Annotated in this window: 53 protein-coding genes and 1 tRNA gene (2 of these 54 running past the window's edge); 40 read left to right on the top strand and 14 right to left on the bottom strand. The window is 68.4% G+C overall.

Translation table 11 applies throughout. The features are described 5' to 3' along the window. Positions 1-18 carry the 5' portion of a replication-associated recombination protein A gene (locus tag FFS08_RS12900; protein ID WP_137862302.1) on the bottom strand. Its footprint begins 1,302 nt before the window's first position, so only the first 18 of its 1,320 coding nucleotides appear in the window; its start codon is at positions 16-18; its stop codon lies off the left edge, out of view. Positions 19-283: 265 nt separating this feature from the next. Between FFS08_RS12900 and FFS08_RS12895 the strand changes: the two genes are divergently transcribed. Both FFS08_RS12895 and FFS08_RS12890 read left to right on the top strand, forming a co-directional pair. Beyond that, entirely contained in the window at positions 284-883 is a 600-nt protein-coding gene (locus FFS08_RS12895) for a PadR family transcriptional regulator (RefSeq protein WP_249341052.1), read from the top strand. Between the two features lie 77 nt (positions 884-960). Continuing rightward, complete coding sequence (locus tag FFS08_RS12890; RefSeq protein WP_502702031.1) at positions 961-1,278, top strand: DUF2218 domain-containing protein; 318 nt, start codon at positions 961-963, stop codon at positions 1,276-1,278. Between the two features lie 417 nt (positions 1,279-1,695). On the opposite strand, the gene FFS08_RS12885 is transcribed toward FFS08_RS12890, so the two are convergent. Beyond that, entirely contained in the window at positions 1,696-2,847 is a 1,152-nt protein-coding gene (locus tag FFS08_RS12885) for a glycosyltransferase family 4 protein (RefSeq protein ID WP_137862300.1), read from the bottom strand. 182 nt (positions 2,848-3,029) lie between these two features. On the opposite strand from FFS08_RS12885, the gene radA reads away from it, so the two are divergent. The 10 genes from radA to FFS08_RS12835 all read left to right on the top strand — a co-directional run bounded on the left by radA (position 3,030) and on the right by FFS08_RS12835 (position 10,559). Beyond that, positions 3,030-4,400, top strand: coding sequence for a DNA repair protein RadA (gene radA, locus FFS08_RS12880; protein ID WP_137862299.1), 1,371 nt, complete (start codon positions 3,030-3,032; stop codon positions 4,398-4,400). Positions 4,401-4,484: 84 nt separating this feature from the next. Continuing rightward, entirely contained in the window at positions 4,485-5,036 is a 552-nt protein-coding gene (locus FFS08_RS12875; RefSeq protein ID WP_249341051.1) for a hypothetical protein, read from the top strand. Between the two features lie 38 nt (positions 5,037-5,074). Then, positions 5,075-5,638, top strand: a complete 564-nt coding sequence (locus FFS08_RS12870) for a lipocalin family protein (protein ID WP_137862298.1) — start codon at positions 5,075-5,077, stop codon at positions 5,636-5,638. 296 nt (positions 5,639-5,934) lie between these two features. Further along, positions 5,935-6,495, top strand: coding sequence for a CvpA family protein (locus tag FFS08_RS12865; RefSeq protein ID WP_137862297.1), 561 nt, complete (start codon positions 5,935-5,937; stop codon positions 6,493-6,495). Next, complete coding sequence (locus FFS08_RS12860) at positions 6,492-6,956, top strand: hypothetical protein (protein WP_137862296.1); 465 nt, start codon at positions 6,492-6,494, stop codon at positions 6,954-6,956. Before FFS08_RS12865 ends, FFS08_RS12860 begins: the two co-directional genes overlap by 4 nt. 64 nt (positions 6,957-7,020) lie before the next feature. Then, the gene (locus FFS08_RS12855; protein ID WP_137862295.1) at positions 7,021-7,446 is read left to right on the top strand and encodes an iron-sulfur cluster assembly scaffold protein; all 426 of its coding nucleotides are present in this window, start codon (positions 7,021-7,023) and stop codon (positions 7,444-7,446) included. Next, on the top strand, positions 7,446-9,230 hold the full coding sequence (locus FFS08_RS12850) for a cation:proton antiporter domain-containing protein (protein WP_137862294.1): 1,785 nt from the start codon (positions 7,446-7,448) through the stop codon (positions 9,228-9,230). The genes FFS08_RS12855 and FFS08_RS12850 overlap by 1 nt, the downstream gene beginning before the upstream one ends. Continuing rightward, on the top strand, positions 9,227-9,604 hold the full coding sequence (locus FFS08_RS24045) for a diacylglycerol kinase (RefSeq protein ID WP_137862293.1): 378 nt from the start codon (positions 9,227-9,229) through the stop codon (positions 9,602-9,604). The genes FFS08_RS12850 and FFS08_RS24045 overlap by 4 nt, the downstream gene beginning before the upstream one ends. After that, positions 9,601-9,939 (top strand): DUF423 domain-containing protein, encoded by a 339-nt coding sequence (locus FFS08_RS24040; protein WP_137862292.1) that lies wholly within the window; start codon positions 9,601-9,603, stop codon positions 9,937-9,939. The genes FFS08_RS24045 and FFS08_RS24040 overlap by 4 nt, the downstream gene beginning before the upstream one ends. Further along, complete coding sequence (locus FFS08_RS12835) at positions 9,921-10,559, top strand: class I SAM-dependent methyltransferase (RefSeq protein WP_249341050.1); 639 nt, start codon at positions 9,921-9,923, stop codon at positions 10,557-10,559. The genes FFS08_RS24040 and FFS08_RS12835 overlap by 19 nt, the downstream gene beginning before the upstream one ends. Positions 10,560-10,584: 25 nt before the next feature. On the opposite strand, the gene FFS08_RS12830 is transcribed toward FFS08_RS12835, so the two are convergent. From FFS08_RS12830 to FFS08_RS12820, 3 genes are all read right to left on the bottom strand, one after another. Continuing rightward, a complete protein-coding gene (locus FFS08_RS12830) occupies positions 10,585-12,465 on the bottom strand; it encodes a M1 family metallopeptidase (RefSeq protein WP_137862290.1) in 1,881 nt (626 codons plus the stop codon). 84 nt (positions 12,466-12,549) lie between these two features. Further along, the gene (locus tag FFS08_RS12825; RefSeq protein ID WP_137862289.1) at positions 12,550-14,565 is read right to left on the bottom strand and encodes a hybrid sensor histidine kinase/response regulator; all 2,016 of its coding nucleotides are present in this window, start codon (positions 14,563-14,565) and stop codon (positions 12,550-12,552) included. Between the two features lie 195 nt (positions 14,566-14,760). Beyond that, positions 14,761-15,564, bottom strand: a complete 804-nt coding sequence (locus FFS08_RS12820) for a LytTR family DNA-binding domain-containing protein (RefSeq protein WP_171012593.1) — start codon at positions 15,562-15,564, stop codon at positions 14,761-14,763. Between the two features lie 179 nt (positions 15,565-15,743). On the opposite strand from FFS08_RS12820, the gene FFS08_RS12815 reads away from it, so the two are divergent. Continuing rightward, positions 15,744-17,678: a TonB-dependent siderophore receptor gene (locus FFS08_RS12815; RefSeq protein WP_137862287.1), complete on the top strand. Its 1,935-nt coding sequence runs from the start codon at positions 15,744-15,746 to the stop codon at positions 17,676-17,678. A 21-nt stretch (positions 17,679-17,699) separates the two neighbouring features. Here FFS08_RS12815 and aroB read toward each other — a convergent pair whose 3' ends face one another. After that, on the bottom strand, positions 17,700-18,788 hold the full coding sequence (aroB, locus tag FFS08_RS12810; protein WP_137862286.1) for a 3-dehydroquinate synthase: 1,089 nt from the start codon (positions 18,786-18,788) through the stop codon (positions 17,700-17,702). Beyond that, positions 18,785-19,324, bottom strand: a complete 540-nt coding sequence (locus FFS08_RS12805; protein WP_137862285.1) for a shikimate kinase — start codon at positions 19,322-19,324, stop codon at positions 18,785-18,787. Before FFS08_RS12805 ends, aroB begins: the two co-directional genes overlap by 4 nt. Positions 19,325-19,399: 75 nt before the next feature. On the opposite strand from FFS08_RS12805, the gene FFS08_RS23475 reads away from it, so the two are divergent. The 5 genes from FFS08_RS23475 (at position 19,400) to FFS08_RS12785 (ending at position 23,811) form a co-directional block, all read left to right on the top strand. Further along, positions 19,400-19,537, top strand: a complete 138-nt coding sequence (locus FFS08_RS23475; protein ID WP_167298226.1) for a hypothetical protein — start codon at positions 19,400-19,402, stop codon at positions 19,535-19,537. Continuing rightward, positions 19,518-21,332, top strand: coding sequence for a hypothetical protein (locus FFS08_RS12800; RefSeq protein WP_249341049.1), 1,815 nt, complete (start codon positions 19,518-19,520; stop codon positions 21,330-21,332). Before FFS08_RS23475 ends, FFS08_RS12800 begins: the two co-directional genes overlap by 20 nt. Continuing rightward, positions 21,329-22,237: a tyrosine-type recombinase/integrase gene (locus FFS08_RS12795; protein ID WP_283214624.1), complete on the top strand. Its 909-nt coding sequence runs from the start codon at positions 21,329-21,331 to the stop codon at positions 22,235-22,237. Before FFS08_RS12800 ends, FFS08_RS12795 begins: the two co-directional genes overlap by 4 nt. Then, positions 22,234-22,791 (top strand): hypothetical protein, encoded by a 558-nt coding sequence (locus FFS08_RS12790; RefSeq protein WP_137862284.1) that lies wholly within the window; start codon positions 22,234-22,236, stop codon positions 22,789-22,791. Before FFS08_RS12795 ends, FFS08_RS12790 begins: the two co-directional genes overlap by 4 nt. Positions 22,792-22,863: 72 nt before the next feature. Further along, positions 22,864-23,811 (top strand): acetyl-CoA carboxylase carboxyltransferase subunit alpha, encoded by a 948-nt coding sequence (locus FFS08_RS12785; protein WP_137862283.1) that lies wholly within the window; start codon positions 22,864-22,866, stop codon positions 23,809-23,811. A gap of 2 nt (positions 23,812-23,813) precedes the next feature. Here the strand turns inward: FFS08_RS12785 and FFS08_RS23470 are convergent, their stop codons facing one another. From FFS08_RS23470 to FFS08_RS12770, 4 genes are all read right to left on the bottom strand, one after another. Continuing rightward, positions 23,814-23,966: a hypothetical protein gene (locus FFS08_RS23470; protein ID WP_171012592.1), complete on the bottom strand. Its 153-nt coding sequence runs from the start codon at positions 23,964-23,966 to the stop codon at positions 23,814-23,816. Between the two features lie 65 nt (positions 23,967-24,031). Then, positions 24,032-24,190: a Flp family type IVb pilin gene (locus tag FFS08_RS12780; protein WP_137862282.1), complete on the bottom strand. Its 159-nt coding sequence runs from the start codon at positions 24,188-24,190 to the stop codon at positions 24,032-24,034. A gap of 126 nt (positions 24,191-24,316) precedes the next feature. Then, on the bottom strand, positions 24,317-24,484 hold the full coding sequence (locus tag FFS08_RS12775; RefSeq protein ID WP_137862281.1) for a Flp family type IVb pilin: 168 nt from the start codon (positions 24,482-24,484) through the stop codon (positions 24,317-24,319). Between the two features lie 130 nt (positions 24,485-24,614). Further along, positions 24,615-24,803 carry a Flp family type IVb pilin gene (locus FFS08_RS12770; protein WP_137862280.1) on the bottom strand — a complete coding sequence of 63 codons (189 nt, stop codon included), beginning with the start codon at positions 24,801-24,803 and terminating at the stop codon, positions 24,615-24,617. A 61-nt stretch (positions 24,804-24,864) separates the two neighbouring features. Between FFS08_RS12770 and FFS08_RS12765 the strand changes: the two genes are divergently transcribed. Then, positions 24,865-25,290: a (deoxy)nucleoside triphosphate pyrophosphohydrolase gene (locus FFS08_RS12765; protein WP_137862279.1), complete on the top strand. Its 426-nt coding sequence runs from the start codon at positions 24,865-24,867 to the stop codon at positions 25,288-25,290. Here FFS08_RS12765 and FFS08_RS12760 read toward each other — a convergent pair. After that, positions 25,274-26,119 (bottom strand): methyltransferase domain-containing protein, encoded by an 846-nt coding sequence (locus FFS08_RS12760; protein WP_249341048.1) that lies wholly within the window; start codon positions 26,117-26,119, stop codon positions 25,274-25,276. The two genes, FFS08_RS12765 and FFS08_RS12760, sit on opposite strands and share 17 nt — an antisense overlap. A gap of 9 nt (positions 26,120-26,128) precedes the next feature. On the opposite strand from FFS08_RS12760, the gene FFS08_RS12755 reads away from it, so the two are divergent. From FFS08_RS12755 to guaA, 21 genes are all read left to right on the top strand, one after another. Then, positions 26,129-26,908: a ComFC family protein gene (locus FFS08_RS12755; RefSeq protein WP_502702029.1), complete on the top strand. Its 780-nt coding sequence runs from the start codon at positions 26,129-26,131 to the stop codon at positions 26,906-26,908. A gap of 34 nt (positions 26,909-26,942) precedes the next feature. Continuing rightward, complete coding sequence (gene grxC, locus FFS08_RS12750; RefSeq protein ID WP_137862276.1) at positions 26,943-27,200, top strand: glutaredoxin 3; 258 nt, start codon at positions 26,943-26,945, stop codon at positions 27,198-27,200. Positions 27,201-27,215: 15 nt separating this feature from the next. Continuing rightward, on the top strand, positions 27,216-27,686 hold the full coding sequence (locus FFS08_RS12745; RefSeq protein ID WP_137862335.1) for a DUF1178 family protein: 471 nt from the start codon (positions 27,216-27,218) through the stop codon (positions 27,684-27,686). A 47-nt stretch (positions 27,687-27,733) separates the two neighbouring features. After that, positions 27,734-27,810, top strand: a tRNA-Arg gene (locus tag FFS08_RS12740). Positions 27,811-28,051: 241 nt separating this feature from the next. Beyond that, positions 28,052-28,603 (top strand): 50S ribosomal protein L15, encoded by a 552-nt coding sequence (gene rplO, locus FFS08_RS12735; RefSeq protein WP_137862275.1) that lies wholly within the window; start codon positions 28,052-28,054, stop codon positions 28,601-28,603. Between the two features lie 164 nt (positions 28,604-28,767). After that, complete coding sequence (gene secY, locus FFS08_RS12730; RefSeq protein WP_137862274.1) at positions 28,768-30,129, top strand: preprotein translocase subunit SecY; 1,362 nt, start codon at positions 28,768-28,770, stop codon at positions 30,127-30,129. Positions 30,130-30,168: 39 nt separating this feature from the next. Beyond that, positions 30,169-30,822, top strand: coding sequence for an adenylate kinase (locus tag FFS08_RS12725; protein WP_137862273.1), 654 nt, complete (start codon positions 30,169-30,171; stop codon positions 30,820-30,822). A gap of 121 nt (positions 30,823-30,943) precedes the next feature. Beyond that, the gene (locus tag FFS08_RS12720) at positions 30,944-31,963 is read left to right on the top strand and encodes a polysaccharide deacetylase family protein (RefSeq protein ID WP_137862272.1); all 1,020 of its coding nucleotides are present in this window, start codon (positions 30,944-30,946) and stop codon (positions 31,961-31,963) included. Between the two features lie 27 nt (positions 31,964-31,990). Further along, positions 31,991-32,506, top strand: a complete 516-nt coding sequence (locus tag FFS08_RS12715) for an SRPBCC family protein (RefSeq protein ID WP_137862271.1) — start codon at positions 31,991-31,993, stop codon at positions 32,504-32,506. 347 nt (positions 32,507-32,853) lie between these two features. Further along, a complete protein-coding gene (locus FFS08_RS12710; protein WP_137862270.1) occupies positions 32,854-33,543 on the top strand; it encodes a response regulator transcription factor in 690 nt (229 codons plus the stop codon). A gap of 399 nt (positions 33,544-33,942) precedes the next feature. Next, the gene (rpsM, locus tag FFS08_RS12705; protein WP_137862269.1) at positions 33,943-34,311 is read left to right on the top strand and encodes a 30S ribosomal protein S13; all 369 of its coding nucleotides are present in this window, start codon (positions 33,943-33,945) and stop codon (positions 34,309-34,311) included. 14 nt (positions 34,312-34,325) lie between these two features. After that, complete coding sequence (gene rpsK / locus FFS08_RS12700; RefSeq protein WP_010545745.1) at positions 34,326-34,715, top strand: 30S ribosomal protein S11; 390 nt, start codon at positions 34,326-34,328, stop codon at positions 34,713-34,715. Positions 34,716-34,816: 101 nt separating this feature from the next. Continuing rightward, the gene (locus tag FFS08_RS12695) at positions 34,817-35,887 is read left to right on the top strand and encodes a DNA-directed RNA polymerase subunit alpha (protein ID WP_137862268.1); all 1,071 of its coding nucleotides are present in this window, start codon (positions 34,817-34,819) and stop codon (positions 35,885-35,887) included. Between the two features lie 164 nt (positions 35,888-36,051). After that, entirely contained in the window at positions 36,052-36,654 is a 603-nt protein-coding gene (locus tag FFS08_RS12690; RefSeq protein WP_137862267.1) for a hypothetical protein, read from the top strand. Positions 36,655-36,673: 19 nt separating this feature from the next. Continuing rightward, entirely contained in the window at positions 36,674-37,216 is a 543-nt protein-coding gene (locus FFS08_RS12685) for a DUF2846 domain-containing protein (RefSeq protein ID WP_137862266.1), read from the top strand. A 425-nt stretch (positions 37,217-37,641) separates the two neighbouring features. Then, positions 37,642-38,064: a 50S ribosomal protein L17 gene (gene rplQ, locus FFS08_RS12680; protein ID WP_137862265.1), complete on the top strand. Its 423-nt coding sequence runs from the start codon at positions 37,642-37,644 to the stop codon at positions 38,062-38,064. 157 nt (positions 38,065-38,221) lie between these two features. Next, positions 38,222-38,980, top strand: a complete 759-nt coding sequence (locus tag FFS08_RS12675) for a hypothetical protein (RefSeq protein ID WP_137862264.1) — start codon at positions 38,222-38,224, stop codon at positions 38,978-38,980. A 269-nt stretch (positions 38,981-39,249) separates the two neighbouring features. Beyond that, entirely contained in the window at positions 39,250-41,388 is a 2,139-nt protein-coding gene (locus FFS08_RS12670) for a prolyl oligopeptidase family serine peptidase (protein ID WP_137862263.1), read from the top strand. Positions 41,389-41,503: 115 nt separating this feature from the next. Beyond that, positions 41,504-42,088, top strand: coding sequence for a hypothetical protein (locus FFS08_RS12665; RefSeq protein ID WP_137862262.1), 585 nt, complete (start codon positions 41,504-41,506; stop codon positions 42,086-42,088). 178 nt (positions 42,089-42,266) lie between these two features. After that, on the top strand, positions 42,267-42,389 hold the full coding sequence (locus FFS08_RS24225; RefSeq protein WP_283214623.1) for a hypothetical protein: 123 nt from the start codon (positions 42,267-42,269) through the stop codon (positions 42,387-42,389). Positions 42,390-42,439: 50 nt separating this feature from the next. Next, the gene (gene guaA / locus FFS08_RS12660; RefSeq protein WP_137862261.1) at positions 42,440-43,996 is read left to right on the top strand and encodes a glutamine-hydrolyzing GMP synthase; all 1,557 of its coding nucleotides are present in this window, start codon (positions 42,440-42,442) and stop codon (positions 43,994-43,996) included. 102 nt (positions 43,997-44,098) lie between these two features. Here the strand turns inward: guaA and FFS08_RS12655 are convergent, their stop codons facing one another. Both FFS08_RS12655 and FFS08_RS12650 read right to left on the bottom strand, forming a co-directional pair. Continuing rightward, on the bottom strand, positions 44,099-44,545 hold the full coding sequence (locus tag FFS08_RS12655; protein ID WP_137862260.1) for a hypothetical protein: 447 nt from the start codon (positions 44,543-44,545) through the stop codon (positions 44,099-44,101). Positions 44,546-44,870: 325 nt separating this feature from the next. Continuing rightward, positions 44,871-56,895 carry the 3' portion of an autotransporter-associated beta strand repeat-containing protein gene (locus FFS08_RS12650; protein WP_137862259.1) on the bottom strand. 1,043 nt of this gene lie beyond the right edge of the window, so only the last 12,025 of its 13,068 coding nucleotides appear in the window; the start codon falls outside the window, past its right edge; the stop codon is at positions 44,871-44,873.

The following is a 56,895-nucleotide window of genomic DNA, read 5'->3' as shown; positions in this document are numbered from 1 at the left end:
CGCGAAAAGATCAGCCATTGCCGGCATAGATAGGGCCACCGGCGCCGCTTTCCCACCGCGCGTTTCGCGGCTGCTGCCGGCGCGGAAGTTCAGGAAGTCGATGCCACGCCCCCTTCGATTCCGCGCCTTCGCACCGCTTCGCGCAAGCCGCAGGGGAACGTGACCGGGCGGACATGAACATATCGGAACATTAAGGGAACATTGCCGGCCAGTCAAGGGTGGGGCTTGTGTAAGCTATTTTAAGATATATCTTAGAGCCATCACGAGTCGTACAGGAGATAATATGCGACATCATCATTGCGGCCATCGCGGCATGCATTTCGGCCGCCGCGGCGGCTTTGGCGGCGGCGCGCCGGACTTCATCATCGGATGGGGCATGGGCGCGGGCCGGGGCGGCTTCGGCCATGGCGAACGGGGCGGCCGTCGCCGCATGTTCGACGGCACCGAGCTGCGCCTCATCCTCCTCAAGCTGATCGAGGAGCAGCCGCGCCACGGCTATGACCTGATCCGCGAAATCGAGGAGCGTTCGGGCGGCGCCTATGCCCCCAGCCCGGGCGTGGTCTATCCGACGCTCACCATGCTCGACGACATGGGGCTGATCGAGGAAAGCAAGAGCGAAGGCGCCAAGAAGCAGTTCGCGATCACCGAGGCCGGCACGGCGCATCTCGCCGAGCGGACCGAGGAAGTGGCGGCGCTGTTCGAGCGGCTCCAGCAGCTCGCCGGCCTTCGCGAGCGCGCCAATGGCGGGCCGATCCGCCGGGCGATGGGCAATCTGCGCACCGTGCTGCAGGAACGACTTGCGGGCGAAAGCGTCGATGCCGACATGCTGCACGGCGTCGCGGAAATCCTCGACGAAGCGGCGCGGAAGATCGAGCGGCTCTGAGCCTGGTGCCGCGGATTGAAATGCTGAGGCGGCGGCTCGGGATCGTGCCGCCGCCGATGGAGATGAAGCGCATGACCATGACTCTGTTTTCGGCCGAGACGCTGGCGCCCACCGCGCATGCCGGCCGCTATCTGCAGCAGCTGTGCAAGCATTGGGAGCATAGTTTCCAGGTGGAGTTCACGCCGGAGAACGGCACGGTGATCTTCCCCAGGGATGCGCGCGGCGCGAACCATCCGGGCGATGCGGTGGTGACCTTCAACGTCGCCGAGACCGGGCTCGACATCCGGATCGACGCCAGCTCGCCCGAGCAGCTCGAAGGGCTGAAGGGCGCGGTGGAGCGCCATCTCGACCGGTTCGCCTTTCGCGAGGACGGATTGCGATATGCGTGGAAGTGACGCCTGGGCCAGATCGCCACTTGCGATCGAGAAGGGCGACTTGCACAGATAATTCGTCACCCCGGCCTTGAGCCGGGATCCCGCTTCTTCTTCTGCCGGCAAGGCAGCGGGGCCCCGGCTCAAGGCTGGGGTGACGATGGGAAATCAGGTATCCGCCCAGGCTTCCGACTTAGGGTCAAAACTTGATCAAGGCCTTGATTTCTTTCGTCATCCCCGCGGAGGCGGGGATCCAGGGCCAAGGGTGGGGTGCGTGCGGCAGGTCCGGCCCTCTCCGGAGAGCGTTCGCGTGATGGCATCGATATCCTGCGCTACCCTGGATCCCCGCCTGCGCGGGGATGACGGGGTTTGCCGATTGAGTCGTGACCCTAGGACGGGCGTGCGCGGGAGACCGGCTCCGCGCCTTCGTTCCGTCGGACTTCACCCCCGCCGCGCGATCGCCTCGAGATAGGCGTCGAGCACCTTCTGGTTGATCGCGTCCCATTGATAGGTGTCGGCGATCGCGTGCCCGGCCCTGCCCGCGGCCCGGCGCGCGTCGTGGTTCTCGCAATAATATTGGATCGCATCGGCATAGCGGCCCACCGCGCCCTTGCCGGGATCGACCAGCAGGCCGCTCACATTCTCCTCCACCATGCCGACCGGGCCGACCGCATTGGCGGCGACCACGGCCACGCCCGCGGCCATCGCCTCCAGCGTGACGTTGCCGAAGCTCTCGGTGAGGGAGGGGTTGAAGAAGACGTCCATGGAGGCGACCGCGCGCCCCAGATCGTCGCCCGCCTGGAAGCCGGCGAACACCGCATCGGGCACGCGGTCGGCGAACCATTGCTGCGCCGGGCCCTTGCCGATCACCAGCACGCGGTGCTTCACGCCGCGCCGCTGCAACTCGCCGACCACATCGGCGAAGATGTCGAGCCCCTTTTCCAGCACCAGCCGGCCGAGGAAGCTCACCGCGACCTCGTCGTCCTGGATGCCGAGGGCGCGACGCCATTCGAGGTTGCGCCGATCGGGGTTGAAGCGATCGTGGTTCACGCCGCGCGACCAGATCCGCATCGGCCGGTCGACGCCCCAGCTGCCCAGCAGCTCCTCCATGCCGCGCCCGGTGGGCATCACGGTGTCGAAGCGGTTGTAGAAGCGCGTGAGCGTCCAGATCAGCAGCGGCGTGAGGAAGCCGATGTGATAATAGGCGGGATAGGTCTCGAACCGGGTATGGACCGAGGCGACCGAGGCGATATTGTTCCGGCGCGCCCAGGTGACGGCGCGGTGGCCGAGTATCTCGGGCGCGGAGACGTGGACGAGATTGGGCGCGAAGGCCTCCAGATCCGGCAGCACCGCCTTGATGCCCTTGGCGAACTTATATTCGTCGCGCCCGCCCGGCACGGGCAGCGCGGGCACGCTCACCAGGTCGCCGGTCGGCGGGAAGGCGGGCGTGTCGGTGGTCGGCGAATAGACGCGGACCTTCACGCCCTGCTCGAGCAGATAGCCGACGAGCAGGTTGAGCGCCTGGTTCGCGCCGTCGCGGACATAATTATAGTTGCCGCTGAACAGTGCGACGCGGAGGTCGGTGGGCTTCATGGCGCGCGCGATACCGTCCGCAGGCGCGGGGGGCAACCTTGGCGCATATGTTCTCCTTCCCGGAGAAAGCGTGGAGAGTTCGTCGAGATCGCGTGCAGGGCCCTCTCCCCCGGCTCCTGCCGCCCAGGGCGCGGGCGTTTCCGGGCTTGTTCCTATCTTGTTCTCTCGCTACCCTCGCGCGCATGGCGAAACTCAAGAAGCGTTATGTCTGCCAGGCCTGTGGCTCGGTCTCCTCGCAATGGGCGGGGCAATGCGGCGATTGCGGCGAGTGGAACCAGATGGTGGAAGATGCCGGGGCGGTGGTCACGCCGTTCCAGGCGCGCCACAACCTCCAGTCGGGCGGGCGGGCGATCCAGCTGACCGGACTCAACACCGACATCGCACTGCCCGAGCGGACCTCGACCGGCATCGCCGAGTTCGACCGCGCGCTGGGCGGCGGCTTCGTCGAAGGCTCCGCCACGCTGATCGGCGGCGATCCCGGCATCGGCAAGTCGACCTTGCTGCTCCAGGCGGCGGCGAAGATCGCTTCGCGGGGGCTATCCGTCGCCTATGTCTCGGGCGAGGAAGCGGCGGACCAGGTGCGGCTGCGCGCGCGGCGGCTGGGGCTGGGCAAGGCGCCCGTGATGCTCGCCGCGGCGACGTCGGTGCGCGACATCCTGACCACGCTGGGCGAGGGCACGCCGCCGGCGCTGCTGATCATCGATTCGATCCAGACGATGCATTCGGACCTGATCGAGGGCGCGCCGGGCACGGTGAGCCAGGTCCGCGCCGCCTCGGGCGAGCTGATCCGCTTCGCCAAGGAGCGCGGCACCGCGCTGGTACTGGTCGGCCATGTCACCAAGGACGGCAGCATCGCCGGCCCGCGCGTGCTCGAGCACATGGTCGACACGGTGCTGGCGTTCGAGGGGGAGCGCAGCCACCAGTATCGCATCCTGCGCGCCGTGAAGAACCGCTTCGGCGGCACCGACGAGATCGGCGTGTTCGCGATGCAGACCGAGGGGCTGGAGGAAGTCTCCAACCCCTCGTCGCTGTTCCTCACATCGCGCGACGAGAATGTGACGGGCACGGTGGTGTTCCCCGCGCTCGAGGGCACGCGGCCGGTGCTGATCGAAGTGCAGGCGCTCACCGTGCGGCTGGCGAGCGGCGCGACGCCGCGGCGCGCGGTGGTCGGCTGGGACAGCGGGCGGCTGGCGATGATCCTGGCGGTGCTGGAGGCGCGGTGCGGGCTCAGCTTCTCGACCTGCGAAGTCTATCTCAACATCGCCGGCGGCTATCGGGTGCAGGATCCGGCGGCGGACATGGCAGTGGCGGCGGCGCTCGTCTCTGCGCTGGCCGAGCGGCCGATCCCGGCCGATGCCGTGGTGTTCGGCGAGATCGCGCTGTCGGGCGAAGTGCGCCCGGTGGCGCATGGCGCGCTCCGGTGTCGCGAGGCCGCCAAGCTCGGCTTCGGCCGCGCGCTGGCACCGGCCGTGCAGGCCCGGGACAAGGGTGGGTTGCAGCTCGCCGGGTTCAAGTCGCTCGGCCAGTTCGTCGACCATCTGCTGGGGCGGTGAGGCTCGGCTTGGGCCGATCGCGGGGTTGTAATCGCTTACATTGCCGTGGAAGATCCTGGTCGGGAGAGATAGCCGGAGCGATCGATGCTGCGAGAACTGGCCGCCGACTGGGCGCGCCCCGGGATGCTGGTGCCGACATTATGTGCCGTGGCGTTGATGGCGGGGATATTATGGGCGGGCCAGGAACCCGCGCGTACGCCGCCGCCGCTGCTCCTCTTCGACGGCTTGCCGGTCAGCGGCAGCGTGGCGGATGCGCGGCGCGCGGGCTTCACCGAATGCGTCAAGATCGACGCGTTCCGCGCGCGTTGCCGCCGCACCGGGCTGATGGTGGTGGGGGAAGGCCCCTATGATGCGGCCATCGACCTGATCGGAAGCGACGGGCAGGGCGGCTTCGACCACCTGATCCTGTGGCGGAACGGGGAGCAGCAGGCGATCTACAAGCTGGTCGAGGCGCTGCAGCGCCGGGGCTGGATGCATTGCGAAACCGGCAACGAGCGGTGGGGCGACCAGGACATCTATTCGCGCGAAGGCGTGCCGGTGCGCGCATGGATGGACCTGAGCTATTACGGCAAGCGCCGGGTACGGATCATGCCGCTGTGGAAGGACGCGGAACGCAGCTGCAAGCCCTATCATTAGGGCTATCCTTTCCGCGACTTGCGCCCCACATTGACGCCATGAAGCGAAGTACTGCCCTTTCGATCGCCTCGGGCGTCGCGGTCGCCGCGATCGGCGGCCTGTTCCTCTATTCACGGGCCACGCGCCCGCCGGTGATCAACAGGAAGGTGCCCGAGCCGGCCAGGCCGGTCGACCTCGCCCGCTATCTCGGCAAATGGTACGAGCTGGCGCGGCACGAGAACCGCTTCGAGAAGGGCCTCGACGCGGTTACCGCCGAATATGCGCTGCTCGAGGACGGCAAGATCAGCGTGACCAACAGCGGCACGCTCAATTGGCCGGAAGGCGATCGCAGCGTCTCGGAGGGCAAGGCCGTCGTCGCCGACGAGGCGACCAACGCCAAGCTGAAGGTCTCGTTCTTCGGCCCGCTCTACACGGGCGACTATTGGATACTCGACCACGCCGACGACTATGCATGGTCGATCGTCGGCGAGCCGAGCGGGCGCTATCTCTGGCTGCTGTCGCGCGAGCCGGTGCCGCCCTCGGCCATGGCACAGGCGATCATGAAGCGAGTCGAGGAACTCGGCTATGACCGCTGGGCGCTGCGGATCACGCGGCAGGGTTAGGGTGAGAACCCGATCAAGGCCTTGATTTCGTTCGTCATCCTCGCGCAGGCGGGGATCCAGGGTAATGCGGGATATCGGCACCACAGCGCGAACGCCTTCCGGAGAAGGGCAGCACCCCGCCATCTCGGCTCCGCGCCTGGCCCTGGATCCCCGCTTGCGCGGGGATGACGGGGTTCGCTGAACGAGTCTCGGTCCTGGAGGCCGCGCCCTCCCTCGCAAAGGCGGGAGAGGGAGACTTGCCCGCTTCCGCTCGCAAACAGCTTGAGGCATAGGAGCCCCGGGAGGGACATGTTCCAATGAGTTTGACCGGGCTCGACATCATCGTGCTGCTCGCGATCGGCGGGGCCGCCGTGCTGGGATTCCTGCGCGGCTTCGTGACCGAAGTGCTGGCGCTGGTGGCATGGCTGCTGATCGTGCTTGCGCTCAAGCTGTTCCACACGCCGCTCGCCGCCGCGCTGGCCGGCGTGGTGGGCACGGAACAGGGCGGGGCGGTGCTCGCCTTCGTGATCCTGACCGGCGTCACCTATTTCGGCGGGCGGCTGCTTGCCCGCGCGATCGGATCGCGCACCCGCGAGAGCTTTCTCGGCCCGGTCGACCGGGTGCTCGGCCTGGGCTTCGGCGCGCTCAAGGGGCTGATCCTGGTCAGCATCGGCTTCCTGCTGATCGTACTGCTGTTCGACACGGTGAGCGGCGGTCCGGCCAATCGGCCGCAATGGATCACCAAGTCGACCACCTATCCCCTGCTCAACGCCACCAGCGCGAGCATCGCCGACTTCGTCGATCGCCGCCGCAAGGGCGAACCGGTGTTCGGCGACGAGCCGGGCAACGACACCGGGAACGCCAGCACCACGCGATGAGCCGGCGGGCGGCCGCGCCGCTGCTGCTCGGCGGTTGCGATCCGCTGGACTTCTGCCAGGCCTGCATCAAGACTTCGCCGGCCCTCGAAGTCTCCGGCGCGGACCTGGCCCGCATCCGTTTCACCGGCCCCGGCGCGCTGCCCGCCACGGCGCGGCGCGTCCATTATTACGAGAAGTGCAGGGCGGATTGCCTGCACTGGATGCGCTTCGAACTGCCCGAGGGGGACGCCCGGCGGCTCGCGGCCGAGATTCTGGGCGGCGCGGCGCTGCGCAAGGGGCTTGACCCATTCGCCGAGGCGTTCAGTGCCGGCCAGTCGCCGTCGATGCCCTGGTGGCCGGCGAGTCTTCCCGCCGATGCCGAGGGCGCGAAGATCGAGACGCAGGAGCCGCGCGGCGGCGCGCTGGCGCTGCGGGTCGACAAGGGGCTGGCGACGGTCTGGTTCTACGAATTCGACAAGTGAACAAGCAGATTCCACCCATCGGGGGGGTCGCACTTCGCGCGCGGCTCCCTTAAGTCGGGGGAAGATGAACGCGCCGCTCTACAACACCGAGATCCTCCGCCTGGCCGCCTCCGTGCCGTTCGAGGCGCGGCTGGAGGGCGCGATGGCGTCTTCCGAGAAGCGCTCCCCGGTCTGCGGGAGCCGCGTCACCGTCGACGTGAACCTGGACGACCAGGGCCGTGTCGCGGCGATCGGCATGGTGGTGCGGGCCTGCGCGCTCGGCCAGGCATCGGCGGCGCTGATGGAAGCGCATGCCGCCGGCCGCTCGGTCGAGGAGCTGGAGGCGGCGCGTGACGGCCTCGCCGACTGGCTCTCCGGCGCGCGCGCCGCGCCGCCCGACTGGCCGGGCCTCGATTTGTTCACGCCCGCGCTCGCGCATCGCGGCCGCCATCCCGCGATCCGCCTCGCCTTCGAGGCGGTGGCGGAAGCCGCCCGCCAGGCGCGCGACTGATGGAGCACGCCAAGGACGCCTCGCTGCTCGGCGAATATGTGCCGCTGCTCGGTTTCGCGCTGCTCTTCGTGCTGGTGTTCCGCCGCTTCGGGCTGGGCGCCACGCTTGGCTATCTCGTCGCGGGCGCCGTGGTCGGGCCGCAGGTACTGGGGCTGGTGGGCGATGCCGAGAGCAAGATGGGCATCGCCGAGCTCGGCATCGCGCTGCTGCTGTTCCTCGTCGGTCTCGAGCTGAGCCCCGGGCGGCTGTGGCGCATGCGGCGCGACATTTTCGGACTCGGCCTGCTCCAGGTAGTGATCTGCGGCCTCGTGGTCGCGGCCATGGTGTGGGTCGCGACGGGCAGCTCGATCGGGGCCGCGCTCGCGCTGGGCTTGCCGCTCGCGCTCTCCTCCACGGCCCAGGTGCTGCCGATGCTGCAATCGGCCGGGCGGCTGCGTACGCCGTTCGGCGAGCGCGCCTTTGCGATCCTGCTGTTCCAGGATCTGTCGATCGTCCCGCTGATCACCATCGTCGCGGCGCTCTCGCGCAATCCGCACGACCAGGGCGGGCCGCCGGGATGGCTGCTCGGTGTCTATACCGTATTGGCGATCATAGGCCTGATCCTGGCCGGCCGCTATCTGCTGCGCCCGATGTTCCGGCTGATCGGCAATCTGGGCGAGCGGGAGATGTTCATCTTCGCCGGCCTGTTCACGGTGATCGCGGCCGCGGCGATCATGGAGGCGCTGGGGCTTTCGGCGGCGCTGGGCGCGTTCATCGCGGGCGTGATGCTGGCGGACAGCCCCTATCGCCACGAGCTGGAGGCGGATGTGGAGCCGTTCCGCTCGATCCTGCTCGGCCTGTTCTTCCTCGCCGTGGGCATGACGCTCAACCTGCACGCGATCGCCGAGCGGCCCTTCTTCGTCGTCGGCATGGCGCTGGCGCTGATCGCCGCCAAGGCCGCCATCATCATGGGGCTGGGCCTGTTGTTCGGCATGCCGCGGCGCCAGGCCTTTGCGCTGGGCGTGCTGCTCAGCCAGGGCGGCGAGTTCGGTTTCGTGCTGTTCGCCCAGGCCCAGTCGGCCATGCTGATCGAGGGAGAGGCGGCGAGCATCTTCGGTGCGATCGTCACGCTGTCGATGGCCACCACGCCGTTCCTGATGATGGCCACCAAGAAGCTGCGCACCGAACCGGCGCCGAGCGCGCAGGGAGTCGACACGCCGCAGCACGAAGGAGCCAACGCCGTGGTGGTCGGCTATGGCCGTTTCGGCCAGACGGTGGCGCAGATGCTGCTCGCACAGGACATTCCCGTCACGCTGATCGACACCGATGTCGAGATGATCCAGACTGCCGGCGACTTCGGCATGAAGGTCTATTATGGCGACGGCCTGCGCATCGACCTGCTGCGCCAGGCGGGCGCCGCCGAGGCCGAGCTGGTGCTGTTCTGCAATGACGGCGACAAGATCGACACCGAATTCCTGGAGGCGGTGCACCACGCTTTTCCCAAGGCGACGATCTTCGTGCGCGCCTATGACCGGCGCAGCGTGATCAAGATGAAGGGCGCGCCGGTGGGCGGCGTGGTGCGCGAAGTGCTCGAGAGCGCCGTGATGATGGCGCGCCAGGCGATGCAGGCTGTGGGCGTCGATCAGATGGAGATCGACAGGACCGAGGCGGAGTATCGCCGCCGAGACAGTGCCCGGCTCGACGTGCAGCGCGAGACCGGCGACTTGCGCGCCGGGATCGACGGCATGATCACCCATGCCAGCAGGGCGGCGGCGATCGAGATCGACCTCGAGAGCTCGGGGTGAAGGGGCGGCCCTTCCGCGCGCGGTTGGGATTCGCGCTGGCCGGCATCCGCGCTGGCTGGGCGCGCGAGGCGAGCTTCCGCAGCCAGGCGCGGCTCGCGGCGGCGGCGCTGCTCGCGCTGCTCGTGCTCAGGCCGGCGCCCATCTGGTGGGGGCTGGTCGCGCTCTGCTGCGCGATCGTGCTGGCATTGGAGCTGGTCAATTCGGCGATGGAGGCAGTGATCGACCTGCTCCATCCGGGCGTGCATCCGTCGATCGGCGTGGCGAAGGACATGCTCGCCGGCGCGGTGCTGGTGACGAGCCTGGCGGCGCTCGCGGTGGCGGTGGCGATGGTGGCGGCGAACGCGCCGCATTTCCTGGAGGAGATCGGGCTGTGAGGATCGTGGCAGTGCTGGCGGCGCTTTCGGGCGCAGTGGCGGTGGCGGCGGGAGCGTTCGGCGCGCATGGCGCCAGCGGCGAGGCGGCCGAATGGCTCAAGACCGGCGGGCATTACCAGCTGATCCACGCAGTGGCGGCGCTGGTCGCGGTGCGGATGGGCGGGCGCATCTCGCCCTGGCTGTTCGTCGGCGGCGGCGCGGTGTTCGCGGGGACGCTCTACCTGATGGCGCTGGGCGGGCCGCGCTGGCTGGGTGCGGTGACGCCGCTCGGCGGCGCGGCGCTGATCGCGGGATGGCTCTGCCTGGCGGCCGGCGCGTGGAAGCGGCCCGCCTGAGCCCGGGCGACTTCATCCGGGCGCGGCTGCCTGTGCTGCCTGTGCCCGGTATTCCGGAGATCGTCCTGCACAAGGCGGTGCCCGCCAGCGGGCTCGGCCGGCTGGCGGCGGCGGATGACGGCTTCGGTTCGCCTTATTGGGCCTATTACTGGCTGGGCGGGCTGGCGCTGGCGCGGTTCGTGCTCGACCGGCCGGAGACGGTGGCGGGCAAGCGCGTGCTCGATCTGGGGACCGGATCAGGCCTGGTGGCGATCGCGGCGGCGAAGGCGGGGGCGGCATCGGTGCTGGCCGCCGACATCGATCCCTATGCCATGGTGGCGGTGCCGCTGAACGCGGCCGCGAACGGCGTGGCGGTGGCGGCGGTGCAGGGCGACCTGACCGCCGGGCCGGTGCCCGAGGTGGACGTCGTGCTGGCCGGGGACGTGTTCTACGATCCCGAGCCGGCCGCGCGGGTCACGCCGTTCCTGGCGCGCTGCCGGGCGGCCGGGGTGGCGGTGCTGGTCGGCGATCCCCGCCGCGCGCCGCTGCCGCTGGAGCGGTTGCGGGCGCTGGCGGAATATCGCTTCGCCGAGACCGACAATGGCGTGCTGAAGCCGACTTCGGTGTTCGCGTTCGACTAGCCCTTGACGGGTCAATGGGCGGCGGTCAGTCGGCAGCCCCCACGATCTTCGCCACCCCCGCGGCCGCATTCGGGTGATAGCCGGCCTTGGCGCCCTCGTAGAAGCGCAGCGCGATCGGCTTGCCCCAATCGCCCTGCGCCATCAGGTCCTTGTAGATCGGGTAGATCAGCAGGCCGCGCCCGACGCGCTTCACGAATTTCTCGATCCCCGGGAGCGCGGGCGCGTAGCGGTTGGCGATCGCCAGCTGTGCCCAGGCCGAACGGACATAGGCGTTGTTCGAGGCGGACAGGCCAAGCGTCTCGTCAAGTTCCTTGAGGCGCGCGGGCGTCTGCTGGCGCGGCAGGCCGTTGAGGAAGCGCAGCCATTGCTGCGTCGCCCAGCCGGCCGGCTGCACCGCGCTCGCCGGGCCGCCGGCATTGAACGCCGTGAGCTTCGCGTCCACCGCAGCGAGTGTCGCCGAAGTCACGTGCACGGCATTGTCGGGCAGCCCCGGCTGATAGGCCCAGCGATCGAGCTCGAGCTTCGCCTCGAGCGCCTTGTCGCCCTTGATCAGATTGGCGCGCAGATCCGCCAGGAAGCCGGCGGTGGTCTGCGGCTGGAAGGCGTGGCGATCGAAATAGGAGCGCAGATAGGCGTCCCACTGCGCCCGGCCCACCGCCGCCTCGATCGTGCGCAGGAAGGTCGAGCCCTTGAAATAGTCGAGCTGACCGAAGGTCGCGCCCGGATCGCCGTGGAGGCGAGTGGTGGCGGCGTCGCTGCCGCCGGCATCCTTGATGTCGCGGACCAGCCCGTCCCAGTCGAGATCGGCATACATGGCGGCGCGCTCCTTGCCGTACACCGCCTCCATGATCCGGTTCTCGAAATAGGTGGTGAAGCCTTCGTTGAGCCAGCTGTCCGACCAGGTCGCGTTGGTGACGAGATTGCCCGACCAGCTGTGCGCCAGCTCGTGCGCGACGACATCGGTGTTCGAGCGGTCGCCGGTGATGATCGTCGGCGTCAGGAAGGTGAGCGTGGGATTCTCCATGCCGCCATAGGGGAAGCTCGGCGGCAGCACGAGCATGTCGTAGCGGCCCCAGCGATAGGGGCCGTAGAGCGCCTGCGCCGCGTCGATCATCTTCTCGACATCGCCCACTTCATGGGCGGCGGCATCGAGCTGGCTCGGCTCGGCCCATACGCCGGAGCGGGGGCCCGTCGCCTTGAAGGCCAGGTCGCCCACGGCCATCGCGACGAGATAGGGCGGCACCGGCTTGTCCATCCGGAAGCGGAAGCTGCGCTTGCCGTCCGGCGCGGGCCGGCCCTTCTCGCCGTCCAGCCGATCGCCGCTCATCACCGCGACGAAGCCGGCGGGCACGGTGAGCGTCGCCGACCAGGTCTGGCGGATGCCGGGGCTGTCCTGGGTGGGAATCCAGCTGCGATTGTTGATCGGCTGGCCCTGGCTGAACAGATAGGACTTTTGCTTGCCGGCGGTCAGTTCGGGGGCGAGCCACTGGAGGGCCGAGGCGCCCGGCCGCGTCCTGTAGCGGATGAGGATCCGCTTGTTGCCCTCGAGCTGCACGGTCAGCGCCGAGCCCAGCTCCTTGTCACGCGGGCCGATCGTGAAGGGGAGCGGCTTGCCCTTGGGGCAGGTGACCGAGATCACGTCGAGATCGTCGACATCGAGCACGATTGCCTTCGCATCCCTGGCCGCCAGCACGTCGAGCGTGGCGACGCCGGAGAGCGTCTTGCCGGCGAAATCGACGTCGAGGTTCAGATCGACATGCGTCACGCGCGCCGCTTCCGGCTCGGCATGGGTCCATATGTCCCTGGCCTCGGGCGTGGTCAGGATCGGAGCGGGCTTGCCGGTCTGGGCGACGGCGGGCGCGGCGATCACGATCGCGGCGGCGAGGGGGGCGAGGAGGGTGCGCATGCCGATGTGCTAGGCGGATCGCGACCGAACGGCAACCGAGGCCCGGCACTTCCCTCCCTTCCAGGCAGGGGAGCAGGTAGCGCTTCATCCATCCAGCATGTCGCGCACCTTCGCCGCCAGATCGGTATAGGTGAAGGGCTTGGTCAGCAGCTGCACGCCCGCATCGAGCCGGCCGTGATGAACGATCGCGTTGCGGGCATAGCCGGTGGTGAACAGCACCTTGAGCACCGGCCGCTTCGCCTGTGCCTCGGCGGCAAGCACCGCGCCGGTCATGCCCCTGGGAAGCACGACATCGGTGAACAGCAGGTCGATGGATCCCGTTTCGGCATCGAGCGCGGCGAGCGCCGTGGGGCCGTCGCCTGCCTCGATCACGCGGTAGCCCAGCTCGCGCAGCACCTCGACCGTGTAGGCGCGGACATTCTCGTCGTCCTCGCAGACCAGGATGGTCTCGTGGACATTGCCCGGCAGCGGCGGATCGGCCCGAGCGTGCGGCGTCGGTTCGCTCGCCCTGCCCCGGAAGCGAGGCAGGTAGACTCTCACGGTCGTGCCGTGCCCGCTCTCCGAATAGATGCGGACATGGCCCCCGGACTGCTTGATGAAGCCATAGACCATCGACAGGCCCAGGCCGGTGCCGCGCCCCACTTCCTTGGTGGTGAAGAAGGGCTCGAAGGCGCGGGCGAGCGTCTGCTCGTCCATGCCGGTGCCGGTGTCGGATATGCAGATCAGCACATATTGGCCTGGCGCCACTTCGGCATCGAGCGCGGCATAATGGCTGTCGAGATGCGTGTTGGCGGTCTCGATCGTCAGTTTGCCGCCGTCGGGCATCGCATCGCGGGCGTTGATCGCGAGGTTGAGCAGCGCGTTCTCGAGCTGGTTCGCATCCACCTCTGCCGGCCAGACGCGTGCCGCCTGCACGAATTCCACGTCGATCGTCTCGCCCAGGCTGCGGTGGAGCAGGTCGGACATGCCGGCGATCAGCCGGTTCGGATCGATCCGCTCGGGCGCGAGCGGCTGGCGACGCGAGAATGCGAGCAGGCGCTGGGTGAGCATCGCCGCGCGCTGCGCCCCGTTCATCGCGGCTCCTGCCGCGCGCGTCAGCCGGGGCTGGTCGGGCGGCAGGTTGCGCTGGAGGATGTCGAGATTGCCGGTGACGATCTGGAGCAGGTTGTTGAAGTCGTGCGCCACGCCGCCGGTCAATTGCCCCACGGTCTCCATCTTCTGCGACTGGCGCAACGCCGCCTCGGCGGCTTCCAGGGCCTCGGCCGCTTCGCGCTCCGCGGTGATGTCGCGCGCCACGCAATAGAGCAGGTCGCCTTCGGGCACCGCGGTCCAGCTGAACCAGTGATAGTCGCCGTCCTTGCCGCGAAAGCGGTTCTCGAAGCGCAGGGTGGGCTCGCCCTGTTGCAGGTCCATCAATTCCTCGCGGGTGCGCGTGCGATCGTCCGGATGTTCCATCCATTCGGAAGTCCGGCCGACCAGCTCATCGGTGCTCCAGCCGAGGATATCGCTCCAGGCGGGGCTGACGTTGCGCCACACGCCGTGATTGTCCGCGATCAGGAATGGATCGCGCGCCAGCGTCCATAGCCGATTGCGCTCGGCGATCGCCTCGCGCTCGGCCAGCACGCGCGCCGTGGTCTCGCTGACGATGCACAGCACGCCGCCCACCGTCCCGTCATCGTCGAACACGGGCGAGTAGCTGATGTCGAAATAGGCGGTTTCGCTGCGCCCCTGGTCGCGCTCGATGTAGAAGGGGCGGTCCTTGGCCCAGAAGGTTTCGCCGGTATCGCGCACGCCCTGGAGCAGCGGGCCGAGATCGTCCCAGAGCTCGCCCCACCAGACCAGCGCCGACTGGCCGAGCGCGCGCGGGTGCTTGTCGCCGATCGTCGGCGCATATGCCTCGTTGTAGAGCGCGCAGAATTCCGGGCCCCAGAACATCACGATCTCGGCGCGGGAGGGCAGCATCATCCGGACCGAGGCAATGAGTGCGTTCGACCAGCCGGCGACGGACCCCAGCGGCGAATCGTCGCCGATCGCGGCGGTCAGCCGGCCCAGTTCTCCAAAGGCTTCGAGCGATGCGGCTGGAGAGATTGCGGTGGCCATCCGTTCCCCGGCGAGTTTTGTTTCGTTGCGCGGACGAAATTGCCGCCCGCCGCCAAGTCAACGCCGCAGCCGCCATTCGGCTCCCGAAAAGCTGGGGATGAATGGGGGGCGGAGCCCAGTGGCGCCATTCATTCAGGCCACCCCGTAATCTCCGCCGGCGCGGGGATGACGGGGTTCGCCGAATGAGGCCTCACCCTAATGCGCGAATGCGGCGAGCGCGGTGCGATAGCTGCGGCCCAGCGCGACGATCGCGCCGCAACGCAGCTGCACGGTCAGCCGGCCGCTCGCCTCGCGATAGATTTGCGAGACATGTTGCCGGTTCACCACGACCTGGCGGTGGACCCGGACGAAGCCGAGATCCGCGAAACGCGCGGCGAGCTCGGAAAGCGGTGCGCGGACGAGATGCACGCGGCCATGGGCGAGGATCTCGCTATAGTTCCCCGCCGAGCGGATCTGCGTCACATCGCTGGCCCGCACGCGCAGGAACGGGGCCTCGGGCAGGCTCAGCCATTGTTCGGCGCTGGGCGGAGCGGACAGCGCCGGCTGCGGTTCGACGAACGGCTCGTCTGCCTCCGGCAGGCCGCGCCGATTGGCGAGGTGGCGGCTCCAGGCCATCAGCGAGAGCCAGGCGGTCGAGCCCAGCGCGATCGCGCGCGGCAGGAAATTGTCGACCGGCATCGGCGGCGGCCCATTGGGCCCGCAAAGCTGATAGGGAGAAATGGCGATCGCGAAGCGGGATGCGGCCAGCTCCGTGAGCAGCACCGGCACGAAGGCGAAGGCGCCGAGCAGGAGCGGGGACCGCTTCGGCGCTTCCAATAGCTCCCGCATCGGCTTCCGGCTCGCCCAGGCGATGGTGAGCATCGCGCCCCAGACGAGCAGCCGCGCCAGCCGGGTCTCGTCCGGATGCTCGGCGGCGAAGCTGCCCGAATGCGCTTCCAGCCCGCCGATCCCATAGCCGAGCAGGAAGGCGAACAGCGCCAACGCCGTCGCCGCGCTCAACGGGATTCTCAGGTCCCAGATCGACTCGCGTGCCGCCACTTCCATGCACGCACGATAGCTCGCGAACGCGCGCGCGCGAACTGCCGTTCGTCACGCCCGCGATCCGTTCGTCCCAGCCTGCTCCACGCGCCGCCGCCGCGGCGGGCAATCGGGCCGGGGTTGGGAAGAGGGTTCCAGTCATGCGTCATTCGATATTCTGCCTGCCGCTTCTCGCGGCGCCCGCCGTCCATGCGCAGACCGCGCGGGCGCCGCAGCCGCCGGCGAGCGGCGACGTGGTCAGCGCCGCCGACGATGCGTTCGGCCGGCGGATCGGAGTGGAGGAAGTCGGGCTCTATTCGGAGAGCGAAGTGCGCGGGTTCGACCTGCAGGCCGCGGGCAATTATCGGATCGAGGACCATTATTACGTCCGCGTCGCCGGCATGCTCCAGCCGCTCAACGGCGGCACCGCGATCCGCGTCGGCGCCAATGGCCTGCGGACCGATTTCGCAGCGCCCTCGGGCGTGGTGCAATATACGATGCCCGGCGCGGGGGCGGGCGCGCGCGCTTCGCTCGAGGCGGGATGGTGGGGCGGCTCGGGACCGGTCGCGATGCTGCGCGGCGCGGCGGGCACGGCCGACGGGCGCTGGTCGATCGCGGGCGGCCTCCAGCTCACTCCCGCCCAGCAATATACCGACGGCACCACGGGCGACTTCACTGCGGTCGGCCTCGTGCCGCGCTGGTCGCCGGCGCCGGGCGTGCGCATCACCGGCCTGTGGAGCCACAACTGGTTCCCGCGGGAAGGCGATACCTATTATGCCAATCCGGCCGATGCGCCGCGCGAAGTGAAGCGCTGGACCAATCGCACCCAGCCCTGGATGGACGCGCGCAACGAATCCGACCTGATCGGCGCCTTTGCCGACGTGGAGGCCGGCAAGGGTTGGCGGTTCGGCGCCTCGTTCTTCTACAATGCGCTGCCCTATGACCATAGCGCCTACAGCCTGCTGCGCTTCACCGGCAATGGGCGCGAGGCGATGGCGAGCGGGCTGCTGTTCGGCGCCGAGACGCGCCGCTCGACCTCGGCGGAGGTCACCGCGGCCAAGCAGTTCGTCACCGGCAATCTCACCCACCGGATCATCGCCATGGCCCGCCGGCGGGATTCGATGGTAGAGAGCGATCCGGGCGTGCCCTTCACGCTCGGCACCTTTGCCGATGTGAACGATCCGCCGCGGATCGCGCGGCCCGCGGTCACGCTCGGCACGGTGCGCAAGCGCGACGATGTCGGGCAATGGACCGGCGGGCTCGGCTATCGCCTGTCGATCGGGGCGCTGGCCGAGCTGCGCCTCGATGCGCAGCGCGTCGAATATGCCAAGCGCGTCCGCGCGCTCGACGGCACGGTGACCGAGCAGACGACGCGGCCCTGGCTCTATGGCGGTGCGCTTTCGGTGGGGATCACCTCGCGGCTCACCGGCTTCGCCAGCTATGCGCGCGGGCTGGAGGAAGCGGGCGTCGCGCCGGCCAATGCCAGCAATCGCGGCGCGGTGCTTCCCGCCGCCATCTCGCGCCAGGCCGAGCTGGGTGTGAAATATGCCTTTGCCGGCGGGCCGACGCTGATCGCGGGTCTGTTCGACCTGTCCAAGCCGATACCCGGCATCGATGCGGGGGGCGCGTTCGACTTCGTCGGTACGGTGCGCCATCGCGGTGTGGAGCTGTCGCTGGCCGGGCCGCTGACCTCGCGGCTGAACGCGGTGCTGGGCGCGACCTGGCTCGATGCCAGGATCGACGGCGAGCTGGTCGATAGCGGCGTGATCGGTTCGCGCCCGATCGGCCGGCCGGAAGCGACTGCGCTTGCCAATTTCACCTGGCGCGTGCCCGGTGTGAAGGGGCTGACGATCGATGGCGGCGTGAACCTTCGCGGCGCGCGCTATGCCGATCGCGAGAATCGCGTCGAGCTGCCGGGCTATGCGCTGTTCAACCTCGGGCTGCGCCAGGCCTTCGCGATCGACGGCCATCCGGTGTCGCTGCGCGCCCGGGTGACCAACCTGACCGATCGCTTCGCCTGGAACCCGAGCAGCTCCGGGCTGATAACCCCGATCGCCCCGCGGACGCTGACCCTGACGCTGACGGGGGAGATTTGATTCGCCAGCGAGGGGAGGCGGCTATCGTTCCTGTGCGTCGAGAAACGCCGCCACTTCGGCCAGGTCCACCGTCTTGTCGAGATAGGTCCGGCCGATCCCGCGGGCGAGCAGGAAGGGCAGGGTGCCCGCGCTCATCTTCTTGTCGTGGAGCATGTGCTCCACGAGCCGCGCACCGGAGGCGGTGATCCCCGCCGCCTTCAGCCCATTGGGCAGGCCTGCAGCAGCCAGGTGCGCGGCAACCCTTTCGGCATCCTGGCCGGGGCAGATGCCCTTGGCCGCCGAGAAGGCAAAGGCAAGCGCCATGCCCGCCGCCACGCCTTCGCCGTGCAGCAGCTTGTCGGAGAAGCCGGCCTCGGCTTCCAGCGCATGGCCGAAGGTGTGGCCGAGGTTGAGCAGGGCGCGCGTGCCGCTGGTCTCGCGCTCGTCGGCCGCGACGATCCGCGCCTTGGCCGCCACCGAATGGGCGATGGCATGCGCGCGCGCCGCCGGATCGCCCGCGAGCAGCGCGGCGGCATTGGCCTCGCACCATTCGAAGAAGGCGAAGTCGTCGATCAGGCCGTATTTCACCACCTCGGCATAGCCCGCGCGCAGATCGCGCAGGGGAAGCGTGTCGAGCACCTCGGGATCGATCAGCACCATGCCCGGCTGGTGGAAGGCGCCGACCAGGTTCTTGCCGGCGCGCGTGTTGATCGCGGTCTTGCCGCCCACGGAGCTGTCGACCTGGGCGAGCAGGGTGGTGGGGATCTGGACGAAGCCGCAGCCGCGCTTGAGCACCGAAGTGGCGAAGCCGACCAGATCGCCGATCACGCCGCCGCCCAGCGCGATCACATGGTCGCCGCGCTCCACGCCCAGGTCGAGCAGCCGGTCGAGCAGCGCTTCCAGCTGGCCCCAGCTCTTGGTGCCTTCGCCGGGGGGCAGGACGATCGCCTCGCTCGGGCCCAGACCGGCCTGCAGCGTGGCGAGATGCGGAAGGACGTTCTCGTCGGTGACGATCACCCGGCGCCGGCCCTTATCGAACGAGGCGAGTGCCTCGCCGGCGCGGGCGAGGAGCCCCGCCTCGATGCGGACGTCATAGCTGCGGTCGCCGAGCGCGACGGGGACGATTGTCACGGATTGAGGGCCTTCAGGATCGCGTCGACGGTGGTGTCGTGCGGCGCTGCTATGCTGGGCACCCGGATCGGCGCAAGCGCGTAATAGGGATTGCGGATCGCGGCGAGCTCGGTGAGCACCGCCTGGGGATCGCGCCCGCGCAGCAGCGGGCGGGTGTCGCGTCGCCGCACCCGGTCCGCCAGCACCGCCGGCTCGGCATCGAGCCATACTGCGATCGCATGCTCGAGGATCAGCGTGCGCGTGCTCTCGTTCATGAACGCCCCCCCGCCGGTGGCGATGATCTTGGGGGCGCCATCGACCAGCCGGGCGATCACCCGGCGCTCCCCGTCGCGGAAATGCGCTTCGCCGAAACGTTCGAATATGTCGGCCACGGTCATGCCGGCGGCCGCCTCGATTTCGTGATCGGCGTCGACGAAAGGCAGGCGCATGCGCTGCGCCAGGCGCCGGCCGACCGTGGTCTTGCCCGCACCCATGAGGCCGATCAGGACGATGGCCTTGCCCGTCCACCCGGTATTCGCTGCCTGCGTTTGTAACATGTTCGGAAGGGCTATACAGCGAGGGCGGGTCTCGGGCAAAAGGCCCGCGAAGTCACAATTTCCGGACCCGTTTCCATGTCCCGCTTGATCGTTGCGCTGATCGTCATTCTCGTCGTCCTGGTTGGCGGCCTCTTCTTCCTCGCGGGCCGCGAGACGAAGAAGGAGCCGGTGCGCATGGAGAAGGTGGTCCCGCTTGACAATCTCGCGAATTAAGCGCCGCCACATCGCCTTCGGGGCGCTGTTGCTGACCGGTGCGGCGGTGCCCGCGCTGGGCCAGCAGGACAAGCCCGAATCGCTGCTGCCGCCGGGCTTCGACGAGCCGGCGCCCACCCCGGCGCCGCGCCCGGCGCCCGCGCCTGCCGCGACGGCGCCGGCCGCGCCTGTCGCTGCGCCCGGCGCCGCGCCGATTTCGAGCGTGCCTGTGCCCGGTGGCGACACCGCGCTCTCCAATACCACTGCGGTCGAGGACCTGGCCGCCGCCGCCCCGGTCGACCTTTCGCGCTACGAACTGCCCGACTTCGCGAAACACTCGCTGAACCGCGTCGGCGTGCTCGCCGCGGGCAACACGCCGTTCCCCGCCAAGGGCTTCGGCAATGCCGATGGCCGGACGCTCGCGGTGCTGATGCAGCGCCTGAGCGCGCCGGTGGCGTCGCGCTGGGCGTCGATCGCGCTGCGCCGCGCGCTGATGTCGCCGCTCGACACGCCGCGCCACATCGGCGGCGCCGATTTCGCCGCCGAGCGCGCTTGGCTGCTGCTGCGCATGGGCGAGGCCAACGCCGCGCGCGCCGTGGTGAACGACGTCGACGCCGACAATTACACGACGCGCCTGCTCCAGGTGGCGATGCAGGTCTCGCTCGCCACCGCCGATCCAGGGGGGCTTTGCCCGATCGCCGAACTCGGCAACCAATATATCCAGCAGCGCGGCTGGGCGCTCGCCCGGGCGATGTGTGCGGGCCTTGCGGGCAAGCCCAACGAGGCGGGCCAGCTGCTCGACCAGGCACGCGGCGGCACGCCGGCCAGCGATATCGACAATCTGCTGGCCGAGAAGGTGCTCGGCACCGGCGCCCAGGGGCGCCGCGCGGTCACGCTCGAATGGGGCGGCATCACTCGGCTCACTGCCTGGCGCTGGGGCCTTGCCACCGCGACCGGCCAGGAAGTGCCGGCCTCGCTCTACGGCACGGCCGGCCCGCAGGTCCGCTATTGGCAGGCGCTCGCGCCGCAGCTCTCTCCCCGCCAGCGCGCCGCCGCGGCCGAACTGGCCGCCACGGCGGGCGTCTTCTCCAATGCCGGCCTTGTCGATCTCTATAGCGAGATCGCCGAGGGCGACGACGCCAACACCACCGAAGGCGGCGTCGCGCGCGATCTGCGCGTCGCCTATACGGACAGCGACGTCGGCGACCGCATCAAGGCGATCCGCACGCTCTGGGCGGAGGCGCGCACGCCGCGCACGCAATATGCGCGGCTGATCCTCACCGCGCGCGCCGCATCCTGGATCCCGGCCGATGCGAAGGTGGAAGAGCCCGAGAAGCTGATCGCCTCGATGCTCTCCGCCGGCTATGAAACGAAAGCGATGGAGTGGCGCCAGGTGGTGCCGCGCGGCAGCATCGCATGGGGGCTGCTTGCGCTCGGGGATCCGGGCGCGCAGGGGCCCGTCGCCTATGGCGATTTCGATGCGTTCAAGGACGCCGCCGGCCAGCGCCGCGCGCAATTGGCCTTTGCCGGCCTGGCCGGCCTCGGCCGCTTCGAGGAGAGCGATGCGCGCCGCGGCGCCCAGGCGCTCGACGTGCAGATCGGCGCGCAGAACGACTGGACCCGTGCGATCGACGCCGCCGGCCGGCGCGGCGATTCGGCGATGGTCGCATTGCTCGCCGCGGTCGGCATGCAGTCGCGCGTCTGGGACAATGTGACTCCCGAGGCGCTGTTCCACATCGTCGCGTCGATGCGCGCCGCGGGGATGGCCAGCTATGCGCGGATGATCGCCGTGGAGGCGGTCACGCGATCGGCTTGAGCGTCTCCGAAGATCGCGCGCTGATCGAGCGCTTCCTGGAGATGATGCGGGCGGAGGCGGGTGCCGCCACCAATACCATCGCTGCCTATGGCACGGATCTGCGCCTCGCCTCGGAATTCCTCGGAGGCGGGCTCGGCGGGGCGGAGCGGCCGGAGCTGGAGCGGCTCGGTGCCGAATGGCAGCCGCTGTCGCGTGCCACGGTTGCCCGCAAATCGGCGGCGCTGCGCCGTTTCTACGCCTTTCTCGCCGATGAGAAGCTGCGTGCGGACGACCCCTCGCCCGCGCTGCCGCGCCCCGGCACCGCGCGCGCATTGCCCAAGGTGCTCAGCATCGAGGATGTCGACCGGATGTTCGCCGCGATCGCCGCGCGCATCGCCCGGGTGCCGCCCGATCCCAACGACCTGCGGCTGCTGGCGCTGATCGAGCTGCTCTACGGCTCGGGCTTGCGCGCGACCGAGCTGGTGTCGCTCCCGCGCAATGCCGTGTCGCCGGACCGGCCCTATCTGATCCTCAAGGGCAAGGGCGGGCGCGAGCGGCTCGTGCCGATCTCGGACCGCGCCCGCGCCGCCGTTGCCGCCTGGCGCGCGCAGGTCGCGACCGACCGGCCCTTCCTCTTTCCCTCGGGCAAGGGGCATTTGTCCCGCGTCCGGCTCTATCAGCTGGTGCGCGCGCTGGCCGGGGAGGCGGGCATCCCGCCCGACCGCGTCAGCCCCCATGTCCTGCGCCACGCCTTCGCCACCCATCTGCTGGAAGGTGGGGCGGACCTGCGCGCGCTGCAGGCGATGCTGGGCCATGCCGATATCGCGACGACGGAGATCTACACGCATGTCGACAGCCGCCGGCTGGTCGAACTGGTCAACCAGCGGCATCCTTTGGGCGAGGCGCTGGGGAAACGAGGCGAATGATGCGATTGACCGGCCCGCTGGCTTGCGCGGCGCTGCTCGGCGCAACGGGATGTGCCTCGGGTGGCGGCCCGGTGTCGCCGCTCCAGTGCCGTATCGCGCTCGCCTATATCAAGGATTTCAAGGCCGACGCCGCCAAGCCGATTGGAGTCTGGTCGAGCCCGGCAGGATGGGGCGGCTCGCTGCAGGATATCGACAGCTGGGTGAAGGAGCATCCGCAATACGCCCAGACACCCGAAGTCGCGCGGATTCGTGCGCAGAATAGGGTGCAGGATATCAGCGTCGTTGGAAGCTGCGCCGAGGTTCGTGCCTGGCTCGACGGTGCGCGTATTCCGCATGACGATGCCCGGATACGCCAGCTAACCGCGAAGGAGCCTTGGCCGATCGCAACTCTTGGCATGTCCCTGCCTGTATTCACCGATGGAGGCGCGACCGCGTCCTTTATCGTCGAAGAATATTGGGGCGGGCTCGGCGGCAGCGTCTCTGCGATCGTGTACAAGCGCGGCGCCGACGGCCGATGGCGGCTGGTTGAACGGGACATGCTGGCGATCAGCTGAAGCACGGCCCCTTGCCCCTTGCCTCGCCGCCCTCGTTGACGCGGACAGCCTACAAGGTTAGCCCGCGCAGCGATGACCACTTTCCTCGACTTCGAGAAGCCGATCGCCGAGCTTCAGACCCGCATCGACGAGCTGCGCCAGACTGCGGAGGGCGGCGCCGTCGACATCGATGCGGAGATCGCCCCGCTCCAGGCCAAGGCCGAGAAGCTGCTGCGCGACACCTATGCCAGGCTCACGCCCTGGCAGAAGACCCAGGTCGCCCGCCACCCGGAGCGCCCGCACTTCAAACATTATGTCGCCGGGCTGATCGAGGAGTTCATGCCGCTGGGCGGCGACCGCGCCTTTGCCGACGACAATGCGATCCAGGGCGGCCTGGGCCGCTTCCGTGGGCGCCGGGTGATGGTGATCGGCCATGAGAAGGGCGACGATACCGCCAGCCGGCTCAAGCATAATTTCGGCATGGGCAAGCCCGAGGGCTATCGCAAGGCCATCCGCCTGATGGCGCTCGCCGACAAGTTCCACCTGCCGGTGATCACGCTGGTCGACACTTCGGGCGCCTTTCCTGGCGTGCAGGCTGAAGAGCGCGGCCAGGCCGAGGCGATCGCCCGCTCGACCGAGGCGTGCCTGAATCTCGGCGTGCCGCTGGTCGCGTCGATCCTGGGCGAGGGCGGTTCGGGCGGCGCGATCGCGCTCGCCGCGGGCAACACCGTGCTGATGATGGAGCATGCGGTCTATTCGGTGATCTCACCCGAAGGCTGCGCCTCGATCCTCTGGCGCACCGCCGACAAGGCGGCCGAGGCTGCGGAGGCGATGAAGGTCACCGCGCAGCATCTGAAGGAGCTGAAGGTGATCGACCGGATCGTCAGCGAGCCGCTGGGCGGGGCGCATCGCGAGCCCGGCGTGGCGATCCATGCGCTGGGGGATGCGATCGAGGAATCGCTGCAGAAGCTCGACGGCATGTCGCCCGAGAGTCTGCGCCAGGCCCGCCGCGCCAAGTTCCTGGCGATGGGCCGGATCTGACCCTAGCGGACCGGGGCGGCGTGCTCGGCGGCGGCCATGCTCGCGCCGATCATGCCTAGGCCCTGGACGACCGCGAGCACCGCGCAGAGCGCCAGGAACGCGACCACCGCGAGCTCGATCGCCGACACCGCCCTTTTGGAGGAAAGCTGCTTCATATCTTCCTTATAGGGGAGTCGGCTGTACGCCGGGTGAAGCGGTCGATTTCCCAGGTTCAGGAAATCTACGACACCGTCATGCCCGCCGAGACGTTGGTGAAGGTCGACTTCAGCGAGTTGCCGAGGCCCTGCATGGCGGCGATGGCGGCGACGGCGATCAGCGCGGCGATGAGGCCGTATTCGATCGCGGTAGCGCCGCGCTTGTCTGAGCGGAGGTGTTTCATGCCCTCATTGTAGAGCGCGCGCGTGGTGTCGACCCGATACGGGCGCCGACTACGTAATGATGGCAATGAAAAGGGCGGCGGAACCAATGTCCCGCCGCCCGTTTCGTATTGGCTTCGTCGGAAGGCTTACGAGACCTTCATGCTCGACGAAACGTTGGTGAAGGTCGACTTCAGCGAGTTGCCGAGGCCCTGCATGGCGGCAATCGCGGCGACGGCGATCAGAGCGGCGATCAGGCCGTACTCGATGGCGGTCGCGCCCTTCGAATTCTTCAGGAAGTTGCGGATCTTCTGCATAACCGGTCTCCAGTGTTCAAGAATTGCTTCATTCACCCGGCCTCCCCGGAAGCTCCGGTTCGGCACGTCGAAACTACGGATGGGAAGTAAAGAAACGGCTAAGACCGAGTGTTACGATGTCGTAACCAAATCAGGATTGCGTGGCCGACTGCACCTTGTCGGTGACGTTGCTCCACATGCTGGTGGTGGTGTTGGCCACGCTCACCAGGCTGGCCATCATCGCGATGACGATGAGCGCGAGGATGAAGCCATATTCCACCGCGGTCGCCGCGCGGCGGTCATGGATCAGGTCGCGGATCGTTCGAACAAGGGCTCGCATTTGGGGCGCTTCTTCTCCAATGATGGCAATAATCTAGCCGAAGAGGCTTAACGAAAAGCTGATGAGTGCTTCTGATATGTTGCTCGTGGTCGCGGCCGCGCTGATCGACCCCCGCGGCCGCGTGCTCCTCCAGCAGCGTCCGCCGGGCAAGCCGATGGCCGGGCTCTGGGAGTTTCCGGGCGGCAAGATCGAGCCTGGCGAAGCCCCCGAAGCAGCGCTGGCGCGCGAACTGCACGAGGAGTTGGGGATCACCCTCGACGTGCGCGGGCTGCGGCCGCTCGCTTTCGCCAGCGAACCCCTGGCGGGCCGTCACCTGCTCCTGCTGCTCTACACGCTGCGGGCATGGGAGGGGGATGCAGTGGCGCACCATGCGACGCAGCTCCGCTGGGTGGTGCCGGCGGAGATGCGCGGACTGCCGATGCCGCCGGCGGACGTGCCGCTGGTGGAAGCGCTGGCGAGGCTGGCGCCTATCAGCGCTTGCCCTTGAGCGCTTCCGCCAGCGACGCCGTGGCACTCCCGCGCCGGGCCGGCCTGGGCTGGGATTCGTCCGGCGCCCAGCCGGTCAGATAGACGATCTCGAAGCGCTCCGCCGTCTTGCCGTCCGGGTCGGCGCGTCCGGCAAAGGCCTCTGCGGCGCGGGCGAGCGTGGTGCGGGTGAGGGGCGGGGTGCCCGGCAGCAAGTTGGTCGCGGCCATGCCGCGCAAGTCGCCCAGCAGCGAGAACATGCTGGAATAGCGCACCGCCAGCGCCTCCACGTCCGCCACCGGCAGCGCGAAGCCCGCGCGGGTGAGCAAGTCGCCGGCCGCGCGCACGTCGATCTGCGGGTGGAAGCGCGCCACCGGGCGCTCGCCTTCCGCCTCGAGGAACACGCTGCGCAGCGTTGCCAGCGTGCCCGCGCCCAGAAAGGCGCCGAGAAACAGCCCGTCGGGCCGGAGCGCCCGCCGCGCGAGGGCGAGTGCGCCGGGCACGTCGTTGACCTGATCGAGCACGCCCACGCTCACCACCAGATCAAAGCTCGCCTCGGGAAAGGGGTGGCGATCCTCGTCGGCCTGCACGCCGCCCGCTATCGCCGCGAACCGCGCGCCCGCGTCGATCCGCGCAATCCGTGCGCCGGCCAGATCGAAGCCGCCGCCGAAGCTGCCCAGGTCGAGCACGTCGCGGAAATTGCGCGTCACTGCCGCCAGCCGGTCGCGAATCCCTTCGAGCATGTGCTCGCGCAGGAACCCTTCGTAGCGGCGCGCGGCGCGGTCGCGGCGTTTGCGGCGCAGGGCGCGATCGAAGATCTCGGCGGAATCGCTAGAACCATTATGGGGCATGGCGCGCTTGTGCGCCGCCGCGCCGCCGGGGACAAGGCGAGTGTGGCCCGGCTCCGCGACTATTGCGCTTCCCTGCTCCGCATCGCGGATCTCGCGCTGCCGCCGCGCTGCCCGGGCTGCGGCACGATCACGCCGGCGGACCATCGCTTCTGCGCGTCCTGCTGGACCAGCCTGCGCTTCCTCGGCCCGCCCTGGTGCGCCGCCTGTCACGCGCCCTTCGATCACGACCGGGGCGAAGGCGCCCGCTGCGCCGCCTGTATCGCCGATCCGCCGCCGCATGACGGGATCCGCGCCGCAGTTGCCTATGGCGAAGTGGCGCGGGGAATTGCGCTCAAGCTCAAATATTCGGGCAGGCTTGCCTGCGCCGGCACCATGGCGCGTGCCATGGCCCGATTGATGCCGGAGGAAGCCGATCTGCTCGTTCCGGTGCCGCTCCATCGCTGGCGGCTGTGGTCGCGCGGCTACAACCAGGCCGGGCTGGTCGCCGCCGCGCTCTCCCGCGCGCATGGCGTGCCGTCGATGCCCGACCTGCTGCGGCGGGTGAGGGCGACGCCGGTGTTGCGCGGGCTGGGCGGGGCGGCGCGGGCAAGGGCCGTCGCCGGCGCCTTCGCGCTTGCGCCGCAGGCCCGCGCGCGCCTTGCCGGCAAGACAGTGGTGTTGGTCGACGACGTCCATACCAGCGGCGCCACCGCCGCCGCCTGCGTGCGGGCGCTCAAGCGCGGCGGGGCGGCGCGCGTGATCCTTCTGTGCTGGGCGCGTGTTCTGACGGAAGGAGAGGGCGTAGATTGACAAGTGCCCGGCGCGACCACAGGTGTATTCCGCGATGCCCAAGATCGAAATCTACACCAAGGCCTTCTGCCCCTATTGCTATCGCGCCAAGGCGCTGCTCGACGGCAAGCATGCCGAATATGAGGAGATCGACATCTCGATGGGCGGCCCGCACCGCGCCGAGATGATCGACCGCGCCCATGGCCGCACCACGGTTCCCCAGATCTTCATCGCCGGCAAGCATATCGGCGGCTCGGACGATCTCGCGGCGCTCGATGCGCGCGGCGGACTCGACCCGCTGCTCGCGGCCTGACGGGGCCGGGTGCCCGTGATCGTCTTCGACCTCAAATGCAGTGTCGGCCATGTCTTCGAGGCGTGGTTCGGATCGAGCGCGGCTTATGCGGACCAGCGCGCCGCCGGGCTGGTCGCCTGTCCGATGTGCGGCAGCGTGGACGTGGCCAAGGCAGTGATGGCGCCCAATGTCGGCGCCAAGGGCAACCAGGCGCCGGTGCCCGCGCCGGCATCGGCGCCGCCGGCCCAGGGGCAGCCGGTGCCTCCGCCCGAGGTGCTCAAGGCCGCGATGGCCGCGCTGGCCGACGCGCAGGCGAAGCTGCTGGAGGGATCGCAATGGGTCGGCACCGCCTTTGCCGACAAGGCGCGTGCCATGCATCTGGGCGAGGCGCCCGCCGGCCCGATCCACGGTCAGACCAGCGTGGCGGAAGCGAAGGCGCTGATCGAAGAGGGCGTCCCCGTCGCGCCGCTGCCGTTGCCGGTGGTGCCGCCCGAGGCGTGCAATTGACCGGCCGCGCCCGGCCCGATACGACGCGCCTTCCTGAACCCGATTGTGCCCCGGTAGCTCAGCAGGACAGAGCAACGGTTTCCTAAACCGCAGGTCGGGAGTTCGAGTCTCTCCCGGGGCACCATTTTTGTTTTGGAACCTCGCATAAGCTCGGGCGGGCGTTCGCCCTTGCGAACCCCTGCGGGGTTCGAAGTCGCGCCTCGCGGGGTGCCGAATTCCGGGCCGTGCCGCATCGTGCCGGCGCGCGGGGCGGGGAAGGTAGTTTTCTCGGCCGCGCTGCAAGGGGGGTGACAAACCCCGATCCCGCCGCTATGGGCCCCGCTTCCTTTTCAACGCGCGACAAAAGCGAAAGCGAGTGCACGACCATGAAGCTCAACGATCTCCGCGATAATTATGGCGCCCGTCAGGGCCGCGTCCGTGTCGGCCGCGGCATCGGTTCGGGCCTGGGCAAGACCGCCGGCCGCGGCCAGAAGGGCCAGAAGAGCCGCGAAGGCGTTTCGATCAAGGGCTTCGAGGGCGGCCAGATGCCGCTCCACATGCGCATCCCGAAGCGCGGCTTCAACAACATCTTCGCCAAGGACTATGCCGAGGTGAACCTGGGCGCGATCCAGAAGGCGATCGATTCGGGCAAGCTGACCGCGACCGACATCACCCAGGCCGAGCTGAACGCGGCGGGCCTGACCCGTGGCGGCAAGGACGGCGTGCGCCTGCTCGGCAAGGGCGAACTCAAGGCCAAGCTGAACTTCACCGTCGCCGGCGCGTCGAAGAGCGCGAAGGAAGCGGTCGAGAAGGCCGGCGGCACCGTGACGATCCCGGAGATCGTGCCGGCCGCCGAGAAGGCCAAGGCCAAGCACCGCGTCGTGCAGAAGGCGCGCGCGGCCGACAAGGAAGCCAAGAAGGCTGCCGCCAAGGCGTAACCTGCTGCTCCCCGGCCTTGCGCCGGGGCCCAGCATAGCGCCGTGCCGCAACTTGTCCCCAGCCTTGGCCGGGGACAGATTGCCCAAAGGGTTGGACACCCTATATGAACGGCGGGGGGCGGAAACGCTCATCCGCCGTTTCTGTTTCCGGGACCTGATACAATATGGCCTCCGCCTCCGATCAACTTGCTTCCAGCATCAACCTGGCGAAGTTCGCCCAGGCGACCGATCTCAAGAAGCGCCTGTGGTTCACCCTCGGCGCGCTGATCGTCTTCCGCATGCTGAGCTACGTGCCGCTGCCGGGCGTCGACCCGACTCAGCTCAACCTGCTTGCGCAGCAGACCCAGGGCGGCGTGCTCGACTTCTTCAACAACTTCACCGGCGGCGCGCTCAACCGCATGTCGATCGTCGCGCTCGGCGTGATGCCCTACATCACCGCCTCGATCGTGGTGCAGCTTGCGACGTCGCTGTCGCCGCAGCTCAACGCGATCAAGAAGGAAGGCGAGAGCGGCCGCAAGCGGCTGAACCAGTACACGCGCTACGGCACCGTCGCGCTGACCGCGGTGCAGGGCTATTTCATCGCGGTGGGGCTCGAGACCTTTGGCGCGAGCCAGGGCCTCCAGCCCGTGGTCGAGCCGGGTCTGGTCTTCCGCATCGGCGCAGTGATCTCGCTGATCGGCGGCACCATGTTCCTGATGTGGATCGGCGAGCAGATCACCAATCGCGGCATCGGCAACGGCATCTCGCTCATCATCATGGCCGGCATCGTCGCCCGCCTGCCCACCACGCTGGTCCAGCTGTTCGAGAGCGGCCGCACCGGCTCGATCGATCCGCTGCGCCTGATCACGATCATCGTCGGCGTGGCGATCCTGGTGCTCTTCATCTGCTTCATGGAGCGCGCGCAGCGCCGCATCCTGATCCAGTATCCGAAGCGCCAGACCGCGCGCGGCGTGCAGGCCGAGCGCAGCCACCTGCCGCTCAAGCTCAACACCGCCGGCGTGATCCCGCCGATCTTCGCGTCGTCGCTGCTGCTGCTGCCGCTGACGGTCACCCAGTTCGCCGGCAACATGACCGCGGGCGAGAACTGGTGGAGCGACCTGATCATCAACCTGAACACCTGGCTGCGCCACGGCTCGCCGGTGTACATGACGCTCTACGGCCTCGGCATCATCTTCTTCTCCTTCTTCTACACCGCCGTGGTGTTCAATCCGGAGGAGACGGCCGAGAACCTCAAGCGCTATGGCGGGTTCATCCCGGGCATCCGCCCCGGCAAGAACACCGAGCTCTATTTCGATTATGTGCTCACCCGCATCACCGTGATCGGCGCGGCCTATCTGACGATCATCTGCCTCGTTCCCGAAGCGGTGTTCTCGTCGATGAGCATTCCGTTCCTGATGGGCGGTACCAGCCTGCTCATCGTCGTCAACGTGACGATGGACACCGTGACTCAGATCCAGTCGCACCTGCTGGCGCACCAGTATGGCGACCTGATCAAGAAGGCGAAACTCAAGGGCCGCGCGCGCTGAGCGCGGCCCATACTGGCCGAAACTGAGGGGATAGGCTTAGTGAACATCATCCTGTTGGGCCCGCCGGGAGCCGGCAAGGGCACCCAGGCGAAGCGTCTCGAGAGCGAGCGCGGCATGGTGCAGCTCTCGACCGGCGACATGCTGCGCGCCGCGGTGAAGGCGGGCACGCCCACCGGCCTCCAGGCCAAGGCGGTGATGGATGCGGGTGAGCTCGTGTCCGACGCGATCGTCTCGGGCATCATCGGCGAGCGGCTGGACATGGAAGATACGCTGAACGGCGCGATCTTCGATGGCTATCCGCGCACCGTGGCCCAGGCGGAGTCGCTGGATTCGCTGCTCTCGGAGCGCGGCCGCAAGCTCGATTACGTGATCGAACTGGAAGTGGACGAGGACGCGCTGGTCGAGCGGGTCGAAGGCCGCTTCACCTGTGCGAATTGCGGCGAGGGCTATCACGACAAGTTCAAGCTGCCCAAGGTCGCCGGCACTTGCGACGTGTGCGGCCATCACGAGTTCAAGCGCCGTCCGGACGACAATGCCGAGACGGTGCGCACTCGCATGGCCGAATATCGGGCCAAGACGGCGCCGATCCTGCCCTTCTACGATGCCAAGGGCCTGGTGCGGAAGGTCGACGGCATGGCCGACATCGCCGAAGTGGGCGCGCAGATCGACGCGATCCTCGACGGCGGAGCCTGATCCCGGCTCGGCCGGGGCGCCCGGCGCTTTGTAATATATTGTTGCCCTAACCCCTGCTTAAGCCGGGGCTGTGACGATCCCCGCGCTCCGGCATTCCGGCCGGGCGGGGGATTGGTTGCCGATGCTGCCCAAGCATGCCCTGTTGCGAGCCACCCGGTGGACCGGCCTGTCGATGCTCGCCCGCCGCGCGACCGGCGCCCAGCTGCGCATCCTTTGCTATCACGGCTTGTGGCTGGTGCCCGGCGCACCTTTTGGCCGCTGTCTGTTCATGACGCCCGAGCAGTTCGCGGCGCGCATGGCGCGGCTTGCCCGCTCGGGCTTGCCGGTGCTGCCGCTGGGCGAGGCAGTCGAGCGGCTCGCCGCGAACCGCCTGCCGGCCGCCGCAGTGGTGATCACGATCGACGATGGCTGGGCTTCGACCCACAGCCACATGCTGCCGGTGCTCGAGCGGCATCGCCTGCCCGCGACGCTCTATGCGACCACCTGGTATTCGGAGCGCGATCTGCCGGTGGTGAACGTCGCGGTCGACTATCTCATCGCCGCCTCGGGCCGGACGGGGGAAGATCGCGGCGGCGTGATCCGCCGGATCGAGGCCGTGCCCGAGGCGGAGCGCCTCGATGCGCTGCGCGCCTATGGCCGGGCGTTCGGGATCGGCGAAGCCTGGCTCGACTGCCGGCAGTTCCACCTGATGCGCCCGGCCGAGATCGCCGATGCGCATGGCCGGGGCGTCGACATCCAGCTCCATACCCATCGGCATATCGACGTCGCGGGCCGTATCGGCCAGCTCGTGCCGGAGATCGCGGCGAATCGAGCGGCGCTGGTCGCTGCGACCGGCGGCCGCGAGCCCGAGCATTTCTGCTATCCGAGCGGCACCTTCCATCCCTCTGCACCCGCGCTTCTCGCGGCGAGCGGCATCCGTTCCGCCACGCTCGTGACCGAGGGGCTCAACGCGCCTGGCGACAGCCCCTATGCGCTGCGCCGCTTCATCGACGGGCAACATGTCCGGGCGAGTGCCTTTGATGCCTATCTGGACGGCACGCTCCACTATCTCTCCGTCGCTCGCACGGCGGCCCGGCGGATCGAGATGGAAATGCCGCGCCGCGTCGCCGCCGCTTCTGGAATGCTGCTCTGCGCGCTATGATCGCTCTTCCTCGACGAAGGAGGGAAGATGAAGGCCCTTTTGCCGATCGCGCTGGCGCTTGCCGCCGCCGCACCCGCGGCCGCCGAAGTTACGGCTTCGACGGAAACCAGCTTCACCGTTGTCGAGAAGGCTGCGATCGCCGCCCCGCCCGCGAAGGTCTGGGCCATATTGGTCACGCCATCGGCGTGGTGGAGCGGTGAGCATAGCTGGTCGGGCAATGCCGCGAATCTGTCGCTCGACGCGCGCGCCGGCGGCTGTTGGTGCGAGAAGCTGCCGGACGGGGGCGGCGTCGAGCATATGCACGTGATCTTCGTTCGGCCGGGCAAGATGCTGCGTCTCCGCGGCGGGCTCGGGCCGCTGCAATCCTTTCCGGCCAGCGCAGTGATGACAGTGACGCTCGATCCGGCGGCGGACGGCAAGTCGACGATGGTCAGCGTCGAATATGCCGTGGCCGGTGCGCCGGGCCTGGGCCGCATCGCCGCGCCGGTCGATGGCGTGCTGGCGGCGCAGGTCGCCGGGCTGAAGGCAGCGGCCGAGCGCTGACGGTTCAACATTACGATTTTGTCATGCCCCGGTCACTGCCCGGGGTAGTGCCGGCGGCTATCAGGGGCCATGGCCGGCACGCCCCCGTCGGCCATGCATCAGAGGTCAACCGCATGCGGTTTCCCCGATGCTCTTCCCGGCGCTGGCCTGGTCGTTCCTCCCCCTGCGACCGCCGCCATAGCCATGGTCCGGATCAGCCCCCTTTCCGGACCGGGCTCGCCGGGAAGAGCGCCTGGGACACCGTTGCGCCCTGAAGGCGCCGATGCTGCCCTGGCATCGACGCTCGGCCGACGGACGCCCCCTTGTCCGTCGGCCATCCCTTTTGCCGGGCCGGGCGGAGGACGGACGTGACGCACCATATCCTGATTGTCGAGGATGACGCCGCCGCCGTGGACTTCGTGACCCGTGGGCTCATCGATGCCGGTTTCGAGGTAGAGGCCTGCGGCGATGGCCCCTCCGGCCTCGTCCGTGCCGCCGAGGGCGATTTCGACCTGTGGCTCTTTGATCGCATGCTGCCCGGCATGGACGGCCTGTCGATGCTCGGTGCGCTGCGCGAGCGGGGGATGCGGACTCCCGCGATCATGCTTTCCGCGCTCGGCACGGTCGACGACAAGGTCGGCGGCCTCGCGGCCGGTGCGGACGACTATCTCGCCAAACCCTTTTCCTTTGCCGAGCTGCGAGCGCGCATCGCGGCGCTGCTCCGCCGGGCAGACCGGGTCGAGGCGGACGCCAAGGCGACGCGGATCGTGGTCGGGGATCTCGAGATCGACTTGCTCAGTCGCACCGTCGCCCGTGCCGGCCGCGCCGTGCCGCTGGTGGCGCGCGAGTTTCACCTGCTTGAATATCTCGCCCGCCATGCCGGCGAGGTCGTCACGCGCACCATGATGCTGGAGCATGTGTGGAACTGCCGCTTCGATCCCGGCTCGAACGTGGTCGATGTCCATATCGGCCGCCTGCGCCGCAAGCTGGAAGAGGGAGAGGCCCCGATCCTCCATACGGTGCGCGGGGCGGGCTATCGCCTGGCCGCCGAGGGGTAGGGCTGGCCGTTCGGCTTGCAATATGGGCTCCGCCTGTTCTGGTTCGCCGGTGGCACGCGACATTCAACCGATCGGTTGGGTTTCCGCTTCGAACGGGCAATTGCGTCAACGGAGTCAATGACATGCTCTACCGCCCGGTTGAACGTCGTGTCGCCGGGGCGACGGCGGGCATCGGCTTGGCGGAGGCGCCGGATTCGTGTATAAGTCCATTTCCGGCGAAAGCCTTTCCCACAGCGCTTGACTCTGCGCTGGCGGACGCATATGTCGCGCATCTTCCGAAACACCGGTGTCCGGCGGCGTGCTTGTGCGCTCGTCGTGCCGCCGCATTTCGGGATCAACGCTACGAGATGGGGTGCGAGCTGCCATGCGGCGCCCCGTGGAGCTGGGAGAACAAATTTCATGGCTCGTATTGCGGGTGTCAACATCCCGACCAACAAGCGCGTCGTCATCGCGCTTCAGTACATCCACGGCATTGGCGCGGCCAAGGCCAAGGAGATCACCGCCAAGCTGAACATCGCGGACGAGCGCCGCGTTCAGGACCTGTCGGACCAGGAAGTGCTGCAGATCCGCGAGGCGATCGACGCCGGCTACACCGTCGAGGGCGACCTTCGCCGCCAGACCGCGATGAACATCAAGCGCCTGATGGACCTGGCCTGCTATCGCGGCCTGCGTCACCGCAAGGGGCTTCCGGTTCGTGGCCAGCGCACGCACACCAATGCGCGCACCCGCAAGGGCAAGGCCAAGCCCATCGCCGGCAAGAAGAAGTAAGGGAGCGCTGAACAATGGCACGTGAACCGCAGCGCATCCGCCGTCGCGAGCGCAAGAACATCACCGCAGGCGTCGCCCATGTGAACGCCAGCTTCAACAACACGATGATCACCATCACCGACGCGCAGGGCAACGCCATCTCGTGGTCGTCGGCCGGCATGATGGGCTTCAAGGGCTCGCGCAAGTCGACCCCGTACGCCGCCCAGGTCGCCGCCGAGGACGCGGGCCGCAAGGCCGCCGAGCACGGCGTGCGCACCCTCGAGGTGGAAGTGAAGGGCCCGGGTTCGGGCCGCGAGAGCGCCCTTCGCGCGCTGCAGGCGGTCGGCTTCCAGATCACGTCGATCCGCGACGTGACTCCGATTCCGCACAACGGCGTCCGCCCGTCGAAGCGTCGTCGCGTCTGATCGTTCCTGCTTGTCGCCGCGGGCCCTGAGGCGGGCCCGCGGTCTTGCAGTAGTTACCTGGCGGGACGCGCCTCTAGTCCCGCCCAACATGAGGAAAGCCCGTGTCGGTCAACGCTAAGAACTGGCAGGAACTCAAGAAGCCCAACGGCCTCGAGAAGAAGCCCGGTGGCGATCCCAAGCGCAAGTCGACCTTCGTTGCCGAGCCGCTCGAGCGCGGTTTCGGCCTGACGCTCGGCAACGCGCTGCGCCGCGTGCTGCTCTCGTCGCTGCAGGGCGCCGCGGTCACTTCGATCAAGATCGAGAACGTCCTCCACGAGTTCAGCTCGCTGGCGGGCGTGCGCGAGGACGTGACGGACATCGTCCTCAACGTCAAGCAGATCGCGATCCGCATGCAGGGCGAAGGCCCGAAGCGCCTCCAGCTCTCGGCCACCGGCCCGGCTGAGGTAAAGGCCGGCGACATCGCCGTGTCGGGCGACATCGAGGTGATGAACCCCGATCTGGTCATCTGTCACCTGGACGATGGCGCGACGCTCAACATGGAGCTGACCGCCGACACCGGCAAGGGCTATGTCCCCGCCGCGTCGAACCGCCCGGCGGACGCCCCGATCGGCCTGATCCCGGTGGACGCGCTGTACAGCCCGGTCCGCCAGGTCTCGTACAAGGTCGAGAATACCCGCGTCGGCCAGGAGCTCGACTACGACAAGCTCACGCTGTCGATCGAGACCGACGGCACGATCACGCCGGAAGACGCGGTGGCCTATGCCGCGCGCATCCTTCAGGACCAGCTGGCGCTGTTCGTCCACTTCGACGATTCGGCGATCACCCGCTCGGCTCCGATCGGCATGGCGGCTCCGGCTGCCGGCGCCGCTGAGACCGGCTCGGGCGATGCATCGCAGATCAACCGCTACCTGCTGAAGAAGGTCGACGAGCTGGAGCTTTCGGTCCGCTCGGCCAACTGCCTCAAGAACGACAACATCATCTATATCGGCGATCTGGTCCAGAAGACCGAGGCCGAGATGCTGCGCACGCCGAACTTCGGCCGCAAGTCGCTCAACGAGATCAAGGAAGTCCTGTCGTCGATGGGCCTTCGCCTCGGCATGGAAATCCCGGGCTGGCCGCCTGAGAACATCGAAGAGATGGCCAAGAAGCTCGAGCAGGAGATCATGGGCTGAGCCCAGGATCCGAAGCGAACAACCGAAAGGGCCGTCCCGTGAGGGGCGGCCCTTTTGCTTTGCGCCATTCCGGTGCATTTGTGCCGCTTGCCAAAGGATGGCGCTCGCCATAGCCTTGCCCGCGGGGGATATCGGGGGGCATTTCCGTGCATCGGCAGCTATTCTTGGCAAGCGCCGCGCTTGTGTGCGGCTTCTTGCCTGGCTGTGCCCTGGCGCAGGATGCGGCAGCGTCCGCACCGCAGCGGGCGGGTGTGGCGCAGGCTCCGCAGCCTTGCGTGCCGTCGCTGGTCATTCCGGCGTTCACGCCGGTCACCGTCGAACTGCTTGAGCCGCTCGGCAGCAAGACCAGCACGCCTGGCGCCACGTTTGCGCTCCGTCTTGCCGCGCCGATCATGGCCGATGGCGTGGAGCTGTTTCCGGCGGGGGCCAGCGGCGGGGGCGAGGTAATCCATGCCAAGAAGGCCGGGGGCAGCGGTGCCGGCGGCGAACTGGTGCTGGCCGCGCGTTTCCTCGAAGTCTGCGGGCGGCGGTTGCGGCTGCGCAGCATGCATGTGTCCCCGAACGGCAAGTCGAGGACCGGCACGGTCCATACGCTCAACACGGCCAGCGCAGCGGTTGCGCCGCCTATCGCCTTGATCTGCTTCATGATCAAAGGCGGCGAGGTCAACCTGCCGCAGGGCAGGCTCGCCGAGGCCAAGACCGCCGAGATCTTCACGCTCGCGCCGCCGGCATCCGTGCCGGCGCCTGCCGCGCAATCGGTTCAGTAAGCAAGAGAGGGGGAATATCATGTTCAACGGGTTAGGCATTGCGGCAGCGATGGCGCTGACTGCGGTTTCGGCGCCCGCTATCGCCGGCGACAAGGAAGACAGCGTGCCGATCGCCATCCCGGCACCGCCGGCCGGCAAGGGTCAGATCGTGTTCTATCGCCCCGGTGGCGCGGGCTTCGCAATTGGCTGCTCGGTCAACGAGAAGGGGCAGAAGGTCAGCTCGCTCGGCGCCGGCAAGTATTTCATCATGGTCACGGAGCCGGGGCGCCACGAGTTCAGCGTGAAGAGCGAGGCCAAGGACATGCTCGCTCTCGAGGTCGAGGCGGACGAGACGCAATATGCCGCCTGCAAGATCAAGATGGGCATCATGGTTGGTCGCCCCGACATCCGGCCGGCGACCGAGGCCGAGTTTCGCGGCCAGAAGAAGCTGAAGATGGTCAATGCCGATGACATGGGGCCGGGCGAGGGCGCGCTGCGCCCCGAGCAGGTCGCCGCGGCACTCGCCGGCGGTCCAGCGGCCGCGGCTCCGACGCCGAACGCGCCGGCCAAGCCGCAACAATAGCCTCGGGAAGGGCTGGCGGCGCCATTCCATCGGGAAATGGCGCCACCAGCCCGAGCGGGAGATCATGGGCCGAGCCTGGGATCCTCGCGAAGCAAACGAAACGGGCCGTCCCACGAGGGGCGGCCCCTTTGCTTTGCGCGGGGCGTGGGGCTGGCTTGCGCGCCATTTTCGGTTGTTCGGGGTGTTCGTGACAGAGCCCAAAGGCGGCTGGGGCGCTCGCCCGACCGCGCCGATGCGATGGACTGGGTGCTGATGCTGGCGCCGGCGGGTGTGCGGCGCGTGCGCATGACTTGACTTTCCCGCCCGAATCCGCTTTGGGCGCGCCTTCGCGAAATTCGCACAGGGTTTTGGGCGGTGGCCCCATTTTGCACCGCCTGGTCCGGGGTACCTGATACGGCCCCCGAACGAACTGAAGGAAGAAGACAATGCGTCACCGCGTCGGCGGCCGTAAGCTGCAGCGTACCTCGGCCCATCGCGCCGCCCTGTTCCGCAACATGAGCGCCGCGCTCATCAAGCACGAGCAGATCACCACCACCCTCGCCAAGGCCAAGGAGCTTCGCCCCTATGTGGAGAAGCTGATCACCCTCGCCAAGAAGGGTGGCCTGTCGAACCGTCGCCTGGCGCATGCCCGCCTGCTCGACGACACGCAGCTGGTGAAGCTGTTCGACGTCCTTGCAGCGCGCTATGCGGACCGCAACGGCGGCTATTGCCGCATCATCAAGACCGGCCCGCGCGCTTCGGACGCCTCGCCGATGGCGATCATCGAGTTCGTCGACCGCGACGTCTCGGCCAAGGGCCAGGATTCGGGCCCGGTGATGGCCGACGAGGATTTCGACGCCGTCGCCTGATCGGCCTCGATCTCGAGATAGGGAAGGGCGGTCGCACCACGGTGCGGCCGCCCTTTTTCTTGCGTCTTCGTCGAGCGCGATCGGTGCTCCGTCGAATATCCATCGCCCGCCGTCCGCGCCGAACCCATGGTCCGCCCGACGTGGTTCAGGAGGCTCGATGCGTAGGATGACTTGGCTCTTCGTGCTGCTTGCGGCGCTGGCGAGCCTTGGCGCGGGGCCGGCTGCGGCGCAGGACCGGCTCATGGCGGGCCTGGGCAACAATCCGGGCACGCCCGTCGGTACGCCGCTCAGCCTGCCGCCCGGCGTCAGGCTGTTGTCGGTCAAGGGCTTCGACAATCCTGCGGATTGCAAGGAAACGGAACTCGGCGTCGGCAGGGAGGAGCTCTGCCTGAGCTTCTGCACCGAGGAGGACCGCTCCTATGTGGTCCACATCCCCGCGGGCACGATGTTCAAGCATCTCGCCGGCGAGATTTTCGACCGGATGAAGCGAGAGGGCAGGAGCTTCCAGAACGTGATCATGGTCAGCGATCTGGATTTCTACATCAAGGACAGCTGGTGCGGCTATCTCACCCTGCCTCCCTCGGACCGGGAGGAGGCCAGAAGGAAGAAGGCACAGGCAGTGGCGCAGGACAAGCGCTTGCCTGCCGGCGCGGGCGGTTCCTCGGGCGGCCGCTTCCTGATCCGCGGCCTGTGCCTGAACGTCGAGATGGACGTGCCGGGCGAGGGTGCCGAGTATGAGCTGGGGCCGGTCACCAGCCATCCGAAGCTCCAGCAGGTGCTCAAGGCGATCAAGGGGAAGAAGATAGACGGCAAGCAGGCCGTGGACCTGATCCAGGACGCGATCTGGGACGTGACCGATTATCAGGACCTGAGGCCGGAGAGGCTGGCCAAGCTGCGCGCGCTGCCTCCGGCCTGAGGGGCGGGCACCGCGCGGCGCCGGAGTGAAATACTTCGTTTTGCCTACGCAACATTTCCTCTTCTCCTGCCCCGGGCCGCGACTCCCCATGTTCCCTGCATGGACAGGAACCGCCGCTCCAATTTTCCTGCGTGGCTTTCGGCCGCCATCGCGCTTGCGCCGGTTATCGCCGCCTTGATCTGGGCGGTTTCGGGGACTTCGATTCGCAGTTTCGCTTGAGCGCCGGCGCCGGTGCGCTAGCCTGGGGCAGTTCCCCATTCGGAGGCCCCATGCGCCGCGCCCTCATCCTGCCCCTGCTCCTCGCAACCCCTGCATTCGCCCAGACCCAGCCGGAGACCAAAGTGACCAAGCTCGCCTATCCCGATACCCGCCGCGTCGACGTGGCGGACGAACAGTTCGGGGTGAAGGTCGCCGATCCCTATCGCTGGCTCGAGAACGACGTGCGCAACGACCGGGAAGTCGCCGCCTGGGTCGAGGCCGAGAACAAGGTCACGAACGCCTATCTCGCTACGCTGCCCGGTCGCGACTGGTTCAAGGCGCGCATCAAGCAGCTGTTCGACTATGAGCGCTTCGGCGCGCCGCAGAAAAAGGGCGGCCGCTACTTCTACATGCACAATTCGGGGCTGCAGAACCAGGCGGTGCTGTTCGTCCGCGACAAGCTCGACGGCGAGGGCCGGGTGCTGATCGATCCGAACGGCTGGTCGAAGGACGGCGCGACCGCGCTCTCCGAATGGGCGCCCTCGGAGGACGGCAGGTATCTGCTCTATGCCATCCAGGACGGCGGCACCGACTGGCGCACCGCCAAGGTGCTCGACGTCGCCACCGGCAAGGAGACCGGCGACAGCGTCCACGGCATGAAGTTCACGCTGAGCGCGGTCTGGGCCAAGGACGGCAGCGGCTTCTATTATTCGCGCTATCCGGACGTCGCCGCCGATGCCAAATACCAGGCGCTCAACGAGAACCACAAGATCTACTTCCACAAGCTCGGCACGCCCGACAGCGCCGACACGCTGGTGTTCGAGACGCCCGACCATCCCAAGTGGAGCCACTACGCCCAGATCACCGATGACGGGCGCTGGATGGCGATCACCACCAGCGAGGGCACCGACGACCGCTACCAGATCACGCTGATCGACCTGAAGGATCCGGCGCGCACGCCGCGCGTGATCGTGCCGGGGCTGGAGAATAGCTGGAGCCTGGCCGGCAATGTCGGCACCAAATTCTACTGGGTAACCAACAAGGGCGCGCCGAAGCTCAAGATCGTGACCATGGACGTGGCGGCGGCGAACCCGGTCACCACCGATCTGGTCCCTGAGGACAAGGCGACGCTGGAAGGCGCCGCCATCGTCGGCGGCGCGCTGGTGGCGAGCTATCTGGTCGACGCCAAGACCGAAGTGCGCCGCTACACGCTCGACGGCGGCGCGATCGGCCCGGTCAAGCTGCCCGGCGTCGGCACCGCCTCGGGCTTTGGCGGCGAGCCTGACGACCCCGAGACCTTCTACGCCTATACCAGCTTCAACGAGCCGACGACCATCTATCGCTACGACATGGCGACCGGCACCAGCACGCCCTGGGCGCGTCCCAAGCTGCTGTTCAAGCCCGAGGACTATAAGGTCGAGCAGCGCTTCTTCACGTCGAAGGACGGGACGAAGGTGCCGATGTTCATTGTCCGCAAGAAGAGCGTGGCCGGTCCGGCGCCGACTCTGCTCTGGGGCTATGGCGGCTTCAACGTCTCCTATGGCCCGAGCTTCTCTTCCTCGCGCCTCGCCTGGCTGGAGCAGGGCGGCGTGTTCGTCCTTGCCAACATCCGCGGCGGCGGCGAATATGGCAAGGCGTGGCACGATGGCGGGCGCCTGGCGAACAAGCAGAACGTGTTCGACGATTTCATCGGCGCGGGCGAGTATCTGATCAAGGAAGGCATCACCGGCCGGAACCAGCTGGCGATCCAGGGCGGCTCGAACGGCGGGCTGCTGGTGGGCGCGGTGGTGAACCAGCGGCCGGACCTGTTCGCGGCGGCGCTGCCGGCGGTGGGCGTGATGGACATGCTGCGCTTCGACCGCTTCACGGCCGGGCGCTACTGGGTCGACGACTATGGCTATCCGTCGAAGGAAGCCGATTTCAAGACGCTCTATGCTTATTCGCCCTATCACAACATCAAGTCGGGCATAGCCTATCCGGCGATCCTGGCGACGACCGCGGACACCGACGACCGCGTCGTGCCCGGGCATACGTTCAAGTACACCGCGGCGATCCAGCATGCAGACATCGGCGACAAGCCCCACCTGGTACGCATCGAGACGCGCGCCGGGCACGGCTCGGGCAAGCCGACTGACAAGATCATCGAGGAAGCGGCGGACCTGTGGGCGTTCACGGCCAAGTGGACGGGTCTGGACGTGAAGAGCAAGTAAGGCGCTGGAGACGCCGTTCCTGTCGCAAGGGGACGGCGTCCGGCCGTAAATCGGTTCAGCCGCGCGTCAGGCAGGCGCGCATAGTTCTCGTTTCGCGAAAGTAACGGAGGGCGGCATGGAAGTTCTGAAGCTTGCGGGCGGCACGATTGCAGTAGCGGCGATGATGGGGCTGGCGATGCCGGCGGAGGCGCAGGACTGGCGCCCGTCGCGCGAGAGGCACAAGGACAAGTTCGATCTGGGCGACGCGATCGTCGGCGGCCTGGTGGTCGGCGGCGTGCTGGCGCTGGTCGCGAGCGGGAAGAAGAAGTCGCACGGCACGGAGCCGGCGGAGGAGCGGGTGCCGATCGATACCGGCCCGGTCGACGGCAGCCGCTACGGCGAGATGCCGCCGCCCGCCAGCGCGCCGATCGTCGAGACGCCGGCGCCCAATGCCGCGGAGTTCGACGGGCTATATGACGAGGACGCGGCCGCCGATCGCTGTGCATTGGAAGCGGAAAGCCTGGGCGAGCGTTATGCCCGCCTCGCGCAGGTCTCTACGGTCACCAGCACCGTCTGGAACGGCAAGAGCTGGGTGATCAAGGGGCGGTTGGACCTGGCCGACGGCTATCGCGACACCACTCGGGAAAGCCATGGCTTCCGCTGCGCCTTGCGTCGGGGCAGCAGCCCGATCGTGACGATCGAGGGGCTGCAAGCACTCTGAACTTTTGGGGGAGGGACCGGGATGCTGTCGCGCGCGATCCCGCGGTAGCGCTCAGCCACAAGGGCAGCTGGTTCCCGCTCGACAAGCAGACCTGGGTGGGCCTCGGCTGGATCGTCTCGCAACTGCCGGGGGCGGGCGCCAGCTGCGCTATTCGGGCGGCACCCGGGGCTTTGCCAGCGTGATGATGCTCTGGCCCGAGAAGCGGCCGGCGGTGATCCTGCTTGCCAACAAGGCCGGCGACACTGCGCAGGGCCGGCTTAGCGACATTTCCGGCCGGATCGTGGCGCTGCCGCCAGAATAATCGCGCGGCGGCCTTCCCCCCGGCGCCGGTTCTGGCTAAGCGCGCTGGGCATGGACCAGCATGCAGATTCCATCCTGATCGTCGATTTCGGTAGCCAGGTGACCCAGCTGATCGCGCGCCGCGTGCGCGAGGCCGGAGTTTACAGCGAGATCGCTCCCTTCACCACTGCCGCCGAGGCGTTCGCGCGGATGAAACCCAAGGGCATCATCCTGTCGGGCTCGCCCGCATCGGTGCTCGACGAGGGCAGCCCCCGCGTTCCGCCGGAGATATTCGACAGCGGGCTGCCGGTGCTCGGCATCTGCTATGGCCAGCAGGTGATGATGCACCAATTGGGCGGCACGGTGCAGTTGGGCGACAGCGGCGAGTTCGGCCGGGCCTTCATCGAGATCGACGATGGCTGCGTGCTGTTCGACGGCATGTGGCACGAGGGCGAGAACCACCAGGTCTGGATGAGCCATGGCGACAAGGTGACCAACCTCGCCCCCGGCTTCCGCCCGGTCGCGCACAGCGCCGGCGCGCCCTTCGCGGTGATCGCCGACGACGATCGCCGCTATTATGCGATGCAGTTCCACCCGGAAGTGGTCCACACCCCCGACGGCGCCAAGCTGCTCGCCAATTTCGTCCGCCATGTCTGCGGTCTGCAGGGCGACTGGACGATGGCCGAGTTCCGCCAGACCAAGATCGCGGAGATCCGGGCGCAGGTGGGCAGCGGCAAGGTGATCTGCGGCCTTTCCGGCGGAGTCGACAGCGCGGTGGCGGCGGTGCTGATCCACGAGGCGATCGGCGAGCAGCTGACCTGCGTGTTCGTCGATCACGGGCTGATGCGCTCGGGCGAGGCCGAGCAGGTCGTCGGCCTGTTCCGCAACCACTACAATATCCCGCTCGTCCATGTGGACGCGGAGACGCTGTTCCTGAGCGGCCTTGCCGGGGTCACCGATCCCGAGGCCAAGCGCAAGTTCATCGGCAAGACCTTCATCGACGTGTTCGAGGAAGAGGCGCGCAAGATCGGCGGCGCCGATTTCCTGGCGCAGGGCACGCTTTATCCGGACGTCATCGAAAGCGTGAGCTTCACCGGCGGCCCCTCGGTGACGATCAAGAGCCACCACAATGTCGGCGGGCTGCCCGAGCGGATGAACATGAAGCTCGTCGAGCCGCTGCGCGAGCTGTTCAAGGACGAGGTTCGTGCGCTGGGCCGCGAACTCGGGCTTCCCGAGCAGTTTGTCGGGCGCCATCCCTTTCCGGGGCCGGGCCTGGCGATCCGCATCCCGGGCGAAGTGAGCAAGGAGCGCTGCGACATCCTGCGCAAGGCGGACGCGATCTATCTGGAAGAGATCCGCAACGCCGGGCTCTACGATGCGATCTGGCAGGCCTTTGCGGTGCTGACGCCGGTGCGCACGGTCGGCGTGATGGGCGACGGGCGCACCTATGATTCGGTGCTGGCGCTGCGGGCGGTGACTTCGATCGACGGCATGACCGCCGAGGCGTTCGAGTTTCCGGGCGGCTTCCTCCCGCGCGTGGCGACGCGCATCGTCAACGAAGTGCGGGGCGTGAACCGCGTCGTGTACGACTATACCTCCAAGCCGCCCGGGACCATCGAGTGGGAGTGAGCCTCCACCTCCCGACGATGGGCCGCCGGAGCGAGCTGCAGGATTCGGTTCGGGCCGAGGCCGATCGAGAGGCCGACTGCTGAAGGTGCGTCGCGCCGCCCTCTATCCGGCGCGATCGGATTGGAGGCGCGCCAGGATCGCATTTGGGTCTTCGTCGAATGAAATTCCGCGAGGGGTCGGCCGCAGGAGTTGGCGCAGCGCATCCGTATAGCCGGGAACGCGAGCCGCGGTCATTTCGGTTGGAATCTGATGACGTGGCGAGGCTTCGCCGTCCGGCCACACGGACGCGAACTGCGGAAAGAAATAGAATCTACCCGACACGCCCTGCTCTGATTCGAAGGTAAAGCAGACACCCTCGATGGACGGAGATCTACAGGCGGTCGGCTCGTGCAGGCGGTTCACGAGAAACGGCATCCTATCGGTACTCGAAACAAACACGACATATGCGGCGGCAACCACAAGCGTATCGTGCGATGGTGTCGTCGATTCAGGCCGTGTGCCGTCGGTCTCTAGTTCGGGCCTGTCGATTGCCTTCCTTTTCCCGAACATTCGCGCCTCGCAAGTTGCTCCCAGGGCATGGCGAGAGATCCTAAGGCACGGGTGCAAAGAACCGGTAAAATCCCTGCGCCGCGGACGCCTGAGGTGATCAATGCCGCCCGCCGGCTGGGGATCGAGTTCCGCGAAGAAGTGCGGGATCATCGATAGGGAAGATGGATGGGTGCCCTGGGCACAAGCCGGCGATCGGCATCCCGGCGCCAGTGACAAGAGAGCCCGCGCAGTACCCTGCGCGGGCTCTCGGCCCCCCGGTGGGGCCAGGCGGCGTCCGGTGCGGATCGGGATTCCGGCCTTTCCGAACCGTGGCGCCGCTTGTCGGCTAGAAGCCGATCTTCACGCGAACCGATGCCCGGCCTTCGCGCGTGTTCTCGCCCGCCGAACCTTCCAGCGCGATGCCCAGGCGGACATTCCGGCTGGCCCGGGCATCGATGCCGACGCCCAGCGTGCCGAGCACCGGTGCCATCCGCACGCCCTCAATGCCGAAGCCGCCCGTGCCGCTCGGCGCGCCCGAGAAGCGCAGCGCGCCGACGGTATCGAGGTCGCCCGAATTGTAGCGGACGCCCATGCTGACCCAGGGCATGGCCACGCCCGCGCCGGTCTTCACCTTGGCGCCGAGGCGCAGCTCGGCACCGGCGGTGAACAGGTCGCGATTGGCCGAGGCCATCTGCAGGCCGAGGCCGCCGGCCGCACTCTCGGCAAAGCCGTCCTGCTGGTTGCGGACCTTGTTCGCGCTGCCGATCAGGGCGAGGCGCAGGCCATTGCCGAGCTCGGTGCGGAAGCCGCCGCTCACGCCCACCGAATAGCCGGTGGCGTGGATGTCGCCGGTGGCAAGCGCGGTGGTGGTGCCCAGCGCCAGCGTGCGCCGGCTGTTCAGGTCGCTCGAATACCAGCTGCCGGAAGCGGCGACGAACAGGCTGCCCGCATCATAGCTGAGATAGCCGCCCAGCTGGTACTGGTTCCCGCTCATCGTGGCGCTGCGGCTGTTCATGTCGGAGTCGATCTGCGCCACGCCGCCGGCGATGCCCGCGGTCAAGCCGCCGGTCCGGGTCTCGAGGCCCATGGCGACACCCGCCACGGTGTTGTCGACGCCGGCATGGACGCCGTCGCCGACCAGCTTCTGATAGCCGCCATAGACCTGGCCCCAGATGCCGCCATTGCCCGCTTCCCCGTCGCCGGCTCCCGGCAGGCTCGCGCCCGCCAGGCTGCTGGCGAAGCCGTTGCCCGCCGTGGCGGTCGTGCGGACATCGGCCAGGCTCGAGCCCGCGAAGCCGCCGCCGATCAGCGCATCGCTGCCGTCGCCGACGCGCTGGCGGAGCAGGTCGGTGAACTGGTTGTTCGCCGAGATCGTGGCGCTGGAGGCATTGGCGAGGATTTCCCCGCTCAGGCTCCGGAACGCCGCCACGCGCTGCTGCGTGTCGAGCGAGGTGATCGTGTTGAGCGTCGCCGACCATTGATCCGACGCATTGCCGGTGGTCGAGCTGCCGAGCGCGTTGGCGACGGCGAGCGTGTTGCGGTCGCCCGCCGCGATGCCGTCGTTGAACTCCATGTTCTTCTGGACCTGGAGGACCACGGCGTTGGCGAGCAGATCGTAGCGCAGGCGCCATTTCAGGTTCGGGTTGCTCGCCACCGTGGCGAACACGCTGCCATTGGCGAAGGTGCCGGTGAGGGTGTTCGCCTGGACGATCGTGTAGAGCTGGTTGAAGCGATAGTCGCTCGCCGCCGAAGTCAGCGCGTTGACCTGCACCGTGCCGCCCGTGAGCGTGGCGGCGCCGTTCACCTTGATGCTGTCCGACGCGAAGTTGAAGCCCGTCCCGCCGAAGTCGAACAGCAGCGTGCCGCCGCTGACGACCAGGCTGCCCACGGTGAAGTTGCCGATGGGGTTGATCGCGCCCGGCGCACCGGCGAGGCCGCCCGGCGAGAAGGTCCCCGAGGCGATCGTCAGCGGGCCTGCCAGCGTGCCGCCGCCGGTCAGCGTGCCGCCCTGGACGCGGATGCCGCCCTGAGTGGAGCCCGAGAAGGCGAGGGTGCCGGCCGAGACGTCGAAGCGCCCGGTGGTGGCGAAGGTGCCGGCCAGCGTCAGCGTGCCGATGCCCTGCTTGTCGATCGTGCCCGAGCCGGTGATCGCGCCGCCGAACGCCGTGTTCGCGGCGCTCGACAGGGTGAGGCGGCCGGTGCCCAGCGCAACCGTGCCCGAGCCGGCGAGGCTGGCTACCGTCTCGTTATAGCCGGCAAGATCGAAGGTCGCGCCCGAAGCCACGCCCAGCGTCGCGCTGTCTGCCAGGCGGTCGCTGGCGCCGAGGCGCAGCGTGCCCGCCTGGACAGTGACGTTGGTCGCCGCCGCCGTGCCGTTCAGGACCGAGGTGCCGCCCAGGTTGAACAGCGCGCCGTTGCCGAGATTGGCGTTCACCGTCGCGCCGGTCAGCTGGTACTGGCCAGCGGTGAGCGTGCCGGTGCCGGCCAGCGTGCCGGCGATGCCGGCCAGGCCCACCGTCTCGTTGAAATTGCCCAGGTTGAAGGTCGCGCCGGTGCCGACATTCAGCGTGGCCGTGTCGGCGATGCGGTTGGCTGCCCCCAGCGTGAGCGTGCCGGCCTGGACCGAGACGTCGCCGGCGGCGGTGCCGTTCAGCACTGACGTGCCGCCCAGGTTGAACAGCGTGCCGTTGCCCAGATTGGCGTTCACCGTCGCACCGGTCAGCTGATACTGGCCCGCGGTGAGCGTGCCGGTGCCGGCCAGCGTGCCGCCCAGGCCGATCGTGCCGATCGTGTCGCTGAACGCGCCGATGTCGAGCGTGGCGCCCGAGGCGACTGCCACGGTGGCGGTGTCCGCCAGCCGGTTCGAGGCGCCGAGCGCCAGTGTGCCGGCCTGGACCGCGACATTGCCCGCCGCGGTTCCGTTGAGCACCGAGGTGCCGCCCAGGTTGAACAGCGTGCCGTTGCCCAGATTGGCGTTCACCGTCGCGCCGGTCAGCTGGTACTGGCCAGCGGTGAGCGTGCCGGTGCCGGCCAGCGTGCCGGCAATGCCGGCCAGGCCCACCGTCTCGTTGAAATTGCCCAGGTTGAAGGTCGCGCCGGTGCCGACATTCAGCGTTGCCGTGTCGGCGATGCGGTTGGCGGCCCCCAGCGTCAGCGTGCCGGCCTGGACCGAGACGTCGCTGGCGGCGGTGCCGTTCAGCACCGAGGTGCCGCCCAGGTTGAACAGCGTGCCCGCACCCAGATTGGCGTTCACCGTCGCGCCGGTCAGCTGATACTGGCCCGCCGTGAGCGTGCCGGTGCCGGCGAGCGTGCCGCCCAGGCCGAGCGTGCCGATCGTGTCGCTGAATGCGCCGATGTCGAGCGTGGCACCCGAAGCGACCGCCACCGTGGCGGTGTCCGCCAGCCGGTTCGAGGCGCCGAGCGTCAGCGTGCCGCCATTGACCGCGACATTGCCTGCTGCGGTGCCGTTCAACTTGCTGGCGCCGGTCGAATAGACCGTCCCGGCCCCGAGATTGGCGTTCACCGTCGCACCGGCCAGGTCATATTCCGAGGCCGTCAGCGTGCCGGTGCCGGCCAGCGTGCCGGCGAGGCTCGCCAGTGCCACGGTCTCGTTGAAGCCCTGAAGGTCGAAGGTGGCGCCCTGCGCGACGCTCAAATTCGCCGTGTCGGCGATCCGCTCGCCGGCACCGAGGCGCAGCGTGCCGCCGGTGACTGCGACATTGGCCCCGACCACCATGCCGTTCAGCGTCGAGATGCCGCCGCTGTTGGTCACCGGACCCGCCAGGTTGGCGTTCACCGTCGCGCCGTCGAGCTCGATGATCGAGGCGGTCAGGGTGCCGCTGCCGTTCAGCACGCCCTGCAGCTTTGCCTGGGACACGGTCATCCCGACATTGGCCAGGTTCAGCGTGCCGGCGGTGCCGACGAGCAGCGTCGATGCCGGGTTGAAGCTGGCGCCTGCCGCCAGCGTCAGGCCGCCCGAGCGGACTTCGGTGAGGCCGCCATAGCCCGCCGTGCCGCCGAAGGTGAAGTTCGCGCCGTCGATCAGCAGGTTGCCGGTGGTGCCGGTCAGCGTGCCGGTGAAGGTCGAGCCGCCGCTGGTCAGGCCGAGCGTGTTGGCGCCGAGAGCGACGATGCCGGTGCCCGACAGGCTGCCGATCGCTTCGGAGGCGGCGAGCCGCACCGTGCCGCCATTCACCGCGACCGAGGCGGTGTCGGCGATCGCATTGCCGCCGGCGAGCACCAGCGTGCCGTCGGTGATCGTCCAGGCGCCGATGCCGGTCGGCGTCGCGATCGTCCAGGTGCCGGTGCCCGACTTGGTCGCGCTCTCGATGTTGCGCACCGTGCCGAGCGTCGCCGAGCCGCTGCCGACCAGCGCCAGCGTGTCGTTGCCGGCGCCGCCGTCCAGCCAGCCGGTCAGCGTCGCGCCGGTGTCCAGCGTGATCAGGTCGGCGCCGTCGCTCCCTTCGTAATTGCCGTCCAGCTTGCCGAAGATGTTGATCGCGCGCGCGCCGTTGCCGGCCGAGGCGATCAGTCCGGTGGTGGTCGAGCCTGCATTCAGGTTGACCGTGACCAGGTCGCTGCCGGCCAGCAGCATCGCCAGGTTGCCGCCCGAGATCGTGCCGCCCGACTGGTTGGTCACCGTCGCGGCGCCGCCGGCATAGACACCCAGGCCGATGCCCGAGCCGGTGGTGCCCGCGGAGATCGCGCCGGCATTGGTGATGACGCCGCCGTTGGAGAGCGACGCGCCGGTGCCGGCATTGACGATGATCGCGCCGTTGTTGGTCACGGCCCCGTTCGTGCCGGAGATGAAGACGCCGTATCCGGCGCCGGTGATCGAGGCGCCGGCCTGGTTGGTCACGCTGGCATTGTCGCCCGTCAGGAACACCGCGATCGCGGCGGGGCCGCCCGTCGCGGTGATCGTGCCCGAACCGCTGTTGACGATCGTCGCGCCCGCGGTGGCGGCGCGGATGCCGTAGTTGGCGCCCGAGATCAGGCCGCTATTGGTCACCGACGCGCTGGTCCCGCTGTTGATGGCGACGGCGGTGTGGATGCCCTGGATCGTGCCGGCATTGTCGAGCGTGAAGTTGGCGCTGTTGATGTTGAGCGCATTGCCGACGCTGTTCTGGATGATGGCGTTGGCACTGTTGGTGACGCTGCCGTTCGCGCCGGCCATGTAGATGGTCGCCTGGCCGTTGCCGTTGTTGATCGTGCCGGCATTGGTGACCGTGCCGCCCTGCCAGAGCATCACGGCGCTCTGGGCGTTGCCAGTGATCGTGCCGCCGGCGAGGTTGTTCACCAGCACGCCGGCCACGCCGCCTTCGACCGCGCGGGCGCCGCTGATCGTGCCCGAATTGGTCACGCCCGCGCCGGCATTGTAGAGGTTGATGCTGTTCGCGGTGCCGGTGTTGAGCGTGCCGGTGATCGCGACGGTCGACGCGTCCTGCACGTTGATCGAGCCGGTGAAGGCGTTGTGCCCGGAGAAGGTGAGGGTGTTGCCCCCGGCCCACACATTGACATAGCCGCTGCCGCTCATGTCGGCCGCGAAGGTTCCGTTCGCCGCCTGAACGAACGCCAGGTTGCCGCCGTTGAAGTTCAGCGTGCTGCCCGAGATGCTGTCGGTGGTGCCGATCAGCCAGCCGCCGCCGATCTCGGTGTTGCCGGTCCAGCTGTTGGTGCCGGTGAGCGTCAGGCTGCCCGAACCGATCTTGTGGAAATTGCCGCTGCCGGTGATGTTCGCGACGACGATGCTGTTGCCTGCTTCGTCATAGACCAGCTCGCCATTGTTGACGATCGCCGAGCCCGAGATGGCGGCGGCGCTGCCCTGCAGCGTGGCGCCGTGGTTGATCGTGGTGGTGCCGGTCCAGCTGTTGCCGGCGTTGGTGAGGATCACCGTGCCCGTGCCGCCGAACACCAGATCCTGGTTCGGATCGACGCCCGCGCCGGTGCCGGTGGTGATCGCGCCGGTGAGCGTGGCGATCACGCCCGCATCGGTGTTCAGCGTCGAGGGGTTCGCCGAGGACGGAGCGGCCACTTCGAGGCTGATGTTGTTGGCATAGGTGCCGGTGGCGCCGAAGGTTGCGGTCGGGTCGATCATGTGGATCGTGCCCGAGCCGAACGCGCCTGCGGTCGCCGCGCGGATCGCGCCGCCATTGACGTAGATGTCGCCGGTCAGGTCGCTGGTGCCGTCGAAGGTGATCGTGCCCGAGGGCACGCCGCCCAGGCCGGCATAGATCGCCTGGCCGGGATTGTTGCTCGGCCCGGTCAGCGTCATGTCGCCCGAGATCAGGCCGAGGCTCTCGAAGCCGATGAAGTTGGCGAGGCTGACATTGTAGCTGGTGCCCACGCCGAAATCGGCGAACAGGCTGTCATGGCCACCACCGCCATCGACCACGCCGTCGATGATGCCGCCGAAATAGATGAACGTGTCGTCGCCACTGCCCAGCGTCACATTGTTGATGTGCGCGCCCGAGCGGAAGGTCACCGTGTTGGCGCCGGTGCTCGCCGAGGCGTCATAATCGCCATAGACCGTGCCCGAGAGGTCGATGTTGCGGGCGCCGCCGCCGGTAGAGACGATGCTGCCGTACATGTACGAGCCGATCTCGTTGGTCAGGTTGACCGTGCCGTCGCCGGTGAGCAGCACCGCGCCCTGGCCGCCCTCCATCGAGCCGCTCATATGGTTGACGATCGTCGAGGTGGTGCCGGCCGCCGCGTCGAGCAAGAGGCCGTAGCCGCTATAGCCGATCATGCTGCTCGAGTTCTCGATCGTCGCCGCGCCGCCGCTGATGGCCACGCCGTTGGCGCCGCCGGCGATGATGCCGCTGTTGGTCACGGATCCGCCCGCCGTGAAGCGGACGCCGTCGCCCGTGCTGTAGTTCTGGTTGACCTGCCAGAACTGGGTGACGTTGTTCCCCGCGTCGCCGACGGCGATGATGTTGGTGTTGACCAGCGTCTGCGACACGTCGCCGCCGACCACGCCGTCGACCTTGCCGAGGATGATGCCGGCATTGGACAGGGTGGTGCCGCCAGCCTGCATCACGACGCCGGTGCCATCGGCCGCGATCAGGCCGGCGGCCTGGTTGTGGATGGTGCCGCCATCCGTCGTCACGCCCGCATAGCTCGTGCCGTGCGAGCGGATCATGCCGCCATTGGTCACGCTGGTGTCGGCCGTCGCGACCACGCCGTTGCCGGCATTGCCGATCAGCGCCCCGCCATTGATGATGGTGATGCTGGTGCCGCCATCGGCCAGCGTCACGCCGGTGCCGGTGACGTCCACCTTGGCGTTGGCGCCGAGCGTCAAGGCGCCGCCATTGACCGTCCAGCCGCCGCCGGCGCCCTGGATGCCGGCCAGCGTCAGCGCGCCGCCATTCTGGTTGTAGGTCTCGAACCCGGAAAGCGTGGCGACGTTGAGCGTCGTCGAGCCGGCGCCGAGATTGGCGTTGAACACGTCGTGACCCGCGCCGCCGTTGATGCTGGTGAAGCTGCCGCCGTTCCAGTTGAGGGTGTCGCCGCCGTCGCCGAGCTGGATCGCGCCCGTCGTGGTCGAGCCGGCGTTCAGCGTCACTATGTTGTTGCCGGTGCCGGTCAGATAGATCGCGTGGCTGCCGCCGCTGATCAGGCCCGAATTGACGATCGTCATCGGCCCGTCGGCGGTGATGCCGTAATTGCCGCCGACGATCGAGCCGGTGGCGTCGTTGGTCACGCTGCCGCCGCTCATGGCGATGGCGTTGCCGCCGGCATTCACCGTGAAGCTGCCCGTGGTGCCGCCCGAGAGCGTGCCCGATCCGATGAAGCCGGCATTGGTGATCGTGCCGGTGTCGTCGGACTGGATGCCCCAGCTCTGGCCGACGATCGTGCCGCCGGCCCGGTTGGTCAGCGTGGGATCGCCGTTCAGGATGAAGACGCCGCTGCTGATGGCCGCGGTGCCGACCAGGGTGCCGGCATTGTCGATCGCGATGCCGTCGGCGCTGTCGACGCGCACGCCGCCGCGGCTGCCGCCGATCACGCCGCCCGCCTGGTTGGTGATGGTCGTGTTCCAGGAATCGGCGGTGGCGTAGACGCCGAAGCCGAAGTTCGCGTCGCTGCCCCCGGTGATCGTGCCTGAGTTGGCGATCACATTGTCGCCGCCGTTGAGCTGGACGGCGGCGCCGCCCGCGGCGGTGATCGTGCCGCTATTGGTGAGCGTCAGCGTCTGCGTGGCGTCGACGGCGGCGGTGAACAGGGCGGTCGATGCGTTGGAGATCGTGCCGGCGTTGACGAGCGTCAGCGTGTCGCTCGCCGAGATCGTGTACATGCCACCGGTGCCGGCCTGGCGGATGATGCCGCCCAGATTGTTGGTGATGGTCGAGCCGGTGCCGGCGCGGATCCCATAGCCGGCCGCGCCGCTCAGCGTCTCGATCGTGCCGCTATTGTCGATCGTGATGGTGCCGTTGGCGCTGATCCCGGAAGTGGCGCCGCGGATCACGGCGCCGTTCTGGTTGACGAGCTGGAGGCCGTTGCCGCTGGCGCTGATGCCGACATTGCCGGTGATGAGGCCGTTCGCCTGGTTGGTGATCGCGCTGCCGGCGGCGTTGAGGGCGATCACGCCGGCGCCGGTGCCGGTGGTCAGCGTGCCGCTGGTGCCGCCCGAGAGCGTGCCGCTCGCGATCGTGCCGCTGTTGGTGAGGTTGAGGCTGCCAAAGGCGGAGACGCCGCTGGTGCGGCCGACGATCCAGCCGCCATTGGTGATCGTGAGCAGCTTCGAGCTGTTGCTGTTGCCGACGCCGGCGCCGGCGCCGCCGCTGCCCTGACCGACAATATATCCGCCGGCATAGTTGTTGACGGTCAGCGCGCCGGAGCCCGCCTGGTTATCAATGCCGTTCTTGATGGCGCTGCTGATCGTGCCGTAATTGTTGACGGTCAGCAGGCCGGTGGCGATCACGCCGCCGCTGCCCAGATGGCTGATGCCGGCATTCTGGCCGCTGATCGTCGCCAGGCTGTTGCCCGCATCGCCATTGTTGACGGTGGTCGTGCCGCTGGTCGCGCCGACGCCGACCGCCGCGCCCCAGTTGTTGTCGTAGAGCGTGCCGGCGTTGGTGATCGTGCCCAGATTGGCGAGGGTGCCGTTCGAGCCGTTCATCCGGACGCCCAGATAGTCGCCGCCGGCGACGGTGCCGCCCGAGCCGACGCGGAAGGTGCTGCTCATGCCGGTATAGACGACGCCGCTGCCGGTCGCGCCGCTGCGCGAGCCGGTGAGCGTGACCACGCCGTTGGTGGTCGAATTGACGGTGAACGCGCCGGTGTTGGTGAAGGCGCCGCTCAGCGTCGCGGTGCCGAGCGCGGTGACCGCGCCCGCGCCGCTGGCGGAGGTGGCGAAGGTGTAGCCGTCGCCGCGGTTGAAGGTCAGGGTGGCGTTCGCATTGGCGACGACATTGCCGGCGAGCTGGCCGCCAGCGCCCAGGACCAGGTTGGCGCCGGAGCCGCTCAGCGTCGTGCCGCCGGTGAAGGTGTTGGCGCCGGTCAGCGTTATCACGGCCCCGCCCGCGGTCACCACCAGCGCGCCGGTGCCCGAGATGGCCTGCGCGATCGTGCCGGAGGTCCCCTGCGAATAGGTCAGCGTGCCGTTGTCGACGATGCTGCCGCCCGAGATCGAGTTGGTGCTGCCCTGCAGCGTCACGCCCGAATTGATCGTCGTGATGCCGGTCCAGCTGTTGGTGCCGGTAAGGTTGAACACGCTGTTGGCGAGGCCGGCGAAGGTCAGGGCCTGGGAGGAGGCGATCGCCTGGCCGCCGATATTGGTGCCGCTGCCCGAGGTGATGTTGCCTGAAAGGGTGGCATTGCCGCCGAAGAGGTTCTCGAACACGCTTGCCTGGCCGTTCAGCGGCGTGCCGACGTCGAGCAGGATGTTGTTGGCATAGACGCTGGCGAAGGCGAGCTGCAGGTTGCCGGCGAGCATGTGGACCGTCGCGCCGCTTATCGCGCCGCCGCCATTGGCCTGGACGTTCGCGCCGTTCACATAGAGTGAACCGATGCCGCTGGTGCCCGAGAGGATCAGCGTGCCCGAGGGGCCGCCATTGCCGGCGATGACGGAGATGCCGGGCGCGGTCGCGGTGCCGTTGATCGTCCAAGTGCCGCTGTCGAGCTTGCTGATCGTCTCCACGCCCGTCGCGTTGGCGAGCGAGAAGGTTCCCGCCTGCGCGCCCGTGCCGGTGCCGCGCAGCTGGATCGTGTCGTTGCCGCCGCCCAGGTCGATCGCGCCATAGATGGCCGTGGTCAGCGCGCCGGCATTGCGCAGCGTGATGCCGCTGGTGCCGTCGGTGATCGCCGCGTCGCTGGCGCTGCCGCCATTGTAGATCGCCAGCGTGTCGTTGCCGCTGCCGCTGATGACCTTGCCGATGGACGAGCCGGCGAACAGGTTGATCGTGGCGGCGGTGTTGCCGTTGATCACGCCGATGCCCGCCGTGCTGGTGGCCGCGCCGTAATTGTTGAAGGTGCCGCCCGCGATGAGCTGGACGGCGGCGCCGGTGGTGGCATCGTTGCCGCCGATGAGCGCGCCGCCGGTCGCGTTGGTGATGGTGCCGCCTGCGCCGGCATGGATGGCGGCGCCGGAGCCCTGGGCGATCGAGCCGCTGTTGACGATGGTCGCGACGCCGCCGGCATTGACTGCGTCGTTGCTGAGCAAGCCGGTGCCGAAGCCGTTGATCGTGCCGGTATTGTAGAGCGTGAGCGCGCCGGTGGTGAGGATGCCGCCCGAGGCGCCTTCGATCGCGCCCGAATTGGTGACATAGGCGCTGCCGCTGCGGATCGCGGTGGCAATGCCGCCCGCGACATAGTTGTTGGTGCCGTCGAGCGTGCCGGTGGCGATCGTGCCGCTGTTGCTGACCGTCAGCAGGCCGGTGCCGCCATTGTAGATGGCGGCGATGCCGGCGCCGACGATCTGGCCGCCGGATGCGTTGGTGATGCCGGCGACGCCGCTGTTGATCAGGATGCCGGCGCCTTCGCCAGTCGCGCCATAGATGCGGCCGGTGCCGTAGTTGGTGATGGTGGAGCCGCCGTTGATCTCCATGCCGGCGAAGCGGTCGCCGCGGATCAGGCCGTAGTTGCTGGCGAAGATGCCGTTGTTGGCGCGCACGCCGTCCCAGCGGCCGATGATGCTGGCGCCGGCGTTGTTGGTGACCGTCAGCTGGTTGCTGATCCCGAGCACGCCATTGCCCTGGGTGGCGATCGAGCCGCCCGCCGCATAGGTGATCGTGCCGCCGTTGGTGATCGTGCCGCTGCCGATCGCGATGCCCGACGACATGCCGGTGCCGGCGGTGATCGTGCCGGCGTTCGAGATGTTGTTGCCGATCGCGGTCGAATAGATGACGTCGCCGGTCGCGCTCAGTTGCGCTCCGGACAGGACGAACATCTGGTCGGCGGTGAGCAGGGTGACGGCGTTGCCGGCGATGTTGGTCAGTGCGCCGTTGACGGTCAGCTCGGTCGCGTTGCCGCCCGCCACGGCCCAGCCCGCGCCGCCGTCGCGGCTGCCGGTGAGCGTAAGTCGGCCGCTGAGCAGCGTGAAGGCGTCGAAATTGATGATGTTGGCAAAGTCGGTGGCGAGGTTGAGCGTCTTGACCGTCGACGCGCCGACATCCACCTGGAAGGTATCGGCACCGGTGCCGCCGTCGATCGTGCCGGTGAAGGCGCCGCCGCCCCAGGTGAAGACGTCGTTGCCCGAGCCGAGCGTGACGTTGTGCGCCGAGCCGGTTGCGGCGAGCGTGAAGTTCTGCGTGCCGCTGGCGCCGCTGGCGTCATAGTCGCCGTTCAGGTTGCCGGCGAGATTGGTGGTGGTCGCGCCCGTGCCGCTCACCTTGACCAGGCCGGTCGTGGTCGAGCCGGCATTGAGGTTGAGCGTCGAAGCAGTGACGGCGTCGAGCCGGATCGCGCCGGCGGCGCCGCCGGTGATCGTCGCGTTGTTGCTGACCGTCTGGCCGGTCGAGAAGGTGCTGCTGTTGAAGCGGATGGCCCAGCCATTGGTGGCGTTGGAACCGCCGGCGATGGTGCCGCCGGTGTTGTTGGTGATCGTGCCGCCGCGACCGGTGTCGATCGCGACATTGTTGGCGGCCGAGATCGTGCCGGCGTTGGTGACGGTCGCGCCTCCCAGGGCGCTGATCGCGAACGAGCCGCCGGTGATCGTCCCGCTATTGGTCACGTCGATGAGCGAGGGCGCCTGCGCGTTGCCGATGGCGGTCGAGCCGGCGCCGGGCGCGCTGATCGTGCCGTTGTTGACCACCGTCACATTGCGTCCGGCGCGGATCGTGCTGGTCGACTGGCCGGTGACCGTCACGGCCGGCGCGACGTTCACGATCAGGTCGGTGTTCGTATAGCTCGAACCGATCGTGTAGAAACCGGTGCCT

Source organism: Sphingomonas sp. 1F27F7B, from assembly GCF_005503355.1.
Lineage (GTDB): Bacteria > Pseudomonadota > Alphaproteobacteria > Sphingomonadales > Sphingomonadaceae > Sphingomonas.
Note: the sequence above shows the minus strand (reverse complement) of the source record. Positions and strands in the feature narration are given on the sequence as shown.

What these genes read in the sequence shown, in the direction of transcription:
- FFS08_RS12895 (WP_249341052.1), top strand. Translation starts at nt 284, where the DNA reads ATGCGACATCATCATTGCGGCCATCGCGGCATGCATTTCGGCCGCCGC.
- FFS08_RS12890 (WP_502702031.1), top strand. Translation starts at nt 961, where the DNA reads ATGACTCTGTTTTCGGCCGAGACGCTGGCGCCCACCGCGCATGCCGGC.
- FFS08_RS12885 (WP_137862300.1), bottom strand. Translation starts at nt 2,847, where the DNA reads ATGAAGCCCACCGACCTCCGCGTCGCACTGTTCAGCGGCAACTATAAT.
- radA (WP_137862299.1), top strand. Translation starts at nt 3,030, where the DNA reads ATGGCGAAACTCAAGAAGCGTTATGTCTGCCAGGCCTGTGGCTCGGTC.
- FFS08_RS12875 (WP_249341051.1), top strand. Translation starts at nt 4,485, where the DNA reads ATGCTGCGAGAACTGGCCGCCGACTGGGCGCGCCCCGGGATGCTGGTG.
- FFS08_RS12870 (WP_137862298.1), top strand. Translation starts at nt 5,075, where the DNA reads ATGAAGCGAAGTACTGCCCTTTCGATCGCCTCGGGCGTCGCGGTCGCC.
- FFS08_RS12865 (WP_137862297.1), top strand. Translation starts at nt 5,935, where the DNA reads ATGAGTTTGACCGGGCTCGACATCATCGTGCTGCTCGCGATCGGCGGG.
- FFS08_RS12860 (WP_137862296.1), top strand. Translation starts at nt 6,492, where the DNA reads ATGAGCCGGCGGGCGGCCGCGCCGCTGCTGCTCGGCGGTTGCGATCCG.
- FFS08_RS12855 (WP_137862295.1), top strand. Translation starts at nt 7,021, where the DNA reads ATGAACGCGCCGCTCTACAACACCGAGATCCTCCGCCTGGCCGCCTCC.
- FFS08_RS12850 (WP_137862294.1), top strand. Translation starts at nt 7,446, where the DNA reads ATGGAGCACGCCAAGGACGCCTCGCTGCTCGGCGAATATGTGCCGCTG.
- FFS08_RS12830 (WP_137862290.1), bottom strand. Translation starts at nt 12,465, where the DNA reads ATGCGCACCCTCCTCGCCCCCCTCGCCGCCGCGATCGTGATCGCCGCG.
- FFS08_RS12825 (WP_137862289.1), bottom strand. Translation starts at nt 14,565, where the DNA reads ATGGCCACCGCAATCTCTCCAGCCGCATCGCTCGAAGCCTTTGGAGAA.
- FFS08_RS12815 (WP_137862287.1), top strand. Translation starts at nt 15,744, where the DNA reads ATGCGTCATTCGATATTCTGCCTGCCGCTTCTCGCGGCGCCCGCCGTC.
- FFS08_RS12805 (WP_137862285.1), bottom strand. Translation starts at nt 19,324, where the DNA reads ATGTTACAAACGCAGGCAGCGAATACCGGGTGGACGGGCAAGGCCATC.
- FFS08_RS23475 (WP_167298226.1), top strand. Translation starts at nt 19,400, where the DNA reads ATGTCCCGCTTGATCGTTGCGCTGATCGTCATTCTCGTCGTCCTGGTT.
- FFS08_RS12790 (WP_137862284.1), top strand. Translation starts at nt 22,234, where the DNA reads ATGATGCGATTGACCGGCCCGCTGGCTTGCGCGGCGCTGCTCGGCGCA.
- FFS08_RS12785 (WP_137862283.1), top strand. Translation starts at nt 22,864, where the DNA reads ATGACCACTTTCCTCGACTTCGAGAAGCCGATCGCCGAGCTTCAGACC.
- FFS08_RS23470 (WP_171012592.1), bottom strand. Translation starts at nt 23,966, where the DNA reads ATGAAGCAGCTTTCCTCCAAAAGGGCGGTGTCGGCGATCGAGCTCGCG.
- FFS08_RS12780 (WP_137862282.1), bottom strand. Translation starts at nt 24,190, where the DNA reads ATGAAACACCTCCGCTCAGACAAGCGCGGCGCTACCGCGATCGAATAC.
- FFS08_RS12775 (WP_137862281.1), bottom strand. Translation starts at nt 24,484, where the DNA reads ATGCAGAAGATCCGCAACTTCCTGAAGAATTCGAAGGGCGCGACCGCC.
- FFS08_RS12770 (WP_137862280.1), bottom strand. Translation starts at nt 24,803, where the DNA reads ATGCGAGCCCTTGTTCGAACGATCCGCGACCTGATCCATGACCGCCGC.
- FFS08_RS12765 (WP_137862279.1), top strand. Translation starts at nt 24,865, where the DNA reads ATGAGTGCTTCTGATATGTTGCTCGTGGTCGCGGCCGCGCTGATCGAC.
- FFS08_RS12760 (WP_249341048.1), bottom strand. Translation starts at nt 26,119, where the DNA reads ATGCCCCATAATGGTTCTAGCGATTCCGCCGAGATCTTCGATCGCGCC.
- grxC (WP_137862276.1), top strand. Translation starts at nt 26,943, where the DNA reads ATGCCCAAGATCGAAATCTACACCAAGGCCTTCTGCCCCTATTGCTAT.
- rplO (WP_137862275.1), top strand. Translation starts at nt 28,052, where the DNA reads ATGAAGCTCAACGATCTCCGCGATAATTATGGCGCCCGTCAGGGCCGC.
- secY (WP_137862274.1), top strand. Translation starts at nt 28,768, where the DNA reads ATGGCCTCCGCCTCCGATCAACTTGCTTCCAGCATCAACCTGGCGAAG.
- FFS08_RS12720 (WP_137862272.1), top strand. Translation starts at nt 30,944, where the DNA reads ATGCTGCCCAAGCATGCCCTGTTGCGAGCCACCCGGTGGACCGGCCTG.
- FFS08_RS12715 (WP_137862271.1), top strand. Translation starts at nt 31,991, where the DNA reads ATGAAGGCCCTTTTGCCGATCGCGCTGGCGCTTGCCGCCGCCGCACCC.
- rpsM (WP_137862269.1), top strand. Translation starts at nt 33,943, where the DNA reads ATGGCTCGTATTGCGGGTGTCAACATCCCGACCAACAAGCGCGTCGTC.
- rpsK (WP_010545745.1), top strand. Translation starts at nt 34,326, where the DNA reads ATGGCACGTGAACCGCAGCGCATCCGCCGTCGCGAGCGCAAGAACATC.
- FFS08_RS12685 (WP_137862266.1), top strand. Translation starts at nt 36,674, where the DNA reads ATGTTCAACGGGTTAGGCATTGCGGCAGCGATGGCGCTGACTGCGGTT.
- rplQ (WP_137862265.1), top strand. Translation starts at nt 37,642, where the DNA reads ATGCGTCACCGCGTCGGCGGCCGTAAGCTGCAGCGTACCTCGGCCCAT.
- FFS08_RS12675 (WP_137862264.1), top strand. Translation starts at nt 38,222, where the DNA reads ATGCGTAGGATGACTTGGCTCTTCGTGCTGCTTGCGGCGCTGGCGAGC.
- FFS08_RS12670 (WP_137862263.1), top strand. Translation starts at nt 39,250, where the DNA reads ATGCGCCGCGCCCTCATCCTGCCCCTGCTCCTCGCAACCCCTGCATTC.
- FFS08_RS12665 (WP_137862262.1), top strand. Translation starts at nt 41,504, where the DNA reads ATGGAAGTTCTGAAGCTTGCGGGCGGCACGATTGCAGTAGCGGCGATG.
- guaA (WP_137862261.1), top strand. Translation starts at nt 42,440, where the DNA reads ATGGACCAGCATGCAGATTCCATCCTGATCGTCGATTTCGGTAGCCAG.
- FFS08_RS12655 (WP_137862260.1), bottom strand. Translation starts at nt 44,545, where the DNA reads ATGTTCGGGAAAAGGAAGGCAATCGACAGGCCCGAACTAGAGACCGAC.